At 70.8% G+C, this 52,903-nt stretch carries 41 protein-coding genes and 1 pseudogene; 16 read left to right on the top strand and 26 right to left on the bottom strand.

Annotated features, from left to right (window positions below):
• A pseudogene (locus tag ACZ5XS_RS39105) lies at window positions 1-146 on the top strand (threonine dehydratase); the annotation flags it as partial.
• A gap of 75 nt (window positions 147-221) precedes the next feature.
• On the opposite strand, the gene ACZ5XS_RS39110 reads toward ACZ5XS_RS39105, so the two are convergent.
• Complete coding sequence (locus ACZ5XS_RS39110; RefSeq protein WP_468659603.1) at window positions 222-653, bottom strand: helix-turn-helix domain-containing protein; 432 nt, start codon at window positions 651-653, stop codon at window positions 222-224.
• A gap of 75 nt (window positions 654-728) precedes the next feature.
• Between ACZ5XS_RS39110 and ACZ5XS_RS39115 the strand changes: the two genes are divergently transcribed.
• On the top strand, window positions 729-1,583 hold the full coding sequence (locus ACZ5XS_RS39115; RefSeq protein ID WP_468659605.1) for a class I SAM-dependent methyltransferase: 855 nt from the start codon (window positions 729-731) through the stop codon (window positions 1,581-1,583).
• Window positions 1,584-1,637: 54 nt separating this feature from the next.
• On the opposite strand, the gene ACZ5XS_RS39120 is transcribed toward ACZ5XS_RS39115, so the two are convergent.
• Genes ACZ5XS_RS39120 through ACZ5XS_RS39130 form a run of 3 tightly spaced genes read right to left on the bottom strand, consistent with a single transcriptional unit; the run spans window position 1,638 to window position 4,802 of the window.
• Window positions 1,638-2,417: a carbohydrate ABC transporter permease gene (locus ACZ5XS_RS39120; protein ID WP_468659679.1), complete on the bottom strand. Its 780-nt coding sequence runs from the start codon at window positions 2,415-2,417 to the stop codon at window positions 1,638-1,640.
• Between the two features lie 50 nt (window positions 2,418-2,467).
• The gene (locus tag ACZ5XS_RS39125) at window positions 2,468-3,523 is read right to left on the bottom strand and encodes a carbohydrate ABC transporter permease (RefSeq protein WP_468659607.1); all 1,056 of its coding nucleotides are present in this window, start codon (window positions 3,521-3,523) and stop codon (window positions 2,468-2,470) included.
• A gap of 1 nt (window position 3,524) precedes the next feature.
• Window positions 3,525-4,802 carry an extracellular solute-binding protein gene (locus ACZ5XS_RS39130; RefSeq protein ID WP_468659609.1) on the bottom strand — a complete coding sequence of 426 codons (1,278 nt, stop codon included), beginning with the start codon at window positions 4,800-4,802 and terminating at the stop codon, window positions 3,525-3,527.
• Window positions 4,803-5,159: 357 nt separating this feature from the next.
• On the opposite strand from ACZ5XS_RS39130, the gene ACZ5XS_RS39135 reads away from it, so the two are divergent.
• Both ACZ5XS_RS39135 and ACZ5XS_RS39140 read left to right on the top strand, forming a co-directional pair.
• Window positions 5,160-5,921: a DeoR/GlpR family DNA-binding transcription regulator gene (locus tag ACZ5XS_RS39135; protein ID WP_468659611.1), complete on the top strand. Its 762-nt coding sequence runs from the start codon at window positions 5,160-5,162 to the stop codon at window positions 5,919-5,921.
• Between the two features lie 338 nt (window positions 5,922-6,259).
• The gene (locus ACZ5XS_RS39140; RefSeq protein ID WP_468659613.1) at window positions 6,260-7,432 is read left to right on the top strand and encodes an FAD-dependent monooxygenase; all 1,173 of its coding nucleotides are present in this window, start codon (window positions 6,260-6,262) and stop codon (window positions 7,430-7,432) included.
• Between the two features lie 80 nt (window positions 7,433-7,512).
• Here the strand turns inward: ACZ5XS_RS39140 and ACZ5XS_RS39145 are convergent, their stop codons facing one another.
• The 10 genes from ACZ5XS_RS39145 to ACZ5XS_RS39190 all read right to left on the bottom strand — a co-directional run bounded on the left by ACZ5XS_RS39145 (window position 7,513) and on the right by ACZ5XS_RS39190 (window position 28,064).
• The gene (locus ACZ5XS_RS39145; RefSeq protein ID WP_468659615.1) at window positions 7,513-10,635 is read right to left on the bottom strand and encodes an alpha-N-acetylglucosaminidase TIM-barrel domain-containing protein; all 3,123 of its coding nucleotides are present in this window, start codon (window positions 10,633-10,635) and stop codon (window positions 7,513-7,515) included.
• A 25-nt stretch (window positions 10,636-10,660) separates the two neighbouring features.
• The gene (locus tag ACZ5XS_RS39150; protein ID WP_468659617.1) at window positions 10,661-11,557 is read right to left on the bottom strand and encodes a beta-glucosidase; all 897 of its coding nucleotides are present in this window, start codon (window positions 11,555-11,557) and stop codon (window positions 10,661-10,663) included.
• Window positions 11,554-12,498 (bottom strand): hypothetical protein, encoded by a 945-nt coding sequence (locus ACZ5XS_RS39155; RefSeq protein ID WP_468659619.1) that lies wholly within the window; start codon window positions 12,496-12,498, stop codon window positions 11,554-11,556. The genes ACZ5XS_RS39150 and ACZ5XS_RS39155 overlap by 4 nt, the downstream gene beginning before the upstream one ends.
• A gap of 5 nt (window positions 12,499-12,503) precedes the next feature.
• Window positions 12,504-13,952 (bottom strand): alpha-L-fucosidase, encoded by a 1,449-nt coding sequence (locus tag ACZ5XS_RS39160; RefSeq protein WP_468659621.1) that lies wholly within the window; start codon window positions 13,950-13,952, stop codon window positions 12,504-12,506.
• 11 nt (window positions 13,953-13,963) lie between these two features.
• Window positions 13,964-16,132 (bottom strand): GDSL-type esterase/lipase family protein, encoded by a 2,169-nt coding sequence (locus ACZ5XS_RS39165; RefSeq protein WP_468659623.1) that lies wholly within the window; start codon window positions 16,130-16,132, stop codon window positions 13,964-13,966.
• 9 nt (window positions 16,133-16,141) lie between these two features.
• A complete protein-coding gene (locus ACZ5XS_RS39170; protein WP_468659625.1) occupies window positions 16,142-17,392 on the bottom strand; it encodes an SGNH/GDSL hydrolase family protein in 1,251 nt (416 codons plus the stop codon).
• 10 nt (window positions 17,393-17,402) lie between these two features.
• Complete coding sequence (locus ACZ5XS_RS39175; protein WP_468659627.1) at window positions 17,403-19,433, bottom strand: glycoside hydrolase family 31 protein; 2,031 nt, start codon at window positions 19,431-19,433, stop codon at window positions 17,403-17,405.
• Window positions 19,433-23,089 (bottom strand): beta-galactosidase, encoded by a 3,657-nt coding sequence (locus tag ACZ5XS_RS39180; protein ID WP_468659629.1) that lies wholly within the window; start codon window positions 23,087-23,089, stop codon window positions 19,433-19,435. Before ACZ5XS_RS39180 ends, ACZ5XS_RS39175 begins: the two co-directional genes overlap by 1 nt.
• Window positions 23,086-24,960: a DUF4091 domain-containing protein gene (locus ACZ5XS_RS39185; protein ID WP_468659631.1), complete on the bottom strand. Its 1,875-nt coding sequence runs from the start codon at window positions 24,958-24,960 to the stop codon at window positions 23,086-23,088. The genes ACZ5XS_RS39180 and ACZ5XS_RS39185 overlap by 4 nt, the downstream gene beginning before the upstream one ends.
• Window positions 24,961-25,085: 125 nt before the next feature.
• Window positions 25,086-28,064, bottom strand: coding sequence for a TIM-barrel domain-containing protein (locus tag ACZ5XS_RS39190; RefSeq protein ID WP_468659681.1), 2,979 nt, complete (start codon window positions 28,062-28,064; stop codon window positions 25,086-25,088).
• A gap of 529 nt (window positions 28,065-28,593) precedes the next feature.
• Between ACZ5XS_RS39190 and ACZ5XS_RS39195 the strand changes: the two genes are divergently transcribed.
• From ACZ5XS_RS39195 to ACZ5XS_RS39205, 3 genes are read left to right on the top strand one after another with little or no spacing between them, the layout of a single operon-like run.
• Window positions 28,594-29,844: an extracellular solute-binding protein gene (locus ACZ5XS_RS39195; RefSeq protein WP_468659633.1), complete on the top strand. Its 1,251-nt coding sequence runs from the start codon at window positions 28,594-28,596 to the stop codon at window positions 29,842-29,844.
• 4 nt (window positions 29,845-29,848) lie between these two features.
• Complete coding sequence (locus ACZ5XS_RS39200) at window positions 29,849-30,826, top strand: carbohydrate ABC transporter permease (protein ID WP_468659635.1); 978 nt, start codon at window positions 29,849-29,851, stop codon at window positions 30,824-30,826.
• Window positions 30,826-31,728, top strand: coding sequence for a carbohydrate ABC transporter permease (locus tag ACZ5XS_RS39205; RefSeq protein WP_468659637.1), 903 nt, complete (start codon window positions 30,826-30,828; stop codon window positions 31,726-31,728). Before ACZ5XS_RS39200 ends, ACZ5XS_RS39205 begins: the two co-directional genes overlap by 1 nt.
• A gap of 24 nt (window positions 31,729-31,752) precedes the next feature.
• Here ACZ5XS_RS39205 and ACZ5XS_RS39210 read toward each other — a convergent pair whose 3' ends face one another.
• A complete protein-coding gene (locus ACZ5XS_RS39210; protein ID WP_468659639.1) occupies window positions 31,753-32,541 on the bottom strand; it encodes a DeoR/GlpR family DNA-binding transcription regulator in 789 nt (262 codons plus the stop codon).
• A gap of 792 nt (window positions 32,542-33,333) precedes the next feature.
• Here ACZ5XS_RS39210 and ACZ5XS_RS39215 point away from each other — a divergent pair.
• Window positions 33,334-34,497, top strand: coding sequence for an MFS transporter (locus tag ACZ5XS_RS39215; RefSeq protein WP_468659641.1), 1,164 nt, complete (start codon window positions 33,334-33,336; stop codon window positions 34,495-34,497).
• Between the two features lie 109 nt (window positions 34,498-34,606).
• Window positions 34,607-35,341 carry a maleylpyruvate isomerase family mycothiol-dependent enzyme gene (locus tag ACZ5XS_RS39220; protein WP_468659643.1) on the top strand — a complete coding sequence of 245 codons (735 nt, stop codon included), beginning with the start codon at window positions 34,607-34,609 and terminating at the stop codon, window positions 35,339-35,341.
• 13 nt (window positions 35,342-35,354) lie between these two features.
• On the opposite strand, the gene ACZ5XS_RS39225 is transcribed toward ACZ5XS_RS39220, so the two are convergent.
• Window positions 35,355-35,747, bottom strand: coding sequence for a MarR family winged helix-turn-helix transcriptional regulator (locus tag ACZ5XS_RS39225; RefSeq protein WP_468659645.1), 393 nt, complete (start codon window positions 35,745-35,747; stop codon window positions 35,355-35,357).
• Between the two features lie 85 nt (window positions 35,748-35,832).
• Between ACZ5XS_RS39225 and ACZ5XS_RS39230 the strand changes: the two genes are divergently transcribed.
• Window positions 35,833-37,311 (top strand): MFS transporter, encoded by a 1,479-nt coding sequence (locus tag ACZ5XS_RS39230; RefSeq protein ID WP_468659647.1) that lies wholly within the window; start codon window positions 35,833-35,835, stop codon window positions 37,309-37,311.
• Window positions 37,312-37,384: 73 nt separating this feature from the next.
• A complete protein-coding gene (locus ACZ5XS_RS39235; protein ID WP_468659649.1) occupies window positions 37,385-37,672 on the top strand; it encodes a DUF6332 family protein in 288 nt (95 codons plus the stop codon).
• Here the strand turns inward: ACZ5XS_RS39235 and ACZ5XS_RS39240 are convergent.
• From ACZ5XS_RS39240 to ACZ5XS_RS39250, 3 genes are all read right to left on the bottom strand, one after another.
• Entirely contained in the window at window positions 37,633-38,298 is a 666-nt protein-coding gene (locus ACZ5XS_RS39240; protein WP_468659651.1) for a response regulator transcription factor, read from the bottom strand. The two genes, ACZ5XS_RS39235 and ACZ5XS_RS39240, sit on opposite strands and share 40 nt — an antisense overlap.
• A complete protein-coding gene (locus ACZ5XS_RS39245; protein ID WP_468659653.1) occupies window positions 38,295-39,530 on the bottom strand; it encodes a sensor histidine kinase in 1,236 nt (411 codons plus the stop codon). Before ACZ5XS_RS39245 ends, ACZ5XS_RS39240 begins: the two co-directional genes overlap by 4 nt.
• A 96-nt stretch (window positions 39,531-39,626) precedes the next feature.
• Window positions 39,627-40,331: a TetR/AcrR family transcriptional regulator gene (locus ACZ5XS_RS39250; RefSeq protein ID WP_468659655.1), complete on the bottom strand. Its 705-nt coding sequence runs from the start codon at window positions 40,329-40,331 to the stop codon at window positions 39,627-39,629.
• A gap of 166 nt (window positions 40,332-40,497) precedes the next feature.
• Between ACZ5XS_RS39250 and ACZ5XS_RS39255 the strand changes: the two genes are divergently transcribed.
• The gene (locus ACZ5XS_RS39255; protein WP_468659657.1) at window positions 40,498-40,947 is read left to right on the top strand and encodes a nitroreductase family deazaflavin-dependent oxidoreductase; all 450 of its coding nucleotides are present in this window, start codon (window positions 40,498-40,500) and stop codon (window positions 40,945-40,947) included.
• Here ACZ5XS_RS39255 and ACZ5XS_RS39260 read toward each other — a convergent pair.
• Entirely contained in the window at window positions 40,937-42,175 is a 1,239-nt protein-coding gene (locus tag ACZ5XS_RS39260) for a geranylgeranyl reductase family protein (RefSeq protein WP_468659659.1), read from the bottom strand. The two genes, ACZ5XS_RS39255 and ACZ5XS_RS39260, sit on opposite strands and share 11 nt — an antisense overlap.
• A gap of 133 nt (window positions 42,176-42,308) precedes the next feature.
• Here ACZ5XS_RS39260 and ACZ5XS_RS39265 point away from each other — a divergent pair, with 133 nt between their 5' ends.
• Window positions 42,309-43,664 (top strand): M20/M25/M40 family metallo-hydrolase, encoded by a 1,356-nt coding sequence (locus tag ACZ5XS_RS39265; RefSeq protein WP_468659661.1) that lies wholly within the window; start codon window positions 42,309-42,311, stop codon window positions 43,662-43,664.
• A gap of 169 nt (window positions 43,665-43,833) precedes the next feature.
• Here ACZ5XS_RS39265 and ACZ5XS_RS39270 read toward each other — a convergent pair whose 3' ends face one another.
• From ACZ5XS_RS39270 to ACZ5XS_RS39285, 4 genes are all read right to left on the bottom strand, one after another.
• A complete protein-coding gene (locus tag ACZ5XS_RS39270; protein ID WP_468659663.1) occupies window positions 43,834-44,874 on the bottom strand; it encodes an NUDIX hydrolase in 1,041 nt (346 codons plus the stop codon).
• A gap of 144 nt (window positions 44,875-45,018) precedes the next feature.
• Window positions 45,019-45,213 carry a hypothetical protein gene (locus ACZ5XS_RS39275; protein ID WP_468659665.1) on the bottom strand — a complete coding sequence of 65 codons (195 nt, stop codon included), beginning with the start codon at window positions 45,211-45,213 and terminating at the stop codon, window positions 45,019-45,021.
• 31 nt (window positions 45,214-45,244) lie between these two features.
• Window positions 45,245-45,415 carry a hypothetical protein gene (locus tag ACZ5XS_RS39280; protein WP_468659667.1) on the bottom strand — a complete coding sequence of 57 codons (171 nt, stop codon included), beginning with the start codon at window positions 45,413-45,415 and terminating at the stop codon, window positions 45,245-45,247.
• A gap of 164 nt (window positions 45,416-45,579) precedes the next feature.
• Window positions 45,580-46,533 carry an ROK family protein gene (locus ACZ5XS_RS39285; protein WP_468659669.1) on the bottom strand — a complete coding sequence of 318 codons (954 nt, stop codon included), beginning with the start codon at window positions 46,531-46,533 and terminating at the stop codon, window positions 45,580-45,582.
• A 213-nt stretch (window positions 46,534-46,746) separates the two neighbouring features.
• Between ACZ5XS_RS39285 and ACZ5XS_RS39290 the strand changes: the two genes are divergently transcribed.
• Both ACZ5XS_RS39290 and ACZ5XS_RS39295 read left to right on the top strand, forming a co-directional pair.
• On the top strand, window positions 46,747-47,808 hold the full coding sequence (locus ACZ5XS_RS39290) for a LacI family DNA-binding transcriptional regulator (RefSeq protein WP_468659683.1): 1,062 nt from the start codon (window positions 46,747-46,749) through the stop codon (window positions 47,806-47,808).
• Window positions 47,809-47,815: 7 nt separating this feature from the next.
• Entirely contained in the window at window positions 47,816-48,616 is an 801-nt protein-coding gene (locus ACZ5XS_RS39295) for a hypothetical protein (RefSeq protein WP_468659671.1), read from the top strand.
• On the opposite strand, the gene ACZ5XS_RS39300 is transcribed toward ACZ5XS_RS39295, so the two are convergent.
• Together ACZ5XS_RS39300 and ACZ5XS_RS39305 are read right to left on the bottom strand one after the other, a co-directional pair.
• The gene (locus ACZ5XS_RS39300; RefSeq protein ID WP_468659673.1) at window positions 48,562-50,316 is read right to left on the bottom strand and encodes a serine/threonine-protein kinase; all 1,755 of its coding nucleotides are present in this window, start codon (window positions 50,314-50,316) and stop codon (window positions 48,562-48,564) included. The two genes, ACZ5XS_RS39295 and ACZ5XS_RS39300, sit on opposite strands and share 55 nt — an antisense overlap.
• 95 nt (window positions 50,317-50,411) lie before the next feature.
• Window positions 50,412-51,716: a DUF6986 family protein gene (locus ACZ5XS_RS39305; RefSeq protein ID WP_468659675.1), complete on the bottom strand. Its 1,305-nt coding sequence runs from the start codon at window positions 51,714-51,716 to the stop codon at window positions 50,412-50,414.
• Window positions 51,717-51,896: 180 nt separating this feature from the next.
• Here ACZ5XS_RS39305 and ACZ5XS_RS39310 point away from each other — a divergent pair, with 180 nt between their 5' ends.
• Window positions 51,897-52,787 carry an endonuclease/exonuclease/phosphatase family protein gene (locus ACZ5XS_RS39310; RefSeq protein WP_468659677.1) on the top strand — a complete coding sequence of 297 codons (891 nt, stop codon included), beginning with the start codon at window positions 51,897-51,899 and terminating at the stop codon, window positions 52,785-52,787.
• The last annotated feature ends 116 nt before the right edge of the window (window positions 52,788-52,903 follow it).

Below are 52,903 nucleotides of genomic sequence, written 5' to 3' on the forward strand. Positions count from 1 at the left end.
CGTCGGCCGCGCTCGGCATCGCGGCGATCCTCGAGGACCGTGACCGCTTCGCAGGGCGACACGTGGTCACCATCGTGTGCGGCAGCAACGTCGACACAGACGCCTACCACCGCTGGGTCGGCCCCGCTCCCCTGCACCTTCCCTGACCGGTGAGGGCGGCGGGCGGAGCGGGAAGTCCCGCCGGACGCGCCTCCGGCGAGGGGCGAGGCCCGTCGTCCGCCTCACGGTGGCGGCGGAGTCCGTTGCCTCCGCACTGTGACAGCGGCGGACGCGGCGGCCTTGAGGAGGCGGCGGAAGGTGGGGCATTCCAGGTGGCTCGGCGCAGGGCAGGCAGCGGCGTGCCGTAGGGAGTCACGCAGGACGCCGAGTTCGCGGATCGTCCTGTCCAGTTCCTCCGCCTTGGCCGCGAGCACCTGCCGGTCGATGCGGGGCTGTCCGTCCGGCGCGAACATGCGGGCGATCTCGTCGAGTGAGAAACCGGCGGTGCGCCCCACGGCTATCAGCGCCAGCCGCTCCAGTACGCCGGGATCGTACTGACGGCGCAGGCCCCGCCTGCCGATCGGGGCGATCAGGCCCTTTTCCTCGTAGAAACGCAGCGTCGAAGCGGGAAGCCCGGCGCGGTGCGCCACCTCGGCGATGTCCAGGTCTGTCATCCTCTTGACCTCAAGTCGACTTGAAGTAGGACGGTGTCATCTCCGCCCCCGGCAAGGCAAGCAAAGGAGACGATCATGGACAGCGCTCGCAGGACCGAGGACGAACAGGCGGCCCGCTGGAACGGGCCCGCCGCCCATGCCTGGGTCGAGGCCGAGGCGGTTCTGGACCAGATGCTCAGGCCCTTCGAAGACCTGCTCGTCGAGGCGGTACTCGCCGAACCGGGGCGCCACGTGCTCGACGTCGGCTGCGGTACGGGCGGCACCACGCTGGCCGTCGCGCGGCGGCTGGGCACGGAGAGCCGCTGCGTCGGCATCGACATCTCCGAACCGATGATCACCGCCGCCCGGGCGCGCACCGAGCGGGAGGGCACCCAGGCTTCCTTCGTCCGTGGCGACGCGCAGGATCACGCGTTCGAGCCCGCCACCTTCGACACCGTCATGTCGCGCTTCGGTGTCATGTTCTTCAGGGACTCCGTCCGGGCCTTCACCAACCTGCGGCGTGCCGCGCGGGACGACGCCCGGCTCCGGTTCGTCACCTGGCGCGGCCCCGACGAGAATCCGTTCATGACGACGGCGGAACGCGCCGCGGCGCCCTTGCTGCCGGACCTCCCCGCCCGCCGGCCGGACGAGCCGGGGCAGTTCGCCTTCGCGGACCCGGACCGGGTGCACCGCATTCTGGAGGAGAGCGGCTGGACCGGGATCGACATCCGGCCGGTCGACGTGGTCTGCACCCTGCCCGAGAAGGAGCTGGTCGGTTACTTCACCCGACTCGGTCCGGTCAGTCAGGTGCTGCCCGCGACGGACAAGCAGACCCGCGCACGGGTCGTCGAGACGGTCCGCGCCGCCTTCGACACCTTTGTGCACGCCACAGAGGTCCGCTTCACCGCGGCCTGCTGGCTGGTCGGCGCCCGGGCGTCGACCGCGTCGTAGGACACGAGGACCGCGTTCACGACCGTCCGTCGAGGATCGGTCCAGCCACCACCCTCAGCGCAAGGCCCCCTTGGTGGCGTCGGCGATGAACCCGCGGGCGAAGAAGGTGAACACCAGCACCAGCGGTATGACCGACAGCAGCACCCCGGACATCACCATGCTGTAGTCGGTGGAGTGGCCGGCGTACAACTGGGCCAGCGCCACCTGGAGGGTGAGGCGGTCGGGGTTGACCAGCATCACCAGCGGCAGGATGTAGTCGTTCCAGGCGGCGATGAAGGTGTAGATGCCGAGGAACGCCAGGGCGGGGCGTACGCACGGCAGCACCACGTGCCAGTACAGGCGGAAGAAGCCGGCGCCTTCGATCCGGGCGGCGTCCAGCAGTTCGTCCGGGACGCCGCTGCTGGTGTACTGACGCATCCAGAAGATGCCGAAGGCGTTGGCGGCGGCGGGCACGATGAGCGCCTGGAGCGTGCCCAGCCAGCCCAGCTGCACCATGATCTCGTACTGCGGGATGATCGCCAGCTGGGTCGGCAGGATGTACATCCCGAGCAGGAGGCCGAACAGGTACTTCTTGGCGGGGAAGTCGTACTTGGCGAATGCGAAGGCCGCCAGGGAGTCGAAGAACAGCACCAGCAGGGTCGTTCCGACCGCCACGATCACCGTGTTGAACAGCGACCCGAAGAAGTCCATCTTGTCGAACAGGTGCTGGATGTTGGTTCCGAGGCGGGAACCGAACCACAGCTTCGGCGGGTAGCTGTAGATGTCCTGCGAGGTGTTCGTCGCCATGACGACGATCCAGTAGAACGGGAACACCGAGATGACGACACCGGTCATCAGGATGAGGTGGACGCTCAGCCCGCGGACCCGCTTGCGGTTCTGGCTGTTCACGGCCGTCGCTCCTTACGCTGCACCAGGCGCCAGTTGATGGTGACGATGAGCAGGATCAGCAGGAAGAAGGCCCAGACGATCGCGGCGCCGTAGCCGAAGTCGTTGTTGTCGAAGGCCTGGTGGTAGAAGTACAGCAGCGTGGTCAGACCCGCCTGGCCCGGTCCGCCGGAGTTGGGGTTGGTGGAGGCCTCACTGCCGAAGAGCACCTGTGGTTCGGTGAAGCTCTGCAGGCCGGTGACGGTGGAGATCACCACGGTGAACAGGATGATGGGCCGCAGCAGCGGGATCGTGATGGAGAAGAGGATCCGCGCCGGGCCGGCCCCGTCCATCCTGGCCGCCTCGTAGAGTTCCGAGGGGATGGCCTGGAGGCCGGCCAGGTAGATGATGGCGTTGTAGCCGGTCCACTGCCAGGTCATCAGGGCCGCGATCACCAGCTTGATCGTCCACTCGTTGCTCATCCACGGCACGGCCGACAGGTGCACCGACTTCAGGATGGCGTTGATCAAGCCGAAGTTGTTGCTGAAGACGGCGCCGAAGAAGATCGCGATGGCGACCAGCGAGGTGATGCTGGGGATGAACAGGGCGATCCGGTAGAAGGCCGTGAGGCGCTTGGTGGAGTTCACCAGCACCGCGAGCACGAGTGCCAGCATGAGCATCGGCACGGTGGACAGCACCCAGATGACGAGGGTGTTGCGGACGGACAGCCAGAACACCGGGTCGTCCCACAGGAACCGGAACTGCTGGAACCCGACGAACTGCATGTCCCCGATGCCGTCCCACTTCTGGAACGCCAGAAACACGGTGTAGAGCACCGGGAAGAGCATGAAGACCGAGAAGAGCACGTAGTACGGCGATATGGCCAGGTACTGCGGCCAGTATCGGGCGGTCTTCCGCCTCGGCCCGCGCCGGGCCCCGGCCGACACCGGCCGGATCCGGCGGCCGTGCCGGCCCGGACCGCGTGGGCGGTCCGGGGCCGGCCGGCCGGCGGGCGCGGTGTCGGGTCCGGAGGACGGTCCGGTCGCGGCCGGGCCGGCTACCGGGCTTGACGACATGTCACTTCACTCCCTGACGCTGGGCGATCTGCCGGGCCTGGCTGACGGCGTCCTTCCAGGCGGTGTCGGGGTCCTTGCCCTTGGCCTCGACGCTGGTCAGCTCGCTGTAGAAGGGCGCCGATACCGCCGCGTCGGCCGGGGCCTCGTAGACGGCGGGGATCTTCTCGGCCGCCGGGCCGAAGATCTCGATGGTCTTCTGACCGCCGAAGAAGGGGTCGCCGCCGGTCAGCGCCGGCAGCTTGTACGCGGCCGGGGCGGTCGGGAACAGGGCCGCGTCGGTGAAGCCGCGGGCCTGGTTCTCCGGGCTGAGAATCCAGCTGATGATCTTGAAGGCCTCTTCGGGGTTGCCGCAGGTCGCGGGCAGCGCCAGGAAGGACCCGCCGAGGTTGGACGGCCCGCTCGGCAGGCTCGCCACCCGCCACTTGCCCTTGGTGCCAGGGGCGGCGTTGGTGATGTCCAGCGCGTACCAGGCGGCACCCAGTGCGGTGCCCAGGGTGCCGCCGGCGACGGCCGCGTTCCAGGTGTTGTCGTTGATCTTCGCGTCGATGCCGAGGGTGTAGGGCTTCACCGAGGTGGTCCAGGCGGCGCGGATGTGGTCCTGGTCGCCGATGAACTTGTTGTCCTCGTCGATGAACCGCTGGGTGCCCTGGCCGATGATCATCGAGAACACCGCGCCGATGTTGTTGATCAGGAAGGTCTTGGGCAGGGCCTTGTGCAGTTCGACGCCGGCCTCGAAGTAGTCGTCCCAGGTGGACAGTTGGGAGGAGACCTCGGCGGGGTCCGTGGGCAGCCCCGCCTTCGCGAAGAGGTCCTCGCGGTAGTACATGGCGCAGGGGCCGATGTCGATCGGGAAGCCGATGAGCTTGCCGTCCTGGCTGGTGGCCTGCTTCAGCTTCCACGACAGGTACTGCGGGACCAGCTTGTCCGCTCCGACGGTCTTCAGGTCGATGAAGCGATTGGCGTTGGGCAGGAACGAGGCGATGTCCTCGCCCTTGATGCCGGTGATGTCCGGGGCGGCCTGCGCGGATCTCAGGCCGGTGAGCAGCTTGGTCTTGAAGTCTCCGCCCACCATCGAGGACTTGAGGGTGATGTCGGAGAAGTGCTTCTTGGCGTCCGCGACGACCTTGTCGCTCAGACCGCCCGACCAGTACCAGAGGCTCAGGTTCTTGTCGTTCTTGCTGCCGCTCGTCGTGGCGCCGCCACCGCACGCCGCGGTGGCACCGGCCGCGGCTGCCGTCAGTACGGCGGCCTGAAGGAAACGTCTGCGGGAAAGGTCCACGGTCTTCTCCTGGTGTTCGGCGTGTTCGGCGTGTTCGGCGTGTCCGGCTAGGACCTGGGAGTCATGGGCGAGGGCGGGGAGAGCGGGGGCCCGGATGGCTGATGAGGGACGGTGGCCGGCGAACGCACCTCGCCGGCCGGAACGTGTGACGTGGTCTTCTCAGACGGTGCCGACGCGTGAGTGGCGGCGAAAAGCGCCGCTGATCCGCTTCGACCGACCGGAGTGGGGCCCGAACCCGGCTCGAATTACGCAAGAGAGTGCACCCAGTGCGCGGATTTGACAAGAGTCAAGCAGCTATCGAGACATTCATGCGCGACTTTGCTTGAGTTTGGCGGGCTGACGAGTAGGGTCAGCTGCATGCTCCCTGACCGCAGACATGAGCTGATCCTTCGCGCCCTGCGCGCCGACGGTCCCACCAGCGTGACCTCCCTGGCCGAAAAGGTCGGGGCGAGTCAGGCCACGATCCGGCGTGACCTTGTGCAACTGGAGGACGAGGGACTGCTCAAACGCGTCTACGGCGGCGCCGCGCCCCTCCTCGGCGAGGACGACCCGTTCGCCGACGTGGCGGCGGTCCGGGTCGAGGCCAAGGACGCCCTGGCCGCCTGGTGCGCAGATCTCGTCAAGGACGGTGAGACGGTCCTGCTCGACATTGGCACCACCGCTCACCGGGTGGCCCGCCATCTGCACGGGCGGTCCCTGACCGTGATCACCAGCAACCTGGCCGTCTACGAGGAACTGCAGGACGACAAGAACGTCCAGCTGATCCTCCTGGGCGGCGTGGTCCGGCGCGACTACCGCTCGCTGGTGGGCTTCCTCACCGAGGACAACCTGCGGCAGATCCACGCCGACCGGCTGTTCCTCGGCACGAGCGGGGTCCGTCCCGACGGCCAGGTGCTGGACACCACCGCCGTCGAGGTGCCCGTCAAGCGGGCGATGATCGCCGCCAGTGCCCAGGTCGTCCTGCTCGCGGACGCGGGCAAGTTCCCCGGTACCGGAATGGCCCGGGTGTGCGGGCCGCAGGAGCTCGACGTCGTGGTGACCAACTCCGGGGCGGACGAGAAGACCTGTGCCCAGCTGCGCGAGGCGGGAGTCGAGGTGGTCGAGGTGGTCGACGTATGAGACTCACGATCCCGGAGGCGGCTCGCGGGTCCCGCTGACCGGCTCCCGTGCCGTGGCGGAACGCCTGGTGGACCTCTGTCGGCGCCACTTCCACCCGGGCTCGCCCACCTGCGTCGCGCGGCCCCTCCCCCGCCCGGCCGGTGCGGGGGCGCGGTCGCCGCGCACGACGTGGGCCGAAACGCCCGTACGGCGGTGCGGTTCTGTTCGATACTCTGCCCGAGCTGACGGTCGAGCAGGTGGGCGAGCCATCCAGCGGCCGCACCCACCGATGGCCTCGGGTTCGGCCAGGTCGCCGGTCAGGACGTGGGCGCGCGGGTGTGGCGAAGTGAGGTCGTGGCATGAAAGCGATCGTCGTGGGGGCGGGCATCGGCGGACTGGCGGCGACGCTGAGCCTGCGCCGCGCCGGCCACGAGGTCACGCTGGTCGAGCAGACGCCGCTGCTCACGGAGGCCGGTGCCGGGATCCAACTCGCGCCCCACGCCACGCGCGTGCTGCGTCGGCTGGACCGGCTCGACGCGGTCGCCGCACAGGCCGCCCGCCCCTCCGGCATGAGCTTCCGCACCTGGTCCGACGGGGCCGAGATCTGCCGCTACACGCTGGGCCGGGAGGCCGAGGAGGCGTTCGGGGCGCCCTACCTCCAGGTCCACCGGGCCGATCTGCAGCAGGCGCTGGCCGCCGCGGTACCGACCCGGTCGATGCGCCTGAACACCCCTGTCGTGGGAATCGACCAGGACGACGAGTGCGCCTGTGTGACGACGGCGAGCGGCGAGCGCCTGGTCGCCGACCTGGTCGTGGCCGCGGACGGGGTGCGGTCCGCAGCCCGCCAGTGGCTCTTCGGCGCGGATGAGGCGCTCTTCTCGAGGACCGCTGCCTACCGGGCGCTGCTCCCGGTCGACGAGGTGGCCGATCTGGACCTGCCGGACACCGGGGTCTGGCTCGGGCCCGACCGGCACTTCGTGCACTACTGGGTGCGAGGCGGGGAACTGCTCAACGTCGTGGCCGTGTTCCGCGCGGAGGCGGCGCAGGAGTCGTGGACCGCTCGGGCGGAACCGGGAGAGCAGCTGCGGGAGTTCGACGGCTGGGACTCCCGGGTGCTCGCCGTCCTCGAACGCGCGGGCCAGGTGTTCCGCTACGGCATCCACACCCGTGTTCCGCTCGCGCGCTGGAACATCGGGCGAGTGACGCTGCTGGGCGACAGCGCCCACGCGATGGTGCCGTTCCAGGCCCAGGGCGCGGCCCAGGCGCTTCTGGACGCGGCCGTGCTCGGCGACGCCCTCGCGGGTGCGACACCGGCCGAGGTACCCGACGCGCTCGACCGGTACGTGCGCCGACGGCTGGCGGCGGCCACGAGCACGCAGGCCACCTCCGCACGGACGGGCGAGGACTTCCACCTGCCGGACGGCCCCGAGGCCCGCGCGAGGAACGCCCGCATGGCGGCGTACGCGGCCGGGCACGGGTTGATGCCGCAAGCGACCACGTGGGCGGCCGGCGCCCCTGACGAACAGGTGTGAACGCTAGGGGGCGTACGGCGACGGCCGGGCCGAAGACACGTGGTGCGGCCGCGGCCCGAACGTCCGGCCCGACTGGCTGCTCAGTCGACGGAGAAGTCCTCGAACCCGGCGATCCCGCGGGTGTCGGTCCAGCCGTTGGCAGCCGTCATGAAGACGCCGATGTCCTGGGTGTCGGTGACGCCGCCCGGGGTGGCGGTGCCGACCTTGGTCCACGTGACACCGTCGCGGCTGCACTCGCCCGTGTACGTGGCGCCGGAGCGCGTCAGCCGCAGGTGCACCGGGGCGGCCAGGGAACCGGCCAGTTCGATGGCGTCGAACCGGCCGTTGCCGTCGGAGTCCCAGGACAGCGCGCAGCCGTTGGAGGGAGTCACCGCCAGATTGACGTAACCGGCCGAGCCGTTCTCGGCCAGGTCGTTGCGGACGATCAGCCCGGCGCGGGCCCAGCCACCGGTGGTGTCCTGCGAGGTGACCCGGACCGTGGCGGTCGAGGACGACGTGAAGGCGGCCGCCCGGTAGACCGTGGCGAACTCGTTGGTGGAGCTCCACAGGTCGGCGCCCGCACCCTCGATGGCGATGGCGTCCCCGGCCTGGCCGAAGACCGCGTCGTTGAAGGAGGCGGTCCGGTAGGGCTCGTCCACGCCGGTGCCCGCCATCAGACGGACGTTCGCCAACGCCGAACCGCGCGTGCCGCCGGTCCGGTAGGACGCGCTCACCGGCACCCGGGAGATCAGCGCGCTCGTGGCCTGGGTGAGGGTGACCGTGAAAGTCGCCGAGAAGGTCTCGCCCGGGGCCAGGGACGCCGTGGTGGTCGTGCCGGCCGGCTCGGCGGTCATGCCCTCCGGTGCGTCGAGGGACAGCGTCACGTCCGTCGCCGGTCCGAAGCCGTTGCGGTTGGTGAACGCCACGGTGACCGTGACCGGGCGGCCCTCCGCCACCGCGCCCCGGTCGGCGGACGCGGTCAGCGTCACCTGGTCGGGATCGGCGACGAGGGTGTCCCGTACCTGCCGGGCCAGCTTGTGGACGTCGCCGGTCGTCTTCACCGGATAGCTGTCGTGCTGGTGCGCCCAGCGGTCCTCCAGCGCGAACCAGTCGATGTCGGCCGGCTGCCGGCCGGCCGCGAGCGCGGCGGACAACTCGGCGAAGTACGTCTTCCAGCGCGTGAGGTACAGGCCTCCGACGAGTCCCGCCCATTCCCGGTTCGCGTAGTCGTGCAGCCCTTCCTCGCTGCTCTCCCGGCCGCCCCAGGTGGTGATGATCGACCGCGCGTCGTACTCCAGTTGGTCCTTCTCGGCCCTGGTGCCGCCCCAGGACCGGGCGTCGGCCAGCCACCGTCCGAGCAGGTGCTGCGGGGACGTGGCCAGCACCCTGTCCATCAGCTTCATCCAGTTGAGCCAGGTCTTGGTGAGCCGGTCGAAGCCGGCGCGGTCCCCGGCCTCGTACGCCGCCTTGATCCGGGGCAGCAGCACCCGGCTGCGGTTGGACAGCACCTGACGGGTCACGTCGGCGAGGTCGTAGGCGTAGGCGGAACTGTCGCGCAGCCGCGGCGCGACCAGGAGCAGTTCGGTGAGGGCCGCATCGAAGACCGTGGTGTCGTAGCGGTCGGCCTCCGGGCCCCAGGCGGCGGCCTTGTTGGCGCCCAGACTCGGCCGGGCGCCGAACAGCCCGTCGGGCGCCTCGCTCCACCCGTCCTTGCGGGTCATGTTGTACGCGGTGTCGCGGATCGTCTTCCAGGCGGCGACGGCGTGCGGGTCCTCGCCTCCGTACCGGGACACGGCGTACGCGGCGAACCAGTCGTCGAGGTCGATGGTGCCCGGTGTCCACGCCAGGTCGGTGAGGAGCGCGAGCGCGGGCGCGTTGTTGTCGGCTGCCTCCGGCATCGCCGCGATCCCGGCGAGCGCGCTGCCTTCCTTGTCACGCCACTTGGGGTACTGCTCCACCCAGTCCGGGGCGTTGGCGCCCATCGGGGTGTGGCCGCCGAAGTTCCAGATGCTGCCGAAGGCGTACGGGGTGCCGCCCCAGTCGCTCTCCCGGTCCGTGACGGTGGTGTAGCGGTCGGACAGGCCGTCCACGATCAGCATCCGGGACTTGTCGACCCCGTCGAGCAGTGCCGTGGACGGGTTGGACTGCCAGCCCAGGATGGCCCAGATCGCGCCCGGGTGGGCTTTCTGGAGCGCCCCTTCGACGGCTGCCGCGGCTTCGTCCACCGGGACGTCACCGGGGTTGCCGCCCTCGTGCAGCAGGTCCATCTTGTACATCGTGCTGTCGCCGAAGCGCTCCGACTGGGCCCGGTAGAAGGCGGCGGACACCTCGTCGAAGGCCGTCGTGCGCGGGTCGAGCCAGTCGGGTCGCTTGAAGGCTCCCCAGTCGCCCTGCGGGACCACGGCCGCGTCCCCGCCGTGCTTGGCGACGAAGTCGTCCGGCACGGTGCCGAAGTAGCCGGGCAGGACCGGCGTCATGCCCAGTTCCCGTACCCGGTCGGCGATCTTCCGCGCGAGCTCGGCGCGCCTCTCGATGAGCCGCCGGGACACCGGGCCGCCGAACCCGGACATGTTCTGCAGCAGCCACCACGGCTGATGGGCCGGCGCCGGGATCCACGCCCGCATCTCGGCGTCGGAGTAGCCGAACTGCCGGAAGGTGTCGTAGTAGACGGCGTCCCCGCCGGTGTAGACCAGCACCCTGTTGATGCCGTGCAGGGCGAGCACGTCCAGCTCGCGCTCCCACGCGTCCCAGGTCCGATAGGGGCCGGTGTAGCCGTCGTTGGTGTCGTTGAGGGCGAACCGGTGCGGCACGTTCGCCGATCCGGTGATCTCCGCCTCGGGGGCCGGCAGCAGCCTGGGGAGGTTCAGCTGTTCGCCGTTCCAGGAGATGTCGGCCTTCGCCACCCGCGCGAGATACGTGTTGAGGCCGGTGAGCAGCACCGCCGGGCTGGTGCCCTCCACCGTGATCGCGCCGGCCCGGCCGGTGACCTTGAACCGGTCGGCGCCGTCGGCGGCCGACGCGCGCAGCGTCACCTGCCGGTGGTGGTCGGGCAGCAGCCGTCGCAGCGCGACCGACGCGGGGGTCGTGTCGAACGGCTTCGCGGCCTCGTCCACGGCCGCGGGTGCGGCGTGGGCACCTGACGGCGGGGTCAGCAGGACCACTGAGCCGAGCGCGGCCGCTCCGGTCAGCAGGCGTCTGCGGCTGAGATGTTGGTTGCCTGTCATGAACGTCCTTTCTCAACTTCTCGGTTCAGGCGACGGTCATCGCGAAGATGTGCAGCGCGGGACTACCGCTCGGCAGGCCGTCGCTGACCTTCGGCAGCACGACGGAGTGCAGTTCCTTGTCCTCCAGGTCGACGCCGAAGGTGTACAGGCTGACCGGGTTCCTGTCCTGGCCGGAGGGGGTGTTGCGGTACGGCAGGACCACCGCCGCCGCGGGGTTCGCCCAGTACCAGTCGGGGACCTCGACGGAGAAGTCCTGCTCCGTACCGTCCGCGTACACGACCTTCCCGGACCCCTGGCCGTCGCCCCAGGTGCAGGTGCCGAGGAACGCCAGCCGCGAGCCGGTGCCGGACAGCCGTACGGTCTGCCCGGAGGACACCACGTTGTCCTTGGCCCCGGGCTCGGTGTCCGGCCAGGTGAAGGCCGTCCCGCCGTAGGTGACCGAGGCGCCGGGAGTCAGTCCGGCCGCTGCCAGCGCCTCGGCGGACAGGCTGGAACGCGAGCCGTCGATGTCGGCGGTGGTGGTGGCGTCGTCGGAGGAGATGCCGGCGTTGTCGAAGGCACCGGCCGGCGACCTGTACGGCAGTCGCAGCCGCGAAGTGGCGCGAGTGCAGTCGGAGCCGTCCTCGTGCACGTCGAAGAGCGCGTGCGCGACGAGCGGGACCACACCCTCGGCGTCGTCGGAGAGCCGGGTCTTCCAGGTGCGGGTCACCGACCTGCCGGGCACCACCTTGCCGAGGACGAAAGACGCCTGGCCGGAACCGTCCACGGAGAGATACAGCACCGTGCCGCGCAGCGCGATCCGCGTGGTGTTGGTGAGCTCGGCCGTCAGTGTCACCGCCTGACCGGGCTCGGGGGCCGACGGCTCGATGGTGATCGAGACGGGCGGGGCGAGGAAGTCCTCGTCGGAGCGGTAGGGACTCATGCTTCCTCCACCGTGAAGTGGTCGAAGACCGCCTGGACGGTCGTGCCGGGGTAGTTGAGGTTCACGGCGCTCGCCACCACGCCGGCGTCCATGGCGCCACTCGCCGAGGGGACGTTCACGCTCGCGATCTCGTTCCAGGAAAGGCCGTTGTTGACGCTGGAGTACGCGGTGTACGTGGTGCCGTCGCGGACCAGGCGCAGCCAGGCGGGGTGGGTGGAGCCGCCGCCGCCGGCCCAGGTGTCGAGCCGTCCGTTGCCGTCGCTGTCGGTCATGAACTCCAGGCCGAACGACTTCGACATGGTGAGGACGGCGTAGCCGCCCTTCTCCGGGGCGGTGAGGTCGTTGGCGACGGCGATGCCGTACTTGGCGGTGGGGTTGTCGCTGCCGGTGAGGCTGACCGTCTTGACCTGCACCACGCTCGACTCGGCGGCGGAACCGGGAAGGAGGATGCCGCCCTTCTCGTCGGTGCCGCCGGAGAAGTCGCGGCCGCCCGCCCAGACCACCAACTGGCTGCCGTACTGGCCGAACTCGGCGTCGTCGGTGGTGGCGAACGTCCGGTACGGGTCCCGCACCCCGTTGGGCTCGTAGGGGACGGTGAACGTCTTCGCGGACCGCGCGCAGTCGCTGCTGTGCCCGTCGACGTCGAAGACCACGTGCGCGGTGAACGACACGTTCCCGGCCACGTCGGCCGACATCGCCGTCTCCCAGCGCCGGGTGGTCTTCGCGCCGCGCCGCAGGTCGCCGAGCGGGATGGTCTTCGCCGCCGTGGTGGCACCCGGATCGATCAGGTGGAGCACGGCGTTGCGGAGCGGGAAGGGGCAGTCGTTGGTGAGGACCGCGGTGGCGGTGACCGTGTCACCGCCGGCCGGCTCGGCGGGTTCCGTGGTGACGGTGAGCGTGGGCCCCAGGGCGTCGAACTGGGTACCGTTACGAGTTCCCATGCCGGTCACCGGACCCAGTCGACGGTGAAGACGTTGGCGATGTCGCTGGGCAGGGAGGACGGGACGGCGATGTTGATCTTTCCGTCACGGCGGGTCCACCGCAGACTGCCGCTCGTGCCGAGCAGCCGGATTCGGGACGTGGCACTGATGGGGATGTCGCCGGGCACCGAGAGGGTGCCGCTGGGCGCGCCCAGCACGATGATGTTGAACTTGCCCGGGGAGACGGTGTAGCGGATACCGAGCGAGCCGCCCTCCTCCTCCGCCCGCACCCAGGGCGTCGACCCGTAGATCGCCGGGCCGTTGACCTTCAGCCAGGCGCCGATGTCCCGCAGCCGCTCCTGCATGATCTCGGGGATCGTGCCGTCCGCCCTGGGACCGATGTTGAGCAGCAGGTTGCCGTTCTTGCTGACCACGTCGGCGAGCAGCTGGATCAGGAACTCGGAGGTCTTGTAGTCCTCGTCCGGCTCGTGCTTGTTGTAGCCCCAGGAGTAGCCCATGGTCATGCAGCACTCCCACTTCTGCGGGTCCATCGTGGGGTTGGTGCGCTGCTCGTACGTCGCGAAGTCGAAGTGGGTGTCGAACCGGTCGTTGATCACCACACCCTTGGGGTACTTACGGTTCTTGGCCTGGTTGTAGTAGTGGGCCATGGGTTCTTCGCTGCGCCACGGCGGGTTGCCGGTGGGCCGGAACCACTGTCCGTCGGCCCACAGCAGCTCCGGGTCGTAGCGGTCGATGATCTCGTAGAGCTGCTTGAGTTCGTAGTCGCCGATGTAGTCCTGGACCGGCTTGTAGCCGGTCATCGGGATTTCCTGGTCGGTGTAGAAGTTGCGCATCGGCCGGCCGATCGCCGGGTTGAAGTACTCGCCGAGCGAGTAGTACAGGCCCGGGCGCACGGTGCCGCGTCTGCGGGCCGCGGTCATCAGCTCACCGACGAGGTCGCGCTTCGGGCCGTACGCCACGGAGTGACGGTTCGTCACCTTGCTGGGATAGAGGGCGAATCCGTCGTGGTGCTTGCTGGTCAGCGCGAAGTACTCGGCGCCCGCCTGCTCGAACAGCTTCACCCAGGCGTCGGGATCGTACTTCTCCGCCTGGAACTGCGGGATCAGGTCGTCGTAGGTGACGTCCTCGCCGTAGGTGTCGCGGTGGTACTTCCACTCGGCGGTGTCCTTGGTGCTCTGATACCACAGGTACCACTCGGAGGCGCTTCTCGGGGTCGCGCCGGCGATCACCGAGTAGATGCCCCAGTGGACGAAGATGCCGAACTTGGCGTCCTTGTACCAGCGCGGCACGGGATGGGTGTCGAGGGACGCCTTGACGGGCTGGTAGTCGGGAATGCCCGGGGCTCCGGAGACAGCGCCCTGCGCGAGCGCCTGGGCGGTGCCGGGCGGGGCGAGCAGCACCGCGCCGCCGAGGGCGGCCGCGGTGGTCATGAAGTGCCTGCGGTCGACTGCCATGGATGTGCCTTTCACTCGTGCGAGGAGAAGGAGTCGAAGAGCGCTGTCGTGATCTGGCCGGGGTGGTTGAGGTTCACGGCGCTCGCGACCAGCCCGGCGTCGCCGGTGCCGCTCGCGGACGGCACGGTGGCGGTGGCGACCTGCTGCCAGGCGGTGCCGTCGGAGCTGGCGTACGCGGTGTAGGCGGTGCCGTCGCGGACGAGCTTCAGCCAGGCGGGGTGGTACGAACTGCCGCCGCCGGCCCAGGTGTCGAGCTTTCCGTCGCCGTCGCTGTCGGTCAGGAACTCGAGGCCGAACTGCGCGGACATGGTGAGCACCGCGTAGCCGCCCGCCTCCGGTGCGGTGAGGTCGTTGGCGACGGCGATTCCCGCCTTGGCGGACGGTCCGCTGCCGGTCTGACCGGCGACCCGGGCGGTCACCGTGCCGGACGGCGGCGCGGCGTCGGCGAGGTAGACCGCCGCCTTCTCGTCCTTCCAGCCGGACAGGTCCTGGCCGCCCGCCCAGATCGCGAACTGGTCGCCGTTCTGCGCGTATTGGGGCTGTTCGGGGGTGGTGGCGGTCGTCAGGTACGGCGCCCGCACCTCGGAGGGAGTGGGGGTCACCGTGGCGTCCACGCTGTCGGAGTCGTGCCGGGTTCGGCCGTCCTGGACGAAGGACGTGCGTACGCCGATCTCGTGGGTGCCCCAGACCGCGTCGGCGGCCGGGGTCACCGTCCAGGTGAGGGTGGCGCTGTCGCCCGGGGCGAGGGAGCGGATCCGCGTGCTGCCGGCCGGTTCGGCGGACCAGCCGTCGGGGAGATCGAGACGGGTGCTGACCTGGGTGACCTTCGTGGGACCGGTGTTGGTGACGGTCGACGTGATCTGAGTTCCGTCGCCGCCGGCCTCCAGGCTCGGCCGGTAGGGGGTGAGCCGGACGCGGGCCGACGGGCAGTCGCGGGCCGCCCCGAGGGTGGTGAGGTCGACGGCGTCGGCGAACGCCTTCATGCCGGTGTCGTTGGGGTGCAGATGGTCACCGGAGTCGAACGCGGCTGCGTAGCGGGTGGGGTCGTCCGGATCCCGTACGGCCTTGTCGAAGTCCGCGTAGTCGTCGAAGACGCCGCCGGAGTCACGTACGAACGCGTTGACCTTCTGCCGGTCGGCCTCCTTGGCCTCGGTCCACCAGTCGCCCCAGCCGCGGTACGGCACGACGGTCGCGCCGATCAGGCGCAGCCCGCGGGCGTGGACCCGGCGCGAGATCTCCTTCATGCCGTCGATCACCTGGTCGCCGGTGGCGCCGCCCCAGCTGAGGTCGTTGACGCCCTCGAACAGGATCACCGTCCGGGCGCCCGGCTGTGACAGCACGTCGCGTTCCAGCCGGGCCGGCGCCGACGGGTTGCCGTCGACGCCGGCCGTGATCCGGTTGCCGCTGATGCCCTCGTTCAGCACTCCGGCGGTGGCCGAGCAGGCCGACAGCCGTCCCGCCAGGTAGTCGGGCCAGCGCCGGTTGGCGTTCGACGTGGAGGACGCGCCGTCGGTGATGGAGTCGCCGAGCGCCACGACGGAGCCCGCCGTGTCGCCGCCGCGTACGTCGACGCCGGTCAGGAAGGGGAAGGTCGAGTCGGTCCTGGTGAAAGCGGTCCCTTCGGCGTCCCCGGCGTGGTCGCCGCCGCCGTCGGGCGTCCAGTAGACGGTCTGCAGGCCCATCCAGTGCTGGCTGATGTGGGTGAGCCGGCCGGGGAAGTACAGGCTGACGACCAGGTCGCTCCGGGCCGGCACGGGGATCCTGACGGCATCGCTCACCGCCTGCTCCCCGGCGGGGATTGTCACCTCGTCCTTGCCGCCGAACCGCAGCTCGTACGGCTTCGCGACGGCGGAGCCGCCGCCCCGGCGCCCGACGGTCGCGTGGCCGACGGTCACCGGCTCGGTGGTGAAGGCGTTGGTCAGGCGGATGCGTACGCTCGACCCGCCGGCGCTCACCCGCACGGGTATCCGTACCGTCACCTCCGAGGTGCCCGGGTCGTACGAGGCGTGCTGAGCGGTCGCCCAGGTCCCCGTCCACTCCGCGGGCTTGGTCTCGGCCGCGGCCGCATCCGGGGTCGCCGGGAGCAGGGCTGCCAGGGTGGCCGCCAGGGCTGTGGCCAGGGCCGCGAGTCTTCGGTGTCCCCGCACGTGTCCGCGCAGGTGTTCAAGCGGTCCAGACATGGGTCCTCCTCAGGAACACGCGCGGCCGAGGCCGAGGCCGAGTTCGGCGAGGTCGATGGAGTCGGCGAAGGCCTTCATGCCGGCGTCGTTGGGATGCAGATGGTCACCGGAGTCGTACGCGGCGCCCAGCAGCCGCGGGTCCGCCGGGTCCCGTACCGCCTTGTCGAAGTCGGCGTAGTCGTCGAAGATCCCGCCGGAGTCCCGGACGAACGCGTTGACCTGCTGTCGCCGCGCTTCCGTCGCCTCGCTCCAGCCGCCCCAGGTGAAGTCCTTGTACGGCGTGATGGTGGCGGCGACGACCCGCATCCCGCGCCGGTGCGCCCGGTCGGCGATCTCCGTCATCCCGGCGATGATCTGCTCGGCGCTCGCCCCGCCGAGGTCGTTGATGCCCTCGAAGAGGATCAGGGTCTTCGCCCCCGGCTGGGAGAGCACATCCCGTTCGAGGCGGTCCAGGGCGGAGGGGTTGGTCGGGGTACCGGCGGTGATGCGGTTGCCGGTGATGCCCGCGTTGAGCACCCCGGCGCCGGGCCGGCAGGCGTTCAGCCGGGCGGAGAGCAGGTCGGGCCAGCGCTGGTTGGTGTCGGGCGTCGAGAAGGAGCCGTCGGTGATCGAGTCGCCGAGCGCCACCACCGACCCGGTCCGCGGCGCGGTCACGTCGACGCCGCTGAGGAAGGGCCAGCTCGTGGTGGTCCAGGTGTAGGCGTCACCGGCGGTGTCGGCGGCGTGGTCGCCCGCCCCGTAGTCCGTCCAGTACACGGTCTGCTGCGCCCACCAGTGGTCGGTGATGTGCGTGACCCGACCGGGCAGATGGAGACTGACCACCAGGTCGGTCAGAGCCGGCACGGCCAGGCGGACCGGATCGCTGACCGCCTCGCCGCCCGCCGGGATGGTGACCTCGCGCTTTCCGCCGAACCGCACGTCGTACGGGCGCTCCACGGCGGAACCGCCGTCACGCAGGCCCACCGTCGCGTGTCCGACCGTGATCGGGTCGGTGGCGTAGGCGTTGGTCAGGCGGATGCGTACGGAGGAGCCGCCGACGCTGGTGTGCACCGGCATCCGTACCGTCACCTCGGACATCCCCGAGACCTCGAAGTGCTCGCTGGCCGCCGTCGCCCAGGTCCCCGTCCAGCCGCGCCGGTCGCCCTGTTGACCGGCCTCGACGGAGGACGGCGTCCCGGCCTCGACGGGCGCCACCGTCCCGGCCACGACGGCCGAGACCGCCAGGAGCAGAGCAGCGAGCCTGCCGCGTATCCCATGCATCTGCCGCCCCTTACTGTTCCGCGCCGGTGCGCGACTGTTCCGCACCGGTGCGCGCGAGCGCCTGGTACGCCTTGGTGGCGCCCTTGGCCCTGAGGTTGACGAACGCCGGGGTCGCACCGAGCGGCGCCGGGTGGTTCCTGAGCGTCACGGGGCCGCGGACGACCTTGCCGCTCGTGACGTCACGCCAGGTGCCGGCCGGCAGGAAGACGTCCCGGGTGGTGCCTTCGTCGAGCTTCGGCGCGGCCAGCACGGCCGGGCCGAGCATCCACTCGTCGGAGACGGTGTAACTCGCCTCGTCCTCCGGGAAGTCGAAGAACAGCGGCCGCATGATCGGATCGCCGGTCTTCAGCGTCTGCTGCACCTGGTCCCAGATGTACGGGGCCAGCCGCTCGTGCGTGGTGATGGCCGACCGGTAGAGGCCGGCCGTCTCCTTGTCGTAGCCGACCCACTCGCCGGTCGTCGCGTCCCGGACACCCGTGGGCGAGGTCGAGGCGTACATCAGCGGCATCAGGGACGCCGCCTGCGCCCAGCGGGCCAGGACCTCCTTGGTGGGCGGCGGATAGCCGAGCGAGCCGCCGATCATGTCGGTCTCGACGAACGGGTAGCCGATCGTCGAGACCGCCAGGTTGGCCGAGACCGCGGCGCGCAGCCCGCCGAACGTGGTCGGCTTGTCGGCCGTGCGGGTGGCGAAGCCCTTGTCCTGCGCGGCGTTCCACGCGACCCGCAGTCCGGCGCCCTGCTGGTCGAACTCGTCGGCCAGCTCGGTGCCGTACGTCACGTAGTCGGCGCGGGTGGCCCCCGGGTAGGGGGCGCACCGGTCGTCGAAGAAGGCGGTGTCGAACTTGAACCCGGCGACCCCCAACTCCCGTGTCTGCGCGTGGAGACCGTCGGTGTACCACTGACGGGCGGCCGGGTTCGCCAGGTCGATCAGCCCTGTCCGGCGGCCGTTCCACCAGGTGAAGAGACACGGCTTGGTCGGGTCGGACGGATCCTTCAGCAGGTACCCGTTGTCGACGGCTTCGGAGAAGTCGGCGGCGGTCTCGGGCATGTACAGGCCGGTCCACATGCCGAGGTCGAAGCCGAGGCGGGCCAGTTCCCCGGACAGGGCAGGCACATCGGGGAAGCGCTCGTCGAAGTCGGCGGCGATCACGCTCTCCTCGACCTGTACCGCGTGCCCGCCGAGCCCGGCGCCGTCCAGCGCGCGGGCCCATTCGAGGATGTTCTCCTGATTCTGCTCGCCGTAGAGCTGGGCCCAGGAGTTCCACAGGGGGGTGGCGTACTGCTCGTAGGAGGTGTCGGAGCGTTCGGGCTTGCCGACCAGCGCGATGTGGTCGCGGTACACCTCGGCGGGGGTGTCCTCCACGAACACCGTGGAGGCGGCGGGCCGTTCGCCGGTGACGGTGAACTCGCCGAGCCCGTTGCCGCCGGAGTTGATCCGCACGTCCATCGGCTCGTCCGTGTCCGCCCGCAGCCCGGTGGCGGTGGAGGTGTACCAGAAGGGCGAGACCACCTGGTAGGACGCCGGACTGAATCCGGTGTCCACGACCTGGCCGGAGTCCAGCGGCCACGGCTGGACGGTCTGGTCGCTGTTCTCGCCGTGGCCGTACCAGTGCCCGGCGCTGCTCAGGTCGTACGCCGTGCTGAGCGCGTCGGTCCGGGCGCCCGACAGGGACCAGTTCACGTCGTAGCGGTCGGAGCGCAGGGTGATCCGCAGCTCGACGGTGACGCCCGGCAGGTCGGTGGCGGCGGTGACGCGCACGGTGTTGCCGTCACGCCTGCTGCCGGTGACCTCCCGGACGAGGTGCCAGTCGGCGCCGATCCGGAACCGGAACGCCGCGGGCGCGGTGGCCAGGACGGTCCGCCCTGCCCGTACGGTCGTGAGGGTCAACCGGTCGGTCGCGAGGCGCAGTTCGTAGCGCGGCATCGCGAGAGTGATCGGTCCGGGCTCGGCGGCGGTCGCCGGGGCCGCCGTGCCGAGCAGCGGGGCGGTCAGGAGCAGCGCCGCCGAGCCGTGCCGGACGGTCCGTCTCACCGAGGGCATCAGGCACCGCCGCCGCAGGTGAGCTTGGCGTCGGCCCAGTCGGCGTGGTCGGTGGAGACGTCGCCGTCCCCGTCGACCAGCAGGTCCAGCCAGCGGGCGCCGGTCACGTCCACGTCGACCGCGGTGCCGCCGTCGGAGCCGTAGCGCACCGGGCTGTCGAAGAGGGAGCGGCCGTCGGCGATCACCTCGAAGGAGACGCTGCCGTTGTCGCCGACCTCGTCGTCCACCCCGGCGGTCGCGGTGAACCGGGTGCAGCCCCCACCGAGATAGACCCGGACCTGGCTGTTGGCGTGGACGCCGAGGCCCTTGGCGTAGGTGGTGCCGCCGATGCTCAGGGGACGGCCGTCACCGGCCGCGTTCTCCCCGTTGGAGGCGTCCTTCTCCACCGGGCCCCAGCCGTTGACCGCCTTGACCAGGGTCAGGTCGCTCACATAGGCGTCGGCGGACAGTCCGGCCGGTGGCACCTGCACGGCCCGTACACCGGTGACGGTGGCCGGACGGCCGGGCTGGGTGAGCTTGGCGGTCGCCGACAGGACGGCGTAGTGGACCGGGTCGGCGGGCGGGGTGACGGTGTAGTCCGCGGTCACCGTGTCGCCGGGCCGCACTCGGGCGAAACGGGTGGTGTCGCCGGTGGTCGCGGTCCAGCCGTCCGGGACCTTCAGCGCCAGCTCGACGTTCCGGGCGGCCGGCGCGTCCTTCGGCACGGTGAGGGCGACGGGGACCTTGGCGGCGGTGCCGGTGCTCAGGAACGGCTCGGCGTCGACGGTGACCCGGGCACCCGACTCCGGCATGGCGTACGTCTTGGCGTCGTACGAGGGCGCTGCCACCGTGCCGATCTTGATCCCGCCCGCCGTGGCGCCGAGGTCGACGAGCTTGGCGGAACCCGGGCCCGCTCCGGCCTCGGTGGACCACACGGCCAGGGCGATGGTGTTGCCGCCCTGCTCGCGCAGGATGCCCTTGGGGATGACGAACCGTGTCTGGGGTCCGGTGTCCGGCAGATAGCGGCCGACCAGCCAGCCGTTGACGAAGATCTGCGCCCGGTAGCCGGTGCCGCCGCCCTCCGCCTCGGCGAGATCGAGGGCGATCGCGTTGTCCTGGCCCTGCGGCAGATCGAGCCGGGCTGAGGTGCGGTACCAGCGCACGCCGGTCCCGGTCTTCGCGCTCTGCCCGGCGAGCGTGGTGTTCTTCCAGCTGCCGTCGGGATGACCGGCCAGCGACCAGCCCGCCCGCTCCCCGTACAGCCCGCCGTTGTTGTACGGGCCCCGGGCGGTGTCCACGGGGTCCTCGCCGCCGCGGCTGCCCTGGATCTTCCAGGTGACGGTGGAGGCCCCGCCGACCACCTCGGCGCCGAGCAGGCCGCGCGGCTCCTTGGAGTAGTCGTGGCCCCATTCCTCGTTGTGGCCCGCGTTCTCCACGAGGACGGACAGGACGTTGTCTGCGCTGTCTGCGCTGTCCTTCAGCGTGCCCGCCGGGATGTCGAAGGTGTGCGCGCCGTCTCCGGAGGAGCCGAGGTGGCGGCCGTTGAGCCAGACCGCGTACTGGCCGGTCGGGCCGGTGTTGGCGGTCAGCGCGAGCCCGGTCGCCTGGCCCGTGGTCTTGAACCGGCCGCGGTACCAGACGTTGCCGTGGTGGTAGCCGTACTCGTCCATCGCGAGGACCGGGAGCGATCCGGCCAGTTCCGGGTTGTTGGCGGTGAGGCGGTCGGCGGTGGTCCAGGAGGAGTCGTCGAAGCCCGGGGCGGACTCCGGTGCCTCCTCCTTGTACTTCCACGTCGTCAGCGCGGGCAGCTCGACCGGGCGCGGCGCCTGGGTGACGGCGACCTTGCGGCCGTTCCAGGTCACCGTCCTGGCGCCCGCGATGACCTCGATCTTCGCGGCCTTGGTGGAGTCGCCGGTCAACTTCAGGGTGCCATCTGCGATTTCGGCGGTACGGACGAGGGACGGTCCGCGTACGAGGACCGGGCCCTTGGCCGTGTCCTGCTGCCACCAGTGGGCGGTCTCGGCGGTGTCGGCGATCAGCAGCTCCATGCCGTTCACCAGCACCCGGGCCAGGCCCTTGTGGGTGTAGTTCAGCCGCAGGTCGCCGCGTTCGGCGTCCCAGGTGGTGGTGACCTCGCCGTCGAGGACGGTGACCTCGGGCCGCTCGGCGTACCGCAGGACGGTCTCGCCGGCCTCGCCCTCACGCCCGTAGAGCAGCGCCACGTCGCGGCCGCCGATCTCGGCGTGCGTCATGATCTCCGAGGTGGAGTAGACGAGCCGCTGGGTGTCGCTGAGGTCGTAGCCCGCGACGAGGAGTTTGGCGTCCCGGCCGTCGACGGTGATCGTGCCCTGCTGCGGCACGCGCGGGTAGTCGCCGTCCGCGCCCTTCAGCGACAGGGTCGTCTCGTCCTTGTCCTTCACGCGGGTGTCGGCGTGCCGGACGGTGAAGAACTGGGTGCCGTCGTCGGGGTTGACGCGCCGGTCGACGCGCAGTGCCTCGTCGGAGGGAGTGGGCGCCTCGGCCTTGTCGGTGCGCGCCAGCGAGGTGACGGAGTTGACCATGTAGCCCAGGCGCTTGAACTCCTGGTATTTGTCCGTCAGTTGGCGGGACTCGTTGATCGGGGCCCCATAGTCGTACGACGTGTAGACCGCGTTCGGGTCGGCGAGCCAGCCCCAGTTGGTGCCGCCGTACGTCATGTAGAAGGACTGGCCGCTCACCCCTGCGGCGATGTTCATCTTGCTGAACACCCGGGTGAAGTCGGTGCCGGTGAGTTTCGCGCAGTCCTGGTATCCGGTGCCGCCCCAGGGGTCGAAGGCACCGCCCTGAGCCTCCGGGATGATCAGCGGGGACTCGGGCTTCCACTCGTTGACGTACGAGTAGTCGGGCAGGTTCCTCCAGGCGTCGGGGTCCTTGCAGTCGAAGCCCTGCGGGTAGGCGTCGAAGCCGTAGATGTCCGGGGCGCCCTTGCCGCTGACCCAGTTCTGGTTGGCGCCGCCGTCGTTGACGAAGGTCGGGACGTCGATGCCGTCCTCGCGCGCCCAGTCGATGAGGGTCTGCATGTAGTCGGCGTCCTCGCGACCGCCCTGGTACTCGTTCTCGACCTGATAGAGGATCACGTTGCCCGTACCGCGCGTCAGTTGATGTCGCGCGATGATCGGGTTGATCCGGCTCATCCACTCCCGGGCCGCCTTCAGGTACTCCGGCTCGGAGGTGCGGTTCACGCCGGCCTGGGTCTTCCGCCAGGCGGGCATGCCGCCGCCGGAGACCTCGGCGTTGATGTACGGGCCCGGGCGGGCGATCACGTACAGGCCCGCGCGCTCGGCCTCGTCGAGCAGTCGCTCCACGTCACGGATGCCGGTGAAGTCGTACTGGCCCGGCTTGGCCGAGTGGTAGCCCCAGTCGAAGTAGAGGGAGACGGCGTTGAATCCGCCCGCCTTGATCTTCTGCAGGACATCGCGCCATGCGTCGGGGCTGGGCAGCCGGAAGTAGTGGAGCTCGGCACCCCAGAGGTACAGGGGCTTGCCGTCGACCTTGACGGCGTACTGGTCGTAGGTGACGGTGTGCGGGGCCTGGGCCTGCGCCCGCGCCTCGGCCGGTGCCGCGGCGGCACCTGTGCTGGTCAAGGGCATGACACTCAGTGCCGTCGCGAGCAGCAGGGATTTCCACTTCGCTCTCATGAGGTCAGCCCCTTCACGACCGCCGTCCGGGCCGTCTCGATGTCGTTGACGTCCTTCGACCGGCCGTCGAGGTCGCGGGTCGCTGTGGTGAGGGCCTCGGTCAGGGCGTCGCTGTCGGTGCCGCCGTCCTTCTTCCGCAGCTGGGCGATGAGTTCGTAGTCCTCGATGCCCTCCTTCAGCTGCTCCCAGCGGATGCTGGACATCGGGCCGTTCTTGCCCGGGTAGACCAGGTACTCGTCGCCCTGCGTGAAGATGTGCACGGGCTGCTTGAAGGGGTCACTGGTCCAGCTGTTGTAGGACCAGCGCAGGAAGCCGTCCAGGTTCCGCTGGGCGGAGATCCACGGCAGCATCCGCGACTCGACGGCGGGCGAGTACGACAGCGTGTTGGGGTGGGCCGGCGCGCCGTACACGTAGAAGGTCGTGGTCTTGCCGGCCTTGCGCCGCTCCGCCACCTTCTCCTTCGTCATCGCGTCGATGCCGCCCCAGTCGACGGACAGGTTGGACGCGACGCCCTCGGTGCTGATCGAACCGGCCACGGAGATCCGGTCGTCGAAGACCGGCGCGACCTCGTGGACGAAGTCCTTGACGACCGTCATCGTGCTGATGGGCCGCTCGTCGAAGGACAGCCAGGTGTTCTCCAGCCAGCCCTTGGCCTTCAGATGCTTCTCGAAGGCGGGCAGGAACGTTCCCCACGCCTCCCGCCAGCGGTCGCCGCCCAGGTCGACGTTCTCGTAGACGGTCTTGCCGGTGCGGGTGTCGGTGTAGGTGAGGTGCTCCTGGTCCTGGAACGCCAGCATGGAGAAGGCGCCGATGTCGGGCCCGAGCCCGGCGCGTCGGGCGGTCTGGACGTACTTGTCCCAGCGGGCGAAGTCGAAGGAGAACGACGTACCGTTCCAGGCCCAGCCCACCATGCTGGTGTACGGCGTGGCGGTCTGCGACTCCCGGGTGCCGAGCGACCACTGGTGGTGCCAGGGGTTGTCGACGATGGTGGTGTTGATGACCTTCTGGCCGCGCGAGGCCAGGTCGCGGTTGTACGTCTCGATCAGCTTCCAGTGCTGGTCGGACCAGAGCTTGACGCCGTGGTTCTTGGCGATCGTCTCCGGCTGCGCCCACACGTCGAGGAAGAAGTCGTAGTCCTTCGGGTCGGGCACGCTCGCGTCCGCGACCTCGATGGTCAGCGGGTAGGTGGACTGGGTTCGGCCGTCGGCGTTGACCTTCACCATGCCGGTGTAGGTGCCGGGCGTGGCCTTCTCGGGGATCTTGAAGGTGAACCACAGCGGCTGTGCCGCGTACGCGGGTACGTCCACGGAGGACCGCTCCTCGAGCGCGTCGCCGACCACGTCGGGGTTGCGGTCGCCGGACACCTCCTTGCCGGAGCTGACCTGGTCGATGGTGGCGGACCAGTCGACCTCGCTCTTGGAGCGCTGCACGGGCACGTACTTGACGAACCGGACCTGCGTGTCGGCGCCGGTCAGCTTGGCGCCGCCGGGTCCGGTGAGGTCACCGACCACGGCCTTGACGTCGTCGAGGTTCTGCCCGGAGGCGATCGCCAACTGCGCCGAGACCTGCTCGTTGCGGACCGCGGAGAGCTTGAGCTCCTTGGTGTCCTTGCCCTGGATGGCCGTCATCGGGTAGCGCGGGACCCGCTCCTCGGCGGAGCCGCCGAAGGAGCCGGTGGGAACCCAGGTGATGGTGTCCCTGGTGCCCATGGCGTCGGCGACCTTGACGGTCAGCCAGGTGGTGGTGGCCTTGGAATTGAGGTCGGAGCCGGAGGTCGTATCCGTGGTGCCGGTGACGGCTATCGCGGTGGTGCTCGCGGCAACGACCACGCCCGCGACGAAGCCGGCGACAGCTGAGGACGTACGTGCCATGGGGGTGGGTTCCCTCTCTCATGGACGTGCAGGGAGTGGCCCGTTTCCCGGCAGGTCCCACGGGGCGTGGGCGGCCTGCCGGGAAAACGGGGATGGTGCCGGTGGTGCCACTGGCACCTGTGGCGTCAGGAGGTGACGGAGAATCCGCTGAAGACGGCTTCGATGTTCTCGCCGGGGTAGTTGACGTTGGCCGCGCTGGCGACCATCCCGGCGTCACCGGTACCGGCGGCCGACGGCACCTGGGCGGTGCCGACCTGCGACCAGGTCTCGCCGTCCTTGCTGGCGTACGCGGTGTAGGTGGCGCCGTCCCGGGTCAGCCTGAGATGCGCCGGGTGGTAGGTGGAGCCACCGCCCGCCCAGGTGTCGAGCTTGCCGTCCCCGTCGCTGTCGGTCATGAACTCCAGGCCGTAGCTCTGGGTCATGGCCAGCACCGCGTAACCGCCCTTCTCGGGTGCGGTCAGGTCGTTGGCGAGGGCGATGCCCGCCTTGCCGACCGGTGAGGCGCTGTTCTGAGAGACCAACTGCGCCTGCACGGTGGCCTTCTCACCTGCCACGTCGTCGCGGTAGATGACGCCCTTCTCGTCCTTCCAGCCGGACAGGTCCTGGCCGCCCGCCCAGATGGCGAACTGGTCGCCGGCCTGGGCGTATTGGGCGCCCCCGGAGGTCGTGTCGGCCGTCAGGTACGGCTCCTGCACGCTGCCCGGGGCGGCCTTCACCTGCGCCGGCACGGTGTCGGACACCTTCTGCGAGCCGTTGGACGCGGTGTAGGTGGCCGTGCCGGTGAGGTCGTGGCTGCCCCAGCGGGCGTCGTCGGCCGGGGTCACCGTCCAGGTGGTGGTGAGGGTGGCGCCGCTCCTGAGGGACGCCGCGGTGGTCGGGCCGGTCGCCTCGGCGGTCCAGCCGTCGGGCAGGTCCAGGCCCGCCTTGGCGTTCCTGAGGGTCCCGGTGCTCCAGTTGGTCACCTCGGTGGTCACCTCGAAGGGCGTACCGGCGTCGGTGGCCGGGGCGTCCGGGGCGATCAGGACGGAGGCGGCCGGAGCGTCGTCGCGCTTGAGGGCCTTGACGGCCTTGTCGGCGCCCTTGGCCTTGAGGTTGACGAAGGCCGGCGTGACGCCGAGCGGCGCCGCGTACCCCTTGAGCGTCTTCGGGCCGCGGATCACGGTGCCCTGGTTGACGTCGTACCAGGTGCCCGGCGGCAGATGGACGGAACGGGTGGCACCGGTGCTCAGCTTGGGCGCGGCCAGCACGGCCGGGCCGAGCATCCACTCGTCGGTGACGGTGTAACTGGCCTCGTCCTTCGGGAAGTCGAAGAACAGCGGCCGCATGATCGGGTCGCCGGTCTTCAAGGTGCTCTGCACTTGGTCCCAGATGTAGGGGGCGAGCTTCTCGTGGGTCTCGATCGCCTCCCGGTAGAGGTCGACCGTCTCCTGGTCGTAGTCCACCTTCTGCCCGGTGGTCGTGTCGTTGGTGTCCACCGGGGAGGTCGAGGCGTACATCAGCGGCATCAGCGAGGCGGACTGAGCCCACCGCACCAGTACGTCCTTCATCGGTGCGGGCTGGCCGCCGGAGCCGCCGATCATGTCGGACTCGACGAACGGGTAGCCGATGGTGGAGATGGCCAGGTTCTGGGTGGCGGAGGCGCGCAGGGAGTCCCAGCCGGTGCCCTTGTCGACCTGGCGGGTGACGAAGCCGGCCTCGTGGGCCGTCCGGTTCCAGTGCACCCGGATGCCGGCGCCCTGGAGGTCGAACTCGTCGGCGAGCTCGGTGCCGAGCTTCTGGTAGTCGGTGGCCTGGTGGCCCTCGCGCGGCGCGCACTTCTCGTCGAAGAACCGGGTGTCGAACTTCAGCCCGTCGATGTCGTACGTGTCCATCAGCTTCTTGAGGTTGCCCTCGTACCAGGCCTTGGCGTCGGGGTTGGCCAGGTCGATGATCCCGGCCTGGCCGTTCCACCAGGTCACTTCACACGGCTTGCTGGTGTCCTTGGCGTCCATGAGCAGGTAGCCGTTGTCGACCGCGTACTGGTAGTTGTCGGAGTCCAGGTTGATCCACAGGGTGACCCAGATGCCGAAGTCGAACCCCATGTCGTGGATCTTCTGGGAAAGGCCCTTGGGATCGGGGAAGGTCTTGGGGTCCCAGGTCAGGTTGCCGTAGTTCGACTCCCACTTGTCGTCGAGCTGGATGGTGTGCCCGTCCAGTCCGTTGTCGTGGAGGTCGGTGGCGTAGTCGAGCAGCTTCTCCTGGTCGATCTTGGTGTAGAACTGCGCCCAGGAATTCCACAGCGGCTTGGCGTACTGCTCGTACGTGGCGTCGGACTTGGTCGGCTTGCCGACGATGCCGATGTAGTCGCGGTAGACCTCCAGCGGGGTCGACTCGACGAACACGGTGGCCTTGTAGGTGTCGGGCGACTCGACGGTGAAGGTGCCGAGACCGTCCTTGCCCTTGTTCAGCGCCACGTCCATGACGTGCCCGGTGTCGACATGGAGACCGGTCGACTTCGAGGTGTACCAGAACGGGTCGATCATGTTGTACGAGGCCGGGCCGAAGGTCTCGTGGTCGACCTCACCGGCGTCCAGCGGCCAGGGCTGGTTGACGCCGGGACCGCCCTGCGGGGTCTCCGCCTCGCCGTGGCCGTACCAGTGGCCGGCCGACGACAGGTCGTAGGCGAGGCCGAGTCGGTCGGGGCTGCCGCCCTCGACGTCCCAGTCCAGCTGGTAGCGGTCGGACTTGGGCGTGAGCCGGGCCTCGACGGTGGCGCCGTCGAGGGTGGTGTCGGCGGTGAGGGTGAGGACGCCGTCCTTCCACGTCCAGTCGGTGACCTCGGTGGCGTGCTCCCACTTCTCGTCAGAGCGGAAGCGCAGTCCTCCGGCCTCGCCGCCCGCGGTGCCGAGCACGGCCTTGCCGGAGCGCTCGGTGGTGAGGGCGAGTTCGTCGGTGGCGACGTCGACGGCGTAGCCGGGTGTGTTCCTGGTGCCCGGCACGGACACGGTGAGGCCGTCCGCGCTCTGGGTCACCTTCGGCCGGTCGGCGGTGTCCGCCTGGGCCTTCGTGGTGAGGGGTCCGGTGACGGACGGTACGAGCGTCAGGGTCAGCGCGGCGGCCAACAGCACTGCGGACCTAGAGGTTTTGCGCCGTCTGAGCGGTTGGTTGCGCACTCACGTCCTCCTGCGGGGCGGGGCGTTGCTTCGCGGGGCAGCACGGCAAGATCATGCTCATTTCTGCTCATGTTCTGGCTAGAAACGTCAGCTGTCAACATTCACTTCCATGATTTCTCGGCAGCATCACGGGCCACTGTCGACCCTGGTGACAGTCGCCTTCCCGGGTCCGCGCCCTGCTCAGGGAGGGGGCGAACTCCGGGAAAACGGCTGTAAATTCTGTGTGAACCGCGCCCGAATCGGGCACTCAGGGCTCCTCTGGCCGGTCCACCCGACGGACGCCCGGTACCTCGCGCCCCTCCTGGAGCCGCCTCCAGGGCAAGCGAGGCGCGACCGCTCCGCCGGGGTCCGGCGTAACGCAGCGGCAACCGTTCTTCCCTTGACACCGCGTGCAACCTGTTGGGCATGATGGTGATTAATGCTTGAAGTAAGCCCGTTTCGAGCAGAAACAATCATCAGCTTGCAACGAAGGTGGTACTCCGTGAAACGGCACCTCATCGGCATCTCGGCAGGCGTGACCCTCGCCCTGGTCCTCAGCGGCTGCGGCAAGGGAGGTTCGGCCGGCGGCGACGACTCCGGCGGGAAGACGATCAGATTCGTGGCCGCCAAGTACGACGACGACACCCAGCCCTACTGGGACAACCTCATCAAGACCTTCGAGGCCGAGAACCCCGGCTACCAGGTCGAGTTGGAGGTCGTCGACTGGGAGCAGCTGGACTCGAAGGTCAAGACGTACATCCAGACCGGGCAGCAACCCGACGTCCTCAACTACAACAAGTTCTCCGACTTCGCCCGCGACGACCTGATCTACCAGGCCAAGGACGTCGTGTCACCGAAGGTGCTCGACGACTTCCTGCCGCTCTTCGCCGACCAGGCGCAGTACCAAGGCGTCCAGTACGGCCTGCCGTTCATCTCCAGCGCGCGGCTCTTCTTCTACAACAAGGACATCTTCGACAAGGCCGGCATCTCCGAGCCGCCGTCCAGTTGGGCCGGTGTCGAGGCCGCCGCCGAGAAGATCAAGGCGGCCGGGGACATCCCGCTGGGCCTGCCGCTCGGCGCGGAGGAGGCCCAGGCGGAGTTCTACATCTGGGCGATGAACAACGGCGGCGGCTGGACCGACACGTCGGGCAAGTGGACGGTGGACCAGCAGGCCAACGTCGAGACACTGGACTTCCTGCGCAAGCTCACCAAGGCCGGGCTGACGCAGCCCAACCCCGAGGCCACCAACCGCAAGGACGTCTTCAACCAGTTCGCGCAGGGCAAGATCGGCATGATCAACGGCGCCGTCTTCATGCGCAAGGGCTTCATCGACACGGTCGACAAGAACCTCAACTACGGTGTCGCGCCCCTGCCGAGCAAGGACGGCACGACGCACAACACGCTCGGTGTCCAGGACTACCTGATGGCCTTCAAGAAGGACGAGGACAAGAACCGCGAGGCGGTCAACAAGTTCCTCGACTTCTTCTACCAGAAGGAGAACGCCTCGAAGTTCCTGTCCACCGAGGGGTTCCTGTCGGTCACCAAGTCGGCCGGTGACGCGCTGAGTTCGGACTCCTCCTACTACAAGCCGTTCGTCGACGCACTGTCGGGCGCGCGGTTCGCCCCCACCGACAACCCCGACTGGTCGGCCGTCGAGGGCGCCGTGAAGCAGCGCATCGGCACCGCCGTGTCCGGCGCCGCACCCAGGAAGGTCCTGGGCGAGATCCAGGAGACCGCCGAGAAGGACGGCTGACGGAGTGGCCGTACAGGACGTCACCACGCACACCGCCGGGGCCGAGAACGGACAGGGACAGCCGTCGGCGGCACCGGCACCCGGTTCCCGCCAGGCCAGGAACGGCCGCCGTCTGCGGGCACTCGAACCGCTGCTGTGGATCGGCCCCGCCCTCGCGCTGATCCTGGCCGTGGTCATCTGGCCCGTCGTCGAGATGGTCCGCACGTCCCTGATGGACATCAGCTCCACCGGACTGACCCGCGGCTTCGCGGGGGGCGCCAACTACGCCGAACTGTTCGCCGAGCCGGACCTGCCGGGCGTGGTGCTGCGCACCCTGGTCTGGGTGGTGGGCGTCGTCACGGTCACCATCCTCGTCTCGCTGGCACTGGCACAGTTGCTCAACTCGCGTTTCCCCGGGCGCAGGTTGGTCCGCTGGGCGCTGATCGTGCCGTGGGCGGCCTCGGTCCTGATGACGGCGCTCACCTGGCGCTGGATGCTCAACAACTTCTACGGCGTCGTCAACCGCGTGCTGATGGACGTGGGAATCCTGGACAAACCGGTGAACTGGCTGGCCCACCCGGTCCAGGCGTTCGCCTGGATGATGGCCGTGGCCGTCTTCGTCTCCCTGCCGTTCACGGCGTTCGTCATCCTCTCCGGACTGGGGACCATCCCGGCCGAGGTGTACGAGGCGGCCCGTCTGGACGGCGCGGGACCGGCCCGCACCTATCTCTCCGTCACGCTGCCTCTGCTGCGTCCGTCCCTGCTGGTCGCCGCCATCATCAACGTCATCAACGTGTTCAACTCCTTCCCGGTCATCTGGGCCATGACCCGCGGCGGCCCGGGCTTCGCCACCGACACGACCACCACGTACATGTACAAGCTCGCGTTCGACAACCAGGCCGTCGGCGAGTCGGCGGCCATGGCCGTCGTGAACTTCGCGCTGATCCTGCTGGTCGTGCTGGTGTACCTGCGCGTCGTCCGCGGGCGAGAGGAGATCGGCTGATGTCCGCCGTCACGGCCCGAGCCACAAAGGCCCCCACCCCGACGACCCCTTCCGCGAAGGTCAGGAGGCGGCGTCCGCCCCGGCTTCGCACCGTCATGCTCACCGCGGTGGGCTGGCTGGTGGCCCTGTTCTTCCTGGCGCCGTACCTGCAGATGCTGTTGACGGCCCTGAAACCGACGCCGGAACTGATGAAGTCGCCGCCGTCCTATCTGCCGCAGCACTGGGAGTGGTCGAACTTCGCCGACGTCTGGTCGCTGAAGGATCCGCCGGTCTCCGACGCCCTGCTGTTCTCGCTGTACGTCGCCGGGATGTCCACGCTCCTCGCCCTCGCCGTGGGACTGCCCGCCGCCTACTACACCGCCCGCCACCGGTTCCGCGGGCGCGGTGCGTTCCTGCTGCTGGTGCTGGTCACCCAGATGTTCGCGCCGACCGCATTGCTGGTGGGTATCTACCGGGAGATGGTCAGCCTCGATCTGACCGACACCGCGGAGGGGTTGATCCTGGTCAACGCGGCGTTCAACCTGCCGTTCTGCATCTGGATCCTCAACGCGTACTTCGCGAGCATCCCCAAGGAGCTGGAGGAGGCGGCGTACATGGACGGGGCGGGCCGGCTGGGCGCGCTGGTCAGGGTCACCCTGCCGCTGGCGCTGCCCGGAGTGGTGACCGCGCTCGTCTACACGTTCATCGGGGCCTGGAACGAGTACGTCGTCGCCCTCACCATCACCTCGTCCGGCGACCGGACGACGCTGACCAAGGCCATCCCCGGATTCGTCACGGCCTACCAGGAGCAGTGGCAGTACCTCTTCGCCACCTCGCTGATCGCGATCGTGCCGGTCGTCGTCCTGTTCGTCTTCGTGGAGCGCTATCTGATCAGCGGCCTGACGGCCGGCGGCATCAAGTGACCTGACGGCGACGCGCGAAGACGCTCAGGCCCGGACGATCTCCACCCCCGCCGCGGCGAAGGGCTCGGTCAGCTCCGGGCCCGCCGCCTTGTCGGTGACCAGAACATGGACGTCCTCCACCGGGCAGATCCGGGCGAAGGCCCGCCGGCCCAGCTTGGTGGAGTCCGCCACCACGATCACCTGTTCGGCGCGGCGCGCCAACGCCCAGTTGATTCCGGCCTCGCCCTCGTCCTGGGCCGTGGCCCCGTGCCGGACGTCGATCGCGTCGACGCCGATGAAAACGTGGTCGAGGGTGATCTGCGCGAGCATCTCGGTGCCGAGCGGTCCGGTGAGCTCGTACGAGGCGGGGCGGGCCACTCCCCCGGTGACGACGAGCTTCACATGGCGGCGCACGACCAACTCGTTGGCGATGTTCAGCGCGTTGGTGACGACCGTCAGCGAGGGCCCCGAGCCCTCCGTGCTCAGCTCGGGCCGGATGGCCAGCGCCCGGGCGACCGCGGTGGTCGTGGTACCGCCGTTCAGACCCACCACGGCACCCGCCCTCACCAGGCCCGCCGCCGCACTGGCGATCCGCTCCTTCTCCGGAGCGTTGCGCGCCGCCTTGTAGCGGAGCGGCAGGTCGTAGGCGATGGTGTTGATCACGGCGCCGCCGTGGGTACGGGTGACCATCTGCTGACGCGCCAGCTCGTCCAGATCCCGTCGGATCGTCGCAGCGGAGACGTGCAGTGCTTCCGCGGCGGCCTCGACCTCGATCCGCCCGTCGCGCGTCAAGATGTCCAGCAAGGCGCTCCATCTGTCCTGCGGTGCCGCCATGCGTCGTCCCCTGTCCGTGGTGTGCGGACCCGTGAAAGCACGGGCCGTGTCCGGTTCTCTGCAAGCCGCTGCTTGTCGAGCAGCTTAGAGGGGGTGAAATCCGCTGCTTCCGCCCACCGTCACCCGGGCCGCGGCGGCGACTGCCCGGTCCCGGGCGGCGAGTGCCTGCGGCCGGGGCGTCGGCTGCCGGTCCTGGACGGCGAACGCCCGTGGCCGGAGTGGCGACTGCCCGGTCCTGGACGGCGAACGCCCGTGGCCGGAGTGGCGACTGCCCGGTCCTGGACGGCTCCGTGCGGGCCCGCGTCGCGGACGGGGCGCCGGTGCGGCCGTGCCGCCGGCCGCCTGTCCGGCCGCGGGTGCGGGTGCGGGTGTGGTCGCGGGAGTGGTCGCGGTGCGGTCGCGGGTGCGGGTGGGAGTGCGGCTCCAGCCTCGGATACGGCTCCGGCGCCGGCCTCGGATACGGCTCCGACTCCGGCGCCCGGCTCCGGCTCGCGGCTCCGGGTTCCAGCTGCGGACACGGCTGCCGTCGTCTCGGACACAGCTCCGGTGCCCGGCTCCGACTCCAGGCTGCGGCTGCGGCTGCGGCTGCGTGCACGGCTCCCGCCTCGGACACGGCTCCGACCCCCTTCCGACTCCTGCTCCCCGCTTCCGGCGCCAGTTCCCGGCGCCGATCACAGCCCCAGCCCCAGCCCGGCCCCTCCCGCAGTCGTCGCACCGCTCCTTGCTCTCTCCCGGGCACCCACCTAGCCTGACTTTGTGCCGCAAATAAACAAAGCCCGAACGCACAGCGCCGTGCCGGGTCACACCCTTACCCGGCTCCGCGTCGTCCTCACCGCCTTCTTCGCCCTCGACGGCTTCGTCTTCGCCGGCTGGGTCGTCCGCATCCCCGCCATCAAGGAGCAGACCGACGCCTCCGCCAGCACCCTCGGCCTCGCACTCCTCGGCGTATCCGCCGGCGCGGTCATCACGATGATCCTCACCGGCCGCCTCTGCCGCCGCTACGGCAACCACCGGGTCACCGTCGTCTGCGCCGTCCTGCTCTCGCTGAGCGTCGCGCTGCCTCCGCTCACCCACTCCGCGGCCGCTCTCGCCGCCGTCCTGCTGGTGTTCGGCGCGGCGTACGGCGGGATCAACGTGGCCTTCAACAGCGCGGCCGTCGACCTGGTGGCCGCCCTGCGGCGCCCCATCATGCCCAGCTTCCACGCCGCCTTCAGCCTCGGCGGCATGATCGGCGCGGGCCTGGGCGGACTGGTCGCCGGCCACCTCTCCCCCACCGAGCATCTGCTCGGCCTGACCGTCGTAGGCCTGTTGGTGACCGCCGCGGCCGGCCCGACCCTGCTGCGCATCGATCCTCCGGCGCCCCCGGAGCAAGAGCGGCGGGAACAACCTGCCGGGGGCCGCCTCGACGGCCGTAACCGCAAACTCGTGGTGGTCTTCGGCCTGATCGCGCTGTGCACCGCGTACGGCGAGGGTGCCCTGGCCGACTGGGGCACTCTGCACCTGCAACAGGACCTCGACGCGTCCCCCGGCGTCGCGGCCGCGGGGTACGCGTGTTTCGCGCTCGCGATGACCGTCGGCCGGCTGACCGGCAGCACACTCCTCCAGCGCCTCGGCCGGACGCCGACCGTGGTCGCGGGCGGTGCCACCGCGGCCGTGGGCATGGTGCTCGGCTCACTCGCCCCGCAGGTGTGGCTGGTGCTCCTGGGCTTCGCCGTCGCCGGACTCGGTCTCGCCAACATCTTCCCGGTCGCCGTGGAACGCGCCGGCGCGCTGGCCGGGCCCACCGGTGTCGCCGTCGCCTCCACCCTCGGCTACGGCGGCATGCTCCTCGGCCCGCCCGCCATCGGGTTCATGGCCGACTGGTTCTCCCTGCCGATCGCCCTCACCAGCGTCGCCGTGCTGGCGGCGGTCGCCGCTGCGATCGGATTCGTCATCCGCCGGGCGGCGACGGACTGATGACACGTGTCCACCGCCCGGCACGGTCGCTTCACCCGGCCATCGGGCCACGCCTGCGGCGCGTAAATCCCTTCCCTCGGTACGCAGTCCATCCGGCACACTCACCTGCATGGAGACTGCCGAGTTCACAGCGATCCTTGACCGAGAGGGCCGGCTGCTGGCCGCCGCCGCCGAGGAGGCCGGCACCGGTGCCAAGGTGCCGACCTGTCCGGGGTGGCTGGTGACGGACCTGCTGCTGCACACGGGCGTGGTGCATCGCTGGGCGACGGCGTTCGTCGCCGAGGGACACACCTCATACCACCCCATGGGAGAGCTGCCCGACCTCGACGGCGCCGAACTGCTGGCCTGGTTCCGGCAGGGCCACGAGCGGCTCGTCGACACCCTGCGTTCCGCCTCGCCGGACCTCCGGTGCTGGCACTTCCTGCCCGCGCCCTCACCGCTGGCGTTCTGGGCCCGGCGGCAGGCGCACGAGACGGCCGTGCACCGGATCGACGCCGAGTCGGCCAGGGGCGGCGCCCCGGGCGAGATCGCCGGCGGCTTCGCGGTGGACGGCGTCGACGAGCTGCTGCTCGGGTTCCACGCCCGCGCCAAGAGCAGGGTGCGCACGGACGAACCCCGGGTGCTGCGGGTGCGGGCGACGGACATCGACGGCGCGCTGTGGACCGTACGACTGACTCAGGAGCCGCCGGCGGCGGAGCGGGGCGACACCGGGGAGGCCGACTGCGAAGTGGCCGGACCGGCCGCGCAGTTGTACCTGTCGCTGTGGAACCGGCTGCCGTTCCCGGCCGTGTCCGGGGACGCCTCGGTCGCCGACCTGTGGCGGGAGACGTCCGCCATCGTGTGAAGCCGCGCGCGGCTCAGCCGGAGGCGAGCATCCTCGTCAGCACCGCGCGCTGCAGGGGCAGCACGTCGCCGTACAGCGCGCGGCCCTTCGACGTGAGGGCCACGCGGACGCCACGCCGGTCCTCCTCGCACATCCCGCGTTCGACGAGGCCGTCCTTCTCCAGCCGGGCGACCAGCCGGGACAGCGCGCTCTGGCTGAGGTGGACGCGCTCGGAGATCTCCTGGACGCGGTAGGAACAGACGCCGTCCGCGCGCTGTCCGGACAGGACGTCGAGCACCTCGAAGTCGCTGCCGCACAGGCCGTGTTGGTGCAGTGCGCGGTCGAGTTCGCACTGGGTGCGCGCATGCAGCGCCAGGATGTCCCGCCACTGGTCCGCGAGCGTCTGCTCGGCCCTCTTCGCCGCCATGAGCGCACCGTAGCAGAGGAACGAATTTGTTGCATCGGAATTAAATGCACCTACATTCAATGTATGCGCATGTAGTGTCTCCGGCATGACCTCTCCGCTCACCACTCCCACGTCCGAAGGGCGTTGGACGCCCCGGCTGTGGGGCACTCTGCTGGTCCTGTGCGCCGCGATGTTCCTGGACGCGCTGGACGTGTCGATGGTCGGCGTCGCCCTGCCCTCCATCGGCGCCGACCTCGGCCTGTCCACCTCGACACTGCAATGGATCGTCAGCGGCTACATCCTGGGCTACGGCGGCCTGCTGCTCCTCGGCGGACGGGCCGCCGACCTGCTGGGCCGACGCCAGGTCTTCCTGATCGCCCTGGGCGTCTTCGCCGTCGCCTCACTGCTCGGTGGCCTCGTCGACTCGGGCCCGCTGCTGATCGCCAGCCGCTTCATCAAGGGTCTGAGCGCGGCCTTCACCGCCCCCGCCGGCCTGTCGATCATCACCACGACGTTCCCGCAGGGCCCGCTGCGCAACCGTGCCCTCTCCATCTACACCACCTGCGCAGCCACCGGCTTCTCGATGGGACTGGTGCTGTCCGGCCTGCTCACCGAGGCCAGTTGGCGCCTCACCATGCTGCTGCCCGCCCCCATCGCCCTGATCGCCCTGGCCGCCGGTCTGAAACTGCTGCCGCGCAGCGCCCGGGAGAAGGACCACAACGGCTACGACATCCCCGGCGCCATCCTCGGCACCGCCTCGATGCTGCTGCTGGTCTTCACCGTCGTACAGGCCCCGGAGGCCGGCTGGACCTCGGCCCGCACCCTGCTGTCCTTCCTCGCCGTCGCCGTCCTGCTCACGGTGTTCGTCCTGGTCGAGCGGCGCTCCGCAGGACCGCTGATCCGGCTCGGGGTGCTGCGTTCCGGCACCCAGATCCGCGCCCAGCTCGGCGCGATGGCGTTCTTCGGCTCGTACGTCGGCTTCCAGTTCTTGGTGACGCTCTACATGCAGTCCCTGCTCGGCTGGTCGGCACTGCACACCGCGCTCGCCTTCCTGCCCGCGGGCGCGCTGGTGGCCCTGTCCTCGACGAAGGTCGGCTCGATCGTCGACCGCTACGGCACCCAGCGGCTGATCGCGGTCGGCTTCGCGCTGATGGTCGTCGGGTACGCGCTGTTCCTGCGGGTCGACCTCGACCCGGTGTACGCGGCGGTCATCCTGCCGTCGATGCTGCTCATCGGCGCCGCCTGCGCACTGGTCTTCCCGTCCCTCAACATCCAGGCCACCAACGGCGTCGAGGACCACGAGCAGGGCATGGTCTCCGGACTGCTCAACACCTCCGTGCAGGTGGGCGGCGCGATCTTCCTGGCCGTCGTCACGGCCGTGGTGACCGCGGGCGCACCCGAGAACGCCACCCCGCAGGCCGTCCTGGACAGCTACCGGCCCGGACTGGTCGTGGTGACCCTGGTCGCCGCGGCCGGCCTCCTGATCACCCTCACCGGTCTGCGGCCGACGCGTCGCACGCAGCCGTCGGTCGTGGTCGCCAAGTCCACTGTGAAGGAGACGGAGCGCGTCACCGTACGCGACTAGGGGGCCGTCTCCGATGCGTGTGCCCGGCGGGGTCTGCTTGCCCCGCCGGGCACACGCCTGTGAGACTTCCGGGATGGAGCGTTACCGGGGACGGCGCGGTCAGCCCGAGCGGGACGCGATCACCGTCGAGATCGGCTACGCGCTGTTCAGCGCGGCGTTCGCGGCGGCAGTCGTCTTCGGGGCGATCGCGGGTCCGGCGCTGCTGTTCGGACTGCCGTCCACCGTGGAGTTCCTGCTGCTCCGCGCCGCCATGGTGCTCGCGCCCCTCCTCTTCCTCGCCCGGGTGGTCAGCGTGCTGGTCCGTTTCCGGCCGGGGCGGCCTCAGCCCAGCCAGCCCGGCCGCACCAGCCCGGACTCGTAGGCCAGGACGACGAGTTGGGCCCGGTCGCGGGCTCCCAGCTTGACCATCGTGCGGCTGACGTGGGTCTTCGCGGTGAGCGGGCTGACGACCAGGCGGCGGGCGATCTCGTCGTTGGACAGGCCGATGCCGACCAGGGCCATCACCTCCCGTTCCCGCTCGGTGAGGTGGACGAGGGCGTCGGCGGCCGCCGGTTCCTTGGAGCGGGCGGCGAACTCGGCGATCAGGCGGCGGGTCACACCCGGCGAGAGCAGTGCGTCGCCCCCGACCACGGACCGTACGGCGCGCAGAAGTTCCTCCGGCTCGGTGTCCTTGACCAGGAAGCCGGAGGCACCCGAGCGGATCGCCTCGAAGACGTATTCGTCGAGTTCGAAGGTGGTGAGCATGATCACCTTGACCTGGCTCAGCGCCACGTCCTCGGTGATGCGCCGGGTCGCGGCGAGGCCGTCCAGCAGCGGCATGCGGATGTCCATCAGGACGATGTCGGGGCGCAGTTCGCGCACCCTTCGCAGCGCCTCCTCCCCGTCGGCGGCCTCTCCGGCCACCTCGATGTCCGGCTGGGCGTCGAGCAGCGCCCGGAAACCGGCCCGCACCAGTGACTGGTCGTCGGCGAGCAGTACGCGGATCACCGGTCGTCCTCCTCGGTCTTCACCTTCGACGGCAGCAGGGCCAGCACCCGGAACCCTCCGTCGGCCCGCGGGCCCGCCTCGATCGTGCCACCCAGTGCGGCGGCCCGTTCCCGCATCCCGGCCAGACCGTTGCCGCTGCCGCCCGCGTCGGCGCCGGCGGCGGGTCCGTCGTCGTCGATACGCAGCCGCAGCGCGCCGCCGTCGTGGTCGAGCCGCACGCGCGCGTGCCGGGAACCGGAGTGCCGTACGACGTTGGTCAGGGCCTCCTGGACGATCCGGAACGCGGCGAGGCCCGTGCCGGGGGCGAGCCGCGGGGGGTTGCCCTCGACCTCGACGGTGAGGCCCGCGCCCGCCGCCTGTTCCACCAGTTCGGGCAGCCGGTCGAGGCCGGGCGCCGGTGCGCGCGGCGCGTCCCCCGGGGTGCGCAGTGTGTCGAGCACCTGGCGTACCTCGCCCAGCGCCTCCTTGCTCGCGGCCTTGATGGCGGTGAGGGCCGTGCGCGCCTGCTCGGGGGCGGTGTCGAGGAGCGCGAGGCCGACGCCCGCCTGCACGTTGATGACCGAGATGCTGTGCGCGAGGACGTCGTGCAGCTCGCGGGCGATCCGCAGCCTTTCCTCGTCCGCGCGCCGCCGCGCCGCCTGCGCGCGCTCGGCCCGCTCGCGGGCCCACTGCTCGCGTCGGGTGCGGGCGAGTTCCGACACCGCGAGAATCATCACCATCCACGTGGCGACCACCACCTCCTGCCCCCAGGACGCGGCGGAGTCCCCGGCCGGTGGCAGCCACCGGTACAGCCAGTGCGCGACCAGCACATGCCCGGCCCAGAGCACCGCCAGCGCGGCCCAGGCGGACCGGCGGTGCCCGGTGACGACGGCGTTGAAGCAGGCCAGTGCGACCACCAGGAAGACCGGCCCGTACGGGTAGCCCGCGCCCAGATAGAGCATGGCGGCCGTCGCCGTGCCGAACACGACGGGCACCGGATGCCGCCAGCGCCACAGCAGCAGGCCCGACGCCAGGACCAGCAGGACGCGCGCGAAGGGGTCGAGGGGGGCCCGCTCGCCGGCCTGCTGGGTTGCCGCGTAGTCCGATCCGACGATCACGAACACGGTGACCAGCGCGGTGGACCGCCACGGCCACCGGGGGCTCCGCTCCTCCTCGTCCCCGCGGTGCGACCACGGCGGCCCGTGCCGCCACCACTGCGGCGGGCCGCTTCCGCGTACGCGCTCCACGTCCATGACCGCCACGCTAGACGCCGGGACGGTCGGCGGCGTCGGCCGAGCGCGGTGATCACGCGTACTCCCCGTGAAGTACGCCGGCCGCGCGCAGCGCGCCTACTGCGGATCCGTCAGCCCCACCCCGTGGGCGAGGCGTGTCACCGCGTGCCGGAAGAACTGCTCGCGGTCCTCCACCACCCGGTTGAACTGCCCGAACAGCTCGAATCCGATCAGCCCGCCGAGCTGGGCCCAGGCCGCGACGAGCGCCGTGACCGCCTCGGGCGGGAGGTCCGGGGCGAGATCCGCGGTCATCCGGTCGGCCTCGGGCCGCAGCTCGGCGGGCAGCGGGGGCTCGGTCACGCCGGGGCCCTGGTGGGCGTCGCGCAGGATGCCGATGAGGACGAGTCCGACGCGGGAGGCGGCCGGGACGGTGGACTCCGGCGCGGTGTAGCCCGGAACCGGCGATCCGTAGACCAGCGCGTACTCGTGCGGGTGCTCGATCGCCCAGGCGCGCACCGCCTCGCACACCGCCGACCAGCGCCGGACGGGCCCGGCGTCGGCGGCCGCGGCCGCGGCATGCGCGTGCTCCGCGGTCTCGCCGAGGGAGTCGTAGGCATCGATGATGAGTGCGGTCAGCAGGTCGTCGCGGCTGGGGAAGTAGCGGTACAGCGCGGAGGAGACCATGCCGAGTTCGCGGGCCACGGCACGCAGCGAGAGCTTGGCGGCACCCTCGCCCGCGAGCTGTCTGCGCGCCTCGTCCTTGATGGCCGCGGTGACTTCGATTCTGGCGCGGGCTCGGGCGCCGTGTGCGGTGCTGCTCATGGAATGAGTCTCCCATCGAGCGAGAGCGGTGCACACAAACAAGAGCGACGAACAAAAAAGAGAGCAGTGCTCTTGCCCGGAGCGCCCCACTGCGGCAGACTCTTCCCCAAGCGAGAGCAGTGCTCACAAATGAGAGCGACGCTCTCCTCTTTCTTCGGGAGTCCTTATGACCACACACGTCCAGAAGCCCGGCTGGTTCACCGTCAACGTCCTCAACCGTGTCGTGGCCTGGATGACCCGCCGGGGCATCAGCGTCTGGGGCTCCCGGGTCCTGGCGGTCCGCGGCCGCAAGAGCGGCGAGTGGCGGACGACTCCCGTGAACCTGCTGACCGTGGACGGACAGCAGTACCTGGTCGCCCCCCGCGGCCACGTCCAGTGGACGCACAACATGCGCGCGGCCGGCGGCGGTGAACTGCGCCTCGGCAAGGACGTGGCCGTGTTCACCGCGACCGAGGTCACCGGTGACGACAAGGTGCCGCTGCTGCGCGCCTACCTCAAGCGCTGGAAGGCCGAGGTCGGTGTCTTCTTCAACGGCGTGGGCCCCGACTCGCCGGACGCCGACCTGCGCCGGATCGCCCCCGACCACCCCGTCTTCCGCATCACGGTCACGGGCTGACGTCGCCCGTGGTGCCGGACTGCCGCCGGTCCAACGCGGTCAGCGCACGCTGGGCCATCGGACGGGTGCGGACGATCTCGCCCAGCGACGTGGCCCCGCGGGTGATGTCCATGAACGCCTTCCAGACCGGGCGAATGCCGGTCAGCCCCGCGTGGAACAGACCGGGACGCCGCTCGAACGCGATCAGCAGCCGCTTCCCGACGCTCATCTCGACGCCGAGCCCGGCCTTGATCGCGAACGCGTAGTTCAGGGCCTGCCGGCGGGTGTCCACCGCGTCGTGCGCCTCCGCGATCCGCACCGCCCACTCCCCGGCCAGCCGGCCGGAGCGCAACGCGAAGGAGATGCCCTCGCGGGTCCACGGCTCCAGAAGCCCCGCCGCGTCCCCGCAGACCAGCACCCGCCCCCGGGACAGCGGAGAGTCGTCGGCGCGGCAGCGGGTCAGGTGGCCGGAGGAGATGCTCGGCTCGAAACCGGCGAGACCGAGCCGGCCGATGAAGTCCTCCAGGTACCTCTTGGTCGCGGCGCCCTCGCCGCGCGCGGAGATCACGCCGACCGTGAGCGTGTCGCCCTTGGGGAAGACCCAGCCGTAGCTGCCGGGCATCGGCCCCCAGTCGATGAGCACCCGCCCCTTCCAGTCCTCGGCGACCGTCTCCGGCACCGGGATCTCCGACTCCAGGCCGAGGTCCACCTGGTCGAGTTTCACCCCGACATGAGCTCCTATGCGGCTGGCGCTGCCGTCGGCTCCGACGACCGCCCGCGCGAGCACCGTCTCACCGCCCTGCAGGACCACCGCGACCGTGCGCCGGTCGGGCACGGTCGAGCCGTGCTGCTCGACCCGCTGCACGGTGACGCCCGCCCGCAGCTCCGCGCCCGCCTTCTGGGCGTGCTCGACCAGCTGCTGGTCGAACTCGGGCCGGTTGATCAGCCCGAACAGCATCTGGCGGGAGCGACGCGTGCGGGCGAAGCGGCCGTTGTGCGAGAACGTCACCGCGTGCACCCGGTCCAGGAACGGCAGCTCGAAGCCCGGTGGCAGGGCATCGCGCGAGGGGCCGATGATGCCGCCGCCGCACGTTTTGTAGCGCGGCAGCTCCGCCTTCTCCAGCAACAGCACGCGCCGTCCCGCGACCGCCGCCGCGTAGGCGGCCGAGGCCCCCGCGGGTCCCGCGCCCACCACGACGACGTCCCACACCCGCTGCTCGTCGTCCGCCGAAGAGTTCTCGCTGCTCACGTTGGTCTACTGCTCCCGATCAAGCCGCTGCCGCACCTGTCCCCCGCATCCTACGGGGGACGTCCTCTCAGGCCACTGTGGGAGGATCTACGGCACTCATCGGTACAACGTCGCACCCACAAGGAGCGTGCCCATGTCGTCGAATCCGGTCGCCGAGACCGTCGCCTCGCTGATGCCGAGGGCGAAGGAGGAGCTCACCGAGCTGGTGGCCTTCAAGTCGGTGGCGGACTTCGACCAGTTCCCGAGGAGCGAGAGCGAGGGCGCCGCGCGGTGGGTCGCCGGCGCGCTGACCGCCGAGGGCTTCAGGGACGTGGCCCTGCTCGACACCCCCGACGGCACCCAGTCGCTGTACGGCTACCTGCCCGGCCCCGCGGGCGCCAAGACCGTGCTCCTGTACGCCCACTACGACGTGCAGCCGCCGCTGGACGAGGCCGCCTGGACGACCCCGCCCTTCGAGCTGACGGAGCGCGACGGCCGCTGGTACGGGCGCGGATCCGCGGACTGCAAGGGCGGGGTGATCATGCATCTGCTGGCCTTGCGCGCGCTCAAGGCGAACGGCGGCGTCCCGGTGCATGTCAAGGTCATCGCCGAGGGTTCGGAGGAGATGGGCACGGGCGGCCTGGAGCGGTACGCCGAGGCGCACCCCGAGCTCCTCGAGGCCGACACCATCGTCATCGGCGACGCGGGCAACTTCCGGGTCGGCCTGCCGACGGTCACCTCCACCCTGCGCGGCATGACGTTGGTGCGTGTCCGGATCGACACGCTCGAAGGCAACCTGCACTCGGGCCAGTTCGGCGGCGCCGCCCCCGACGCGCTGGGCGCCCTGATCCGCGTACTGGACTCGCTGCGCGCCGAGGACGGCTCGACCGTGGTCGACGGGCTCACTCCGGAGACGTCCTGGGACGGGTTGCAGTACGACGAGGAGCAGTTCCGCCAGGACGCCCAGGTGCTGGACGGCGTGCGGCTGATCGGCTCCGGCACCGTCGCCGACCGCATCTGGGCCCGCCCCGCCGTCACGGTGCTCGGCATCGACTGCCCGCCGGTCGTCGGCGCCACCCCGTCCGTGCAGGCGAGCGCCCGCGCGCTGGTCAGCCTGCGGGTGCCGCCGGGCGTGGACGCGGCAGAGGCGACCAAGCTGCTCGAGGCCCACCTGACGGCGCACACCCCGTGGGGCGCCCGGATACACACCGAGCAGATCGGCCAGGGCCAGGCCTTCAGCGCGGACACGAGCAGCCCGGCGTACGCGGCGATGACCGAGGCGATGGCGGTCGCCTACCCGGGCCAGGAGATGCAGTACGCCGGACAGGGCGGCTCCATCCCACTGTGCAACACCCTCGCCGCCCTCTATCCGCACGCGGAGATCCTGCTCATCGGCCTGAGCGAGCCGGAGGCCCGGATCCACGCGGTGAACGAGAGCGTGTCCCCGCAGGAGCTCGAGCGTCTTTCGGTGGCGGAGGCCCTGTTCCTGCGCAACTACGCGGCAGGCTGAGCCGGCCCGGCGCTCTGCTGCCGGCGGATGGCCCTCGTCTTCGGACGGGGGCCTTTCCACGGTCGGCTCATGGACGTCATCGAACTGCTCCCCCGTCGGCCAGCGACTGCGGGAGTAGACCAGACCGACGCCCCGTCCCCCGCCGTGGGTGAGGTGACCGGCCGGCAGGTCACGGCGTGGGAATGCCCGCCTCCAGATACATCGCCGCGCCTCGTTCCCGCGCCCGCAGGGCCCAGCGCAGCCGCTCGTAGCGGACGGGCGGCAGCAGATCGGCGGCCTCCTCCTCGGTGGCGAAGCACCAGCCGCGCAGCTCGGGGCCCGGCAGCAGGAGGCGCTCCGCGTCGGCGGAGTCGAGCCGGCCGCCCTCGAAGAGGAGACGCAGACCGCCGTAACCGGGGGGCGTGGGCGGCTCCCAGTCGACGACGAGAAGGCGGGGCACGTCGTCGAGGCGGATCCCGGTCTCCTCCTCGACCTCGCGCATGCCGGCGCGGGCGGGCGCCTCGCCGGGTTCCACGACACCGCCGGGAAACTCCCAGCCCGGCTTGTAGGTGGGGTCCACGAGCAGCACCCGGTCCTGCTCGTCGAAGAGCAGGACGCCCGCCGCGAGCGTCTCGGCGGTCGGCTCGGGTGTCTGCACGATGTCGCACACCGGCACGTTCCCGGCGCTGACGGCCTCCGCGATCCGGGTGGCGGTCTCGTACGGCGTGAGGGCACTGCTGTCGATCAGGTGGGCGTCCGCGGTGAGCCAGGAGGCGAGGGCGGTCCGGTACGGCTCGATGTGGTCGTACGCCCACCGCCGTTGCCGTATCTCGCCGTCGGGCAGGTCCGGCGGGATCTCCCGCCCGGCTATTCGCTCACGCAGGATCGTTTCCGCCGGAGCGAGAAGAACATGCCGCACGGTGACCCGGCGCGCGGCCAGGCCGCCGAAGATCTCGTCCCGGTAGTCCTGGCGCAGCAGGGACATCGGGACCACCAGGGTCCCGCCCAGTTCGGCGAGCATCGCGGCCGCCGTGTCGATCACGAGTCGCCGCCAGATCGGCAGGTCCTGGAAGTCGCCGACCTCGGCGAGGTGTTTGGGCGGCAGCAGGTGCAAGAGTGCTCCGCCCAGGACCTCGGGGTCGAAGAGCGTGCTGTTCGGGATCAGTTCGATCAGTTCCCGTGCGGTGGTGGTCTTCCCCGCACCGAACGCGCCGTTGACCCAGACGATCACGTTTCCCCCTCTTCTACTGGCCCCCTGAGGCTTGCCCGCTCCACCCTGCCACGGAAACCAGCCGCAGTTGAGGGCGCACGAGCGGGCGCCGGCGCCCCCTTCTTCAGGGAGCGCCGGCGCCACGGTCCTGCTGAGCGGCCCTTGTCAGCCGTTCTCCCCCAGGGTGCCGTCGTCGAGGTCGGCCAGGCTGTCGCTGGCGACGGTCTGGTCGAGGGCGCTGAGGGTCCTGTCGACGTTGAGGTCATCCCGTTCCTCCCCCGCGGCGTGGGAAGGGGAGACCGCCGCGACGACGAAGCCGGTGGCGAGGGAGGCGATGGCGAGCATGCTGCGCTTCTTCATGCCGGGTTCAACTGGCGAACGGCCGCCGGGGTCACGCCCCGGCTCCGAAGTGATCGCGGCGTCGCCGGAAGCCACCGCCGAGGGCCCGCACGGAGGATCCGGTTCCGCCGCGCAGCCGCCGTACCAGGCCGTCGGCGGGCCCCGTCCAGTCGGCGAGGGCGAGGGCGAAGCCCACCGCCTCGAGCAGGCGGCCAGGAACCACGCGGCGGCTCTTGGGCAGGGGTGCGCCACGCCGACCGCAGGTCGCGCACGGACGCGCGCTGCGGGAGCGAGCGAAGACCAACCGCGGACGTGCCGTGACACACGGAGCTCGGCCGACCCGCGTGAGGTCGGCCGAGCTCCGAGCAAACGTTCCTGCCGAGTGCGTCAGACTCCCGCCGCAGCGGTGTCCGCCCGTCTGGCGAGGGCCGCCGCGGCCGCCCCCACCAGCCCCGCGTCGGTGCCCATCTGGGCCGGCGTGACCGTCAGGCGCTGCACGAAGGACAGGGTCGCGTAGTCGGTCAGCGCCTTGCGCAGGGGCGTGAACAGCACATCGCCCGCTTTCCCCACGCCCCCGCCGATGACAGCGACGTCGATCTCGACGAGGGTCGCGGTGGCCGCGATCCCGGCGGCCAGCGCCTGGGCGGCCCGTTCGAAGGAGGCCACGGCGACCGGGTCGCCTGCTCGGGCGGCGGCGGCCACCGCGGCGGCGGACGCGTCGCCGTCCGGGCCGGGCCGCCAGCCGTTCTCGATCGCCCGCCGGGCGATGTTGGGGCCGCTGGCGATCCGCTCCACACAGCCGCGCGAGCCGCACGGGCACAGGTCACCGTCGAGGTCGACGCTGATGTGGCCGATGTGGCCGGCGTTGCCGGTCGGGCCCGGGTGCAGTTGGCCGCCCAGCACCAGACCGCCGCCGACGCCCGTCGAGACCACCATGCACAGGGCGTTGTCGTGGCCTCGGGCCGCGCCCTGCCAGTGCTCGGCGGCCGTGATCGCGACGCCGTCGCCGATCAGCTCGACGGGCAGCCCACCGGCCGCGGCCCGCACCCGGTGGACCAGGGGGTAGTCGCGCCAGCCGGGTACGTTCACCGGGCTCACCGTGCCGGTGGAGGCGTCCACCGGGCCGGCGCTGCCGATGCCGAGCGCCGTGACGTGTCCCCACAGGGGCGATGCGGTCAGCTCGCCGAGCACCTCATCGACGGCGCGCATCACCGTCTCGCCGTCCTCCCGTGCGGGCGTGGCGCGCTGGGCGCGGGCCTGGATCCGGCCGTGGCCGTCGACCAGCGCCCCGGCGATCTTGGTGCCGCCGATGTCGAGCGCGGCCACTAGGTCGGTGTGCATCAGTGTCGGATCTCCCCGTCAGCCATGAGAACAATCTCGGGAACCATGAGAAAACTGCAGGCCGGTTCGCGGTGGGGGCGCAGGCCGGAGATTGCGGTGGACAGTGTCTCCCGCATCTGACAACGTTGTCCAGGTTCTATGCTCGACGCCACATCCTCATACAACATCATGGATCTGCACATCCCCGTGGACGACAGGACAGGACACCGCATCGTGCCCGAGACCCACAGCCGAGCAGACCGCTTCGCGGGCGGTATCTCCGCCAACCGCTACGGCAACCGTCCGACCATGAAGGACGTGGCCGCGCGGGCGGGTGTCGGGCTGAAGACGGTCTCGCGTGTGGTCAACGGGGAGCCCGGGGTCACCACCGAGACGGAGCGCCGCGTCCAGGACGCCATCGACGCGCTGGGCTTCCGGCGCAACGACAGCGCGCGAGTGCTGCGCAAGGGCCGCACCGCCAGCATCGGGCTGGTCCTGGAGGACCTGGCGGACCCGTTCTACGGCCCGCTCAGCCGCGCGGTCGAGGAGGTGGCCCGCGCCCACGGCGCGTTGCTGATCAACGGCTCCAGCGCCGAGGACCCGGAGCGCGAACAGGAACTGGTGCTGGCGCTGTGCGCGCGGCGGGTGGACGGGCTGGTGGTGATCCCGGCCGGTGACGACCACCGCTACCTCGAGCCCGAGTTGAAGGCAGGGGTCGCGACGGTCTTCGTGGACCGTCCGGCCGGGAAGATCGACGCCGACGTGGTCCTCTCGGACAACTACGGCGGCGCCCGCGACGGCGTGGCCCACCTCATCGCCCACGGCCACCGGCGGATCGGGTTCATCGGCGACATGCCCCGCATCCACACCGCCGCCGAGCGGCTGCGCGGCTACCGGGCCGCCATGGAGGACGCGGGGATACCGGTGGAGGACTCGTGGATGTCCTTGGGCGTCACCGACCCCGGGCGGGTGCGGCGGGCCGCCGAGGAGATGCTGTCCGGCCCCTCCCCCGTCACCGCCGTCTTCGCGGGCAACAACCGGGTGACGGTCACCGTGATCCGGGTCCTCGCCGAACACGCCCGCCGAGTCGCCCTGGTGGGCTTCGACGACATCGAGCTCGCCGACCTGCTCCAGCCGGGCGTCACGGTCGTGGCCCAGGACGCGGCGACCCTGGGCCGTACGGCCGCCGACCGTCTCTTCCGCCAGCTGGACGGCACCCTGCTCACCCCGGAGCGGATCGAGCTGCCGACCCGCCTGGTCACCCGCGGCTCGGGCGAGCTGCCGCCGGCGGACTGAGCGGCTCATGAAGACCCGCACTCTCCTCGCACTGGGCCTCGCCGAGGCCCCGCGCGACCGTCCGCTCCTGTACCCGGGAGCCTGGCCGCAGGATTCCGGGCTCCTGGACGGAGACCACTTCCTGCCCCACGACCAGTTCGTCCACGAGGACCGCACGCCTGTCCTCGCGGTCGGCTCCAACGCCAGCCCCGGCCAGCTCCGCCACAAGATGGCCCAGGCCCGGATCGCCTCCCCCATCCCGATGGTGAAGGCCACGGTCACGGGCGTCGACGTGGGCGTCTCCGCGCACGTGAGCCGAATGGGGTACGTGTCCGCGTCGCCCTTCGACGCGCCGGGCACCGTACGGGAGTTGTTCGTCATCTGGCTCGACGCCGAGCAGCTCGCGGTGATCGACGCGAGCGAGGGTGTGCCGCTGCCGAACGGCAACTACGGCCGTGCCTGGCTGTCCGCGCCCGAGGTGCGGGTCGAGCTGGGGGCGGGAGTGACGCTGCCGGGCGTGTACGCCTACGTCAACCGCCACGGCGTCCTGCACGACGGCACCGGCACCGGCACCCCCCGCACGCACCCGGGCCAGCGGGCGCTGCTCACCGAACTCCTCGTGGGATCGGCCCGGTTGCGGGAACTGTTCGGGGTCACGCCCGAGGAGTTCTGCGCGCGGGCCCGTGCCGACCGGCATCTGTGCGAGCGGGGAACGCGACTGTTCAGGGACGAGAAGCGGGTGACGGCTTCCGGCCTGGAGCGGCATGTGCGGGTTCAGCAGACCGGGAGCCCCGGGACCGGCTCGTCGTTGTCTCCGCCCATGACGTAGACGTCGGAGACGTAGACGCCGGTGTTTCCGCTGTCGTCGTCCGTCTTGGCCCACCAGGTGTTGGTCCACTCGCCGGACGTCTCGCGACGGCCCAGGTTCTCCTGGCAGAAGAAGTAGTTGGTGCCCTCGTTGAGGACGCCGACCTCGGTGCCGGAGGCCGTGTACGACTTCGCGGTGCGCCAGACCTCGCAGTTGTACTTGCCGCCGCCGATGGAGTGGCAGGCGGGGGCCGCGGTGGTCGCCGTACCGTCGTCTCCCGCACCGCCGCCGGGGGTGCTGCCGTCGGTGCCGCTTTCCGGGGCCTTGGGCGGGGCGGAGGCGGTGGCCCGGCCGGAGGGCGTGGTGTCGGTCCCGCCACGTGTGGGCTCGCTTGTCGGCGCAGCCTTGTCGGCGGCCTCCTTCTCGGTCGGCTCGGGGCCGCCCGTGCGGCCGGCCGCTGCCCGGTCCGCCGCCTCGGACGCGCCGGCGGACGCCGTGGGCCGCGCACCGGCTCCGGTGTCCTGCTGGTCGTTCAGCAGGGCGGTGGTGGCCCCGGCGGTGGCCAGGACAACGGCGACGGCCGCGGCGGCGAGGAGGGCGGCGCGGCCCTTGCGACGGGACCGGGTGGTAGCGGGCATGAGGCCGGTGGAAGGGGAGGCTCCGGGCGCGGAGGCCGCCACAGGTTCGGGAACGGGAGCAGGCGCAGGCGCAGGTACGGGCGCGGGCGCGGGCGTGGCGGCCTCCTCGGACGGCGGCGCTGCCGGGAAGCTTCGCTTCGTCTCCTCCACCGTCGGCTTCGCGACCTCCGTCGCGCCCACCACGTCCGTCACCCCCCGCAGCGTCGTCGTCGGAGTGTCCGTGCCGTCCGAGTCCGCCACCGCCTGCAGCAGCTCTCGCGCCTCGCCCGCTTCCGGGCGGGACTCGGGCCGCTTGTCCAGCAGGCGTTGCAGAACGGGCCCCAGGCGCCCGGCGCGCCGGGGTTCGGGGATGGGCTCGCTGACGATGGCCGTGAGGGTGGAGAAGGTGGACGTACGGCGGAAGGGCGAGGCGCCCTCGACCGCCGCGAACAGCGTGGCGCCCAGGGCCCAGATGTCGGAAGCGGGGCCGGGGTCCGCGCCCTGCGCGCGTTCGGGCGCCAAGTAGTCCAGGGAGCCGACGAGTTCGCCACTGCGGGTGAGGTGGGTGGCCGAGCCGTCGCCCGGGTCCTCCATGGTGGCTATGCCGAAATCGGTGAGCACGACCCGGCCCGACCGGTCGAGCAGGATGTTGCCGGGCTTCACGTCCCGATGCAGGACGCCGGCGCGGTGCGCGGCGGCCAGCGCGTCCATGACCTTGGCGCCGATCCCGGCCACCTCGTGCGGGTCCAGGGTGCCGCGCTCGCGCAGGACGTCGTCCAGGGACGGCCCGTCCACCAGTTCCATCACGATCAGCGGTCGGCCGTCGACCTCGGTGACGTCGTGCACGGCCACGACCCCGGAATGCCGCACCCGGGCCGCCGCGCGGGCCTCGCGCTGCATCCGCAGCCGCAGCCCGGCAAGTTCGGGCCCGTCGGCGTCCGTGTAGGTCCGCAGCTCCTTGACGGCGACCTCACGTCCGAGGACCTCGTCGACGGCCCGCCACACGACACCCATACCGCCGCGTCCGAGCTGGCCCACCACCCGGTAACGCCCGGCCAGCACCCGCCCCGCCCCGTCCGCCTGTCCGTACTCCCCCGAAGACACCGCCGCCCCGTTCCTGTGACCCGTCCCTGCGTGCCGTACAGCCTACGGGGCAGGAGCGACAACTTCGGCCGACGGTGGCCGTTGTGACATGTCCGCTACTTCACGGAGGTCGTGAGGCCGCCCCGCCCGGGTGCCGCGAAGCCCTGGAGGTCGGCCCGGGTCAGGCCGGTGAGGCGGGCGACCTCGGCGATGTCGAGGGCGCCGCAGTCCAGGCCGCGCAGGAGGTAGCCGCTGAGGGCCTTGGCGGTGGCGGGCTCGTCCATGACGTCTCCGCCGGTGCGGTTGGCGTAGCGGGCTAGGCGGGCGGCGGCCTGTTCGAAGCCCTCGCGGTAGAAGGCGAAGACGGCCGCGTAGCGGGTCGGGAGGTGCCGTGGGTGCATGTCCCAGCCCTGGTAGTAGGCGCGGACCAGGGCGCGGCGGGTGAGGCCGTAGTGCAGGCGCCAGGCGTCGTGGACCTTGGCGGTCGGGCCGACCGGGAGCACGTTCGTCGAGCCGTCCGACACGCGTACGCCCGTCCCCGCGGCCGCGACCTGCATGACCGCCTTGGCGTGGTCGGCGGCCGGATGGTCGCTCGCCTGGTGGGCGGCGGACACGCCCAGGCAGGCGCTGTAGTCGAAGGTGCCGTAGTGCAGCCCGGTGGCGCGGCCCGCGGCCGCCTGGATCATGCGGGCGACCGTGGCGGTGCCGTCGGTGGCCAGGATGGACTGGCTGGTCTCGATCTGGATCTCGAAGCCGATCCGGCCGGGCTCGAGGCCGCGCGCCTTCTCGAAGGCCTCCAGGAGCCGGACCATGGCGGTGACCTGCTCGGGGTAGGTCACCTTCGGCAGCGTCAGGACGAGTCCGTCCGGCAGGCCGCCGGCCTCCATCAGGCCGGTGAGGAAGATGTCGAGGGTGCGGATGCCCCGGTCGCGGACGGCCGCCTCCATGCACTTCATGCGGATGCCCATGTACGGAGCCGCCGTGCCGTTCTCGTACGCCTCGGCGATCAGGCGGGCCGCACGGGCCGCCGCCTCGTCCTCCTCGGCGTCCGGGCGGGGGCCGTAGCCGTCCTCGAAGTCGACGCGCAGGTCCTCGACGGGCTCGTGCTCCAGCTTGGCGCGGACGCGGGAGTGGACGGGGCCGGCGAGTTCGTCGGACAGACCGAGGACGGCGGCGAAGGAGGCGGCGTCCGGGGCGTGTTCGTCGAGGGCGGCGAGGGCCTGGTCTCCCCAGGAGCGGATGGTGTCGGCGGCGAAGGCGTCGCCGGGGACGTACACGGTGTGGACGGGCTGGCGGGTGCCGGGGTCTCCGGGATAGCGGCGCTCCAGTTCGGCGTCGACCGGGGCGAGGGAGGCACTGATCTCCTCGCTGACGGCAGCCGCGAGGCTCGTCGCCACCTGCTCCTGCTGGCCCTGACCCATCCCACACCCTCCAATTTTCCGCTATACGGAATCAACAATCCGTATAACGAAGCTATCGGTGGAGCTTCCCGCCGGTCAACACCCGTCCGCACGGTGATCCGTCGGGCCACTCCCGCCCCTACGCCTTCTTCCGCACGACAGGGCTCATCCGTCATCCTGACTCACGGGGGGAGGGATCGCGTGTCGGACGTGAGGAGAGTGACCCGCCGGTCGGGCCTGCGGACGGTGGTGGCCGCCACCCTGGCCGTGCCCCTGTTCACCACGTCGTCCGTCTCCGCCCTGCGCCGCAAGGACCGCAGGCTGGAGGTGATGACCCTCAACCTCCGGTTCGCGAGCACCACGGAACCCAACAGCTGGGCCGCCCGCCGTCCGGTACTGCGCGAGCTGTTGCGCCGCGAGGCCCCGGCGGTCATCGGCACCCAGGAGGGCATCTACCAGCAGCTGCGCGACATCGAGTCCGACCTCGGACCGCACTACGACTGGATCGGCACCGGCCGCGCCGGCGGCAGCCGCAACGAGTTCATGGCCGTCTTCTACGACACCCGCCGCCTGGAACCACGGGAGTACGACCACTTCTGGCTCTCCGACACCCCGGACGCGATCGGCTCGAACACCTGGGACGGCGCCTCCGTCCGGATGGTGACCTGGGTCCGCTTCCGCGATCTGCTCGACGGCGGCCGGGAGTTCTATGTCCTGAACACCCACCTCGACAACGCCAGCCAGTACGCACGCGCGCGTGCCGCGTCACTGATCATCCAGCGCATCGCCGGACTCGACCGGCTCCCGCTCCTGATGACCGGCGACTTCAACGTCGCCGCCCACCAGAACGCGGTCTACCACACGATGCTGGGCGCGGGCCTGGTCGACACCTGGGACGGCGCGGCCGAGCGGAGCAGGCTGTACGGCACCTTCCACGGCTATCAGCCGCTGACTCCCGACGGCGAGCGCATCGACTGGATCCTCGCCTCGTCGGGCGTCACCACCCACCGCGCCTCGATCAACACCTTCGCTCCGGGCGGGCAGTTCCCGAGCGACCACCTGCCGGTGCAGGCGTCCGTGACCCTGGGATGACGAAGGCCCCCGTGAGGCCGCGGCGGATTCTAGGGATCGTCGCAACACGTGATTGGTTGTGTCAGACGGCGAGCAGTTTATGCAGGCGCTCGGCTGGGGTTTCCCAGCCGAGCGTC

The sequence above is a fragment of the Streptomyces sp. NPDC033131 genome (assembly GCF_055578365.1).

What these genes read in the sequence shown, in the direction of transcription:
- ACZ5XS_RS39110 (WP_468659603.1), bottom strand. Translation starts at nt 653, where the DNA reads ATGACAGACCTGGACATCGCCGAGGTGGCGCACCGCGCCGGGCTTCCC.
- ACZ5XS_RS39115 (WP_468659605.1), top strand. Translation starts at nt 729, where the DNA reads ATGGACAGCGCTCGCAGGACCGAGGACGAACAGGCGGCCCGCTGGAAC.
- ACZ5XS_RS39120 (WP_468659679.1), bottom strand. Translation starts at nt 2,417, where the DNA reads ATGACCGGTGTCGTCATCTCGGTGTTCCCGTTCTACTGGATCGTCGTC.
- ACZ5XS_RS39125 (WP_468659607.1), bottom strand. Translation starts at nt 3,523, where the DNA reads ATGTCGTCAAGCCCGGTAGCCGGCCCGGCCGCGACCGGACCGTCCTCC.
- ACZ5XS_RS39135 (WP_468659611.1), top strand. Translation starts at nt 5,160, where the DNA reads ATGCTCCCTGACCGCAGACATGAGCTGATCCTTCGCGCCCTGCGCGCC.
- ACZ5XS_RS39140 (WP_468659613.1), top strand. Translation starts at nt 6,260, where the DNA reads ATGAAAGCGATCGTCGTGGGGGCGGGCATCGGCGGACTGGCGGCGACG.
- ACZ5XS_RS39145 (WP_468659615.1), bottom strand. Translation starts at nt 10,635, where the DNA reads ATGACAGGCAACCAACATCTCAGCCGCAGACGCCTGCTGACCGGAGCG.
- ACZ5XS_RS39150 (WP_468659617.1), bottom strand. Translation starts at nt 11,557, where the DNA reads ATGAGTCCCTACCGCTCCGACGAGGACTTCCTCGCCCCGCCCGTCTCG.
- ACZ5XS_RS39155 (WP_468659619.1), bottom strand. Translation starts at nt 12,498, where the DNA reads ATGGGAACTCGTAACGGTACCCAGTTCGACGCCCTGGGGCCCACGCTC.
- ACZ5XS_RS39160 (WP_468659621.1), bottom strand. Translation starts at nt 13,952, where the DNA reads ATGGCAGTCGACCGCAGGCACTTCATGACCACCGCGGCCGCCCTCGGC.
- ACZ5XS_RS39165 (WP_468659623.1), bottom strand. Translation starts at nt 16,132, where the DNA reads ATGTCTGGACCGCTTGAACACCTGCGCGGACACGTGCGGGGACACCGA.
- ACZ5XS_RS39170 (WP_468659625.1), bottom strand. Translation starts at nt 17,392, where the DNA reads ATGCATGGGATACGCGGCAGGCTCGCTGCTCTGCTCCTGGCGGTCTCG.
- ACZ5XS_RS39175 (WP_468659627.1), bottom strand. Translation starts at nt 19,433, where the DNA reads ATGCCCTCGGTGAGACGGACCGTCCGGCACGGCTCGGCGGCGCTGCTC.
- ACZ5XS_RS39180 (WP_468659629.1), bottom strand. Translation starts at nt 23,089, where the DNA reads ATGAGAGCGAAGTGGAAATCCCTGCTGCTCGCGACGGCACTGAGTGTC.
- ACZ5XS_RS39185 (WP_468659631.1), bottom strand. Translation starts at nt 24,960, where the DNA reads ATGGCACGTACGTCCTCAGCTGTCGCCGGCTTCGTCGCGGGCGTGGTC.
- ACZ5XS_RS39205 (WP_468659637.1), top strand. Translation starts at nt 30,826, where the DNA reads ATGTCCGCCGTCACGGCCCGAGCCACAAAGGCCCCCACCCCGACGACC.
- ACZ5XS_RS39210 (WP_468659639.1), bottom strand. Translation starts at nt 32,541, where the DNA reads ATGGCGGCACCGCAGGACAGATGGAGCGCCTTGCTGGACATCTTGACG.
- ACZ5XS_RS39220 (WP_468659643.1), top strand. Translation starts at nt 34,607, where the DNA reads ATGGAGACTGCCGAGTTCACAGCGATCCTTGACCGAGAGGGCCGGCTG.
- ACZ5XS_RS39225 (WP_468659645.1), bottom strand. Translation starts at nt 35,747, where the DNA reads ATGGCGGCGAAGAGGGCCGAGCAGACGCTCGCGGACCAGTGGCGGGAC.
- ACZ5XS_RS39230 (WP_468659647.1), top strand. Translation starts at nt 35,833, where the DNA reads ATGACCTCTCCGCTCACCACTCCCACGTCCGAAGGGCGTTGGACGCCC.
- ACZ5XS_RS39235 (WP_468659649.1), top strand. Translation starts at nt 37,385, where the DNA reads ATGGAGCGTTACCGGGGACGGCGCGGTCAGCCCGAGCGGGACGCGATC.
- ACZ5XS_RS39245 (WP_468659653.1), bottom strand. Translation starts at nt 39,530, where the DNA reads ATGGACGTGGAGCGCGTACGCGGAAGCGGCCCGCCGCAGTGGTGGCGG.
- ACZ5XS_RS39250 (WP_468659655.1), bottom strand. Translation starts at nt 40,331, where the DNA reads ATGAGCAGCACCGCACACGGCGCCCGAGCCCGCGCCAGAATCGAAGTC.
- ACZ5XS_RS39255 (WP_468659657.1), top strand. Translation starts at nt 40,498, where the DNA reads ATGACCACACACGTCCAGAAGCCCGGCTGGTTCACCGTCAACGTCCTC.
- ACZ5XS_RS39265 (WP_468659661.1), top strand. Translation starts at nt 42,309, where the DNA reads ATGTCGTCGAATCCGGTCGCCGAGACCGTCGCCTCGCTGATGCCGAGG.
- ACZ5XS_RS39275 (WP_468659665.1), bottom strand. Translation starts at nt 45,213, where the DNA reads ATGAAGAAGCGCAGCATGCTCGCCATCGCCTCCCTCGCCACCGGCTTC.
- ACZ5XS_RS39285 (WP_468659669.1), bottom strand. Translation starts at nt 46,533, where the DNA reads ATGCACACCGACCTAGTGGCCGCGCTCGACATCGGCGGCACCAAGATC.
- ACZ5XS_RS39295 (WP_468659671.1), top strand. Translation starts at nt 47,816, where the DNA reads ATGAAGACCCGCACTCTCCTCGCACTGGGCCTCGCCGAGGCCCCGCGC.
- ACZ5XS_RS39305 (WP_468659675.1), bottom strand. Translation starts at nt 51,716, where the DNA reads ATGGGTCAGGGCCAGCAGGAGCAGGTGGCGACGAGCCTCGCGGCTGCC.